At 62.2% G+C, this 56,180-nt stretch carries 58 protein-coding genes (2 of these 58 running past the window's edge); 34 read left to right on the forward strand and 24 right to left on the reverse strand.

The window, feature by feature from the left end; all coding sequences use genetic code 11:
- Positions 1–1,633: the 5' portion of an RNA polymerase sigma factor RpoD gene (gene rpoD / locus BC360_RS02760; protein ID WP_053248270.1), read on the reverse strand. The gene continues 425 nt to the left of window position 1, outside the view; 1,633 of the gene's 2,058 nt are visible here — the first part of the coding sequence; the start codon lies at positions 1,631–1,633; its stop codon lies off the left edge, out of view.
- Between the two features lie 459 nt (positions 1,634–2,092).
- Positions 2,093–2,437, reverse strand: coding sequence for a GFA family protein (locus BC360_RS02765; protein ID WP_065794137.1), 345 nt, complete (start codon positions 2,435–2,437; stop codon positions 2,093–2,095).
- A gap of 227 nt (positions 2,438–2,664) precedes the next feature.
- Between BC360_RS02765 and BC360_RS02770 the strand changes: the two genes are divergently transcribed.
- On the forward strand, positions 2,665–3,123 hold the full coding sequence (locus BC360_RS02770; protein ID WP_065794138.1) for a GyrI-like domain-containing protein: 459 nt from the start codon (positions 2,665–2,667) through the stop codon (positions 3,121–3,123).
- Positions 3,124–3,191: 68 nt separating this feature from the next.
- Here BC360_RS02770 and tdh read toward each other — a convergent pair whose 3' ends face one another.
- The 3 genes from tdh to recQ all read right to left on the reverse strand — a co-directional run bounded on the left by tdh (position 3,192) and on the right by recQ (position 7,639).
- Positions 3,192–4,226: an L-threonine 3-dehydrogenase gene (gene tdh / locus BC360_RS02775; protein WP_065794139.1), complete on the reverse strand. Its 1,035-nt coding sequence runs from the start codon at positions 4,224–4,226 to the stop codon at positions 3,192–3,194.
- 11 nt (positions 4,227–4,237) lie between these two features.
- Complete coding sequence (locus BC360_RS02780) at positions 4,238–5,425, reverse strand: glycine C-acetyltransferase (protein WP_065794288.1); 1,188 nt, start codon at positions 5,423–5,425, stop codon at positions 4,238–4,240.
- A gap of 336 nt (positions 5,426–5,761) precedes the next feature.
- On the reverse strand, positions 5,762–7,639 hold the full coding sequence (recQ, locus tag BC360_RS02785) for a DNA helicase RecQ (protein WP_065794140.1): 1,878 nt from the start codon (positions 7,637–7,639) through the stop codon (positions 5,762–5,764).
- A 200-nt stretch (positions 7,640–7,839) separates the two neighbouring features.
- On the opposite strand from recQ, the gene BC360_RS02790 reads away from it, so the two are divergent.
- Positions 7,840–8,679, forward strand: coding sequence for a glycosyl transferase (locus BC360_RS02790; protein WP_139109884.1), 840 nt, complete (start codon positions 7,840–7,842; stop codon positions 8,677–8,679).
- A gap of 57 nt (positions 8,680–8,736) precedes the next feature.
- Here the strand turns inward: BC360_RS02790 and dnaG are convergent, their stop codons facing one another.
- Both dnaG and BC360_RS02800 read right to left on the reverse strand, forming a co-directional pair.
- Positions 8,737–10,725 carry a DNA primase gene (gene dnaG, locus BC360_RS02795; protein ID WP_065794141.1) on the reverse strand — a complete coding sequence of 663 codons (1,989 nt, stop codon included), beginning with the start codon at positions 10,723–10,725 and terminating at the stop codon, positions 8,737–8,739.
- Between the two features lie 373 nt (positions 10,726–11,098).
- A complete protein-coding gene (locus BC360_RS02800; protein ID WP_065786396.1) occupies positions 11,099–11,548 on the reverse strand; it encodes a GatB/YqeY domain-containing protein in 450 nt (149 codons plus the stop codon).
- Positions 11,549–11,874: 326 nt separating this feature from the next.
- Between BC360_RS02800 and carA the strand changes: the two genes are divergently transcribed.
- Positions 11,875–13,080, forward strand: coding sequence for a glutamine-hydrolyzing carbamoyl-phosphate synthase small subunit (gene carA / locus BC360_RS02805; protein ID WP_065786395.1), 1,206 nt, complete (start codon positions 11,875–11,877; stop codon positions 13,078–13,080).
- Between the two features lie 180 nt (positions 13,081–13,260).
- Here the strand turns inward: carA and BC360_RS02810 are convergent, their stop codons facing one another.
- Positions 13,261–13,500 carry a hypothetical protein gene (locus BC360_RS02810; RefSeq protein ID WP_139109885.1) on the reverse strand — a complete coding sequence of 80 codons (240 nt, stop codon included), beginning with the start codon at positions 13,498–13,500 and terminating at the stop codon, positions 13,261–13,263.
- A 205-nt stretch (positions 13,501–13,705) separates the two neighbouring features.
- On the reverse strand, positions 13,706–14,596 hold the full coding sequence (locus BC360_RS02815) for a LysR substrate-binding domain-containing protein (RefSeq protein ID WP_065786393.1): 891 nt from the start codon (positions 14,594–14,596) through the stop codon (positions 13,706–13,708).
- Between the two features lie 115 nt (positions 14,597–14,711).
- Here BC360_RS02815 and BC360_RS02820 point away from each other — a divergent pair, with 115 nt between their 5' ends.
- From BC360_RS02820 to BC360_RS02830, 3 genes are all read left to right on the forward strand, one after another.
- Positions 14,712–15,473, forward strand: a complete 762-nt coding sequence (locus BC360_RS02820) for an SDR family oxidoreductase (RefSeq protein WP_065794142.1) — start codon at positions 14,712–14,714, stop codon at positions 15,471–15,473.
- Between the two features lie 24 nt (positions 15,474–15,497).
- On the forward strand, positions 15,498–16,364 hold the full coding sequence (locus BC360_RS02825) for an NAD(P)-dependent oxidoreductase (protein WP_065786391.1): 867 nt from the start codon (positions 15,498–15,500) through the stop codon (positions 16,362–16,364).
- A 175-nt stretch (positions 16,365–16,539) separates the two neighbouring features.
- A complete protein-coding gene (locus BC360_RS02830; protein WP_167590796.1) occupies positions 16,540–16,845 on the forward strand; it encodes an XRE family transcriptional regulator in 306 nt (101 codons plus the stop codon).
- Between the two features lie 126 nt (positions 16,846–16,971).
- Here the strand turns inward: BC360_RS02830 and BC360_RS02835 are convergent, their stop codons facing one another.
- Entirely contained in the window at positions 16,972–18,174 is a 1,203-nt protein-coding gene (locus BC360_RS02835) for a pyridoxal phosphate-dependent aminotransferase (RefSeq protein ID WP_065786389.1), read from the reverse strand.
- Between the two features lie 479 nt (positions 18,175–18,653).
- Between BC360_RS02835 and BC360_RS02840 the strand changes: the two genes are divergently transcribed.
- From BC360_RS02840 to BC360_RS02850, 3 genes are all read left to right on the forward strand, one after another.
- A complete protein-coding gene (locus BC360_RS02840) occupies positions 18,654–20,999 on the forward strand; it encodes a marine proteobacterial sortase target protein (RefSeq protein WP_065794144.1) in 2,346 nt (781 codons plus the stop codon).
- Positions 20,989–21,657: a class GN sortase gene (locus tag BC360_RS02845; protein ID WP_065794145.1), complete on the forward strand. Its 669-nt coding sequence runs from the start codon at positions 20,989–20,991 to the stop codon at positions 21,655–21,657. Before BC360_RS02840 ends, BC360_RS02845 begins: the two co-directional genes overlap by 11 nt.
- Positions 21,658–21,743: 86 nt before the next feature.
- Positions 21,744–22,931 (forward strand): PQQ-dependent sugar dehydrogenase, encoded by a 1,188-nt coding sequence (locus BC360_RS02850; protein ID WP_065794146.1) that lies wholly within the window; start codon positions 21,744–21,746, stop codon positions 22,929–22,931.
- A gap of 40 nt (positions 22,932–22,971) precedes the next feature.
- On the opposite strand, the gene BC360_RS02855 is transcribed toward BC360_RS02850, so the two are convergent.
- Complete coding sequence (locus BC360_RS02855; protein WP_065794147.1) at positions 22,972–23,400, reverse strand: hypothetical protein; 429 nt, start codon at positions 23,398–23,400, stop codon at positions 22,972–22,974.
- Positions 23,401–23,529: 129 nt separating this feature from the next.
- On the opposite strand from BC360_RS02855, the gene BC360_RS02860 reads away from it, so the two are divergent.
- The 3 genes from BC360_RS02860 (at position 23,530) to BC360_RS02870 (ending at position 25,923) form a co-directional block, all read left to right on the forward strand.
- On the forward strand, positions 23,530–24,426 hold the full coding sequence (locus tag BC360_RS02860) for a DMT family transporter (RefSeq protein ID WP_065794289.1): 897 nt from the start codon (positions 23,530–23,532) through the stop codon (positions 24,424–24,426).
- 705 nt (positions 24,427–25,131) lie between these two features.
- Positions 25,132–25,347 carry a cold-shock protein gene (locus BC360_RS02865; RefSeq protein WP_025427905.1) on the forward strand — a complete coding sequence of 72 codons (216 nt, stop codon included), beginning with the start codon at positions 25,132–25,134 and terminating at the stop codon, positions 25,345–25,347.
- A 144-nt stretch (positions 25,348–25,491) separates the two neighbouring features.
- Positions 25,492–25,923 (forward strand): BA14K family protein, encoded by a 432-nt coding sequence (locus tag BC360_RS02870; RefSeq protein WP_065786384.1) that lies wholly within the window; start codon positions 25,492–25,494, stop codon positions 25,921–25,923.
- A gap of 210 nt (positions 25,924–26,133) precedes the next feature.
- Here BC360_RS02870 and BC360_RS02875 read toward each other — a convergent pair whose 3' ends face one another.
- Together BC360_RS02875 and BC360_RS32290 are read right to left on the reverse strand one after the other, a co-directional pair.
- Complete coding sequence (locus BC360_RS02875; protein WP_065786383.1) at positions 26,134–26,775, reverse strand: MBL fold metallo-hydrolase; 642 nt, start codon at positions 26,773–26,775, stop codon at positions 26,134–26,136.
- Between the two features lie 69 nt (positions 26,776–26,844).
- On the reverse strand, positions 26,845–27,009 hold the full coding sequence (locus BC360_RS32290) for a hypothetical protein (protein ID WP_167590797.1): 165 nt from the start codon (positions 27,007–27,009) through the stop codon (positions 26,845–26,847).
- Between the two features lie 245 nt (positions 27,010–27,254).
- Between BC360_RS32290 and BC360_RS02880 the strand changes: the two genes are divergently transcribed.
- Both BC360_RS02880 and BC360_RS02885 read left to right on the forward strand, forming a co-directional pair.
- Complete coding sequence (locus BC360_RS02880) at positions 27,255–27,878, forward strand: DUF1236 domain-containing protein (RefSeq protein WP_065786382.1); 624 nt, start codon at positions 27,255–27,257, stop codon at positions 27,876–27,878.
- Positions 27,879–28,214: 336 nt separating this feature from the next.
- Entirely contained in the window at positions 28,215–28,481 is a 267-nt protein-coding gene (locus tag BC360_RS02885) for a hypothetical protein (protein WP_065786381.1), read from the forward strand.
- Between the two features lie 141 nt (positions 28,482–28,622).
- On the opposite strand, the gene BC360_RS02890 is transcribed toward BC360_RS02885, so the two are convergent.
- Positions 28,623–29,513: a branched-chain amino acid aminotransferase gene (locus tag BC360_RS02890; RefSeq protein WP_065786380.1), complete on the reverse strand. Its 891-nt coding sequence runs from the start codon at positions 29,511–29,513 to the stop codon at positions 28,623–28,625.
- Between the two features lie 271 nt (positions 29,514–29,784).
- Here BC360_RS02890 and BC360_RS02895 point away from each other — a divergent pair, with 271 nt between their 5' ends.
- From BC360_RS02895 to BC360_RS02910, 5 genes are read left to right on the forward strand one after another with little or no spacing between them, the layout of a single operon-like run.
- Complete coding sequence (locus BC360_RS02895) at positions 29,785–30,267, forward strand: MarR family winged helix-turn-helix transcriptional regulator (protein ID WP_065786379.1); 483 nt, start codon at positions 29,785–29,787, stop codon at positions 30,265–30,267.
- A gap of 45 nt (positions 30,268–30,312) precedes the next feature.
- Positions 30,313–31,014, forward strand: coding sequence for a response regulator (locus BC360_RS02900; RefSeq protein ID WP_065786378.1), 702 nt, complete (start codon positions 30,313–30,315; stop codon positions 31,012–31,014).
- A 3-nt stretch (positions 31,015–31,017) separates the two neighbouring features.
- Positions 31,018–31,167 carry a hypothetical protein gene (locus tag BC360_RS32075; RefSeq protein WP_161491354.1) on the forward strand — a complete coding sequence of 50 codons (150 nt, stop codon included), beginning with the start codon at positions 31,018–31,020 and terminating at the stop codon, positions 31,165–31,167.
- On the forward strand, positions 31,154–32,536 hold the full coding sequence (locus BC360_RS02905; RefSeq protein ID WP_065786377.1) for an ATP-binding protein: 1,383 nt from the start codon (positions 31,154–31,156) through the stop codon (positions 32,534–32,536). Before BC360_RS32075 ends, BC360_RS02905 begins: the two co-directional genes overlap by 14 nt.
- A gap of 43 nt (positions 32,537–32,579) precedes the next feature.
- The gene (locus tag BC360_RS02910; RefSeq protein ID WP_065794148.1) at positions 32,580–33,083 is read left to right on the forward strand and encodes a tetratricopeptide repeat protein; all 504 of its coding nucleotides are present in this window, start codon (positions 32,580–32,582) and stop codon (positions 33,081–33,083) included.
- Between the two features lie 56 nt (positions 33,084–33,139).
- On the opposite strand, the gene BC360_RS02915 is transcribed toward BC360_RS02910, so the two are convergent.
- The 5 genes from BC360_RS02915 to BC360_RS02935 form a co-directional block, all read right to left on the reverse strand.
- Positions 33,140–33,703, reverse strand: coding sequence for a dual specificity protein phosphatase family protein (locus tag BC360_RS02915; protein ID WP_065786375.1), 564 nt, complete (start codon positions 33,701–33,703; stop codon positions 33,140–33,142).
- Positions 33,704–33,707: 4 nt separating this feature from the next.
- Positions 33,708–34,049 (reverse strand): tRNA-binding protein, encoded by a 342-nt coding sequence (locus BC360_RS02920; protein ID WP_065786374.1) that lies wholly within the window; start codon positions 34,047–34,049, stop codon positions 33,708–33,710.
- A 15-nt stretch (positions 34,050–34,064) separates the two neighbouring features.
- Entirely contained in the window at positions 34,065–34,883 is an 819-nt protein-coding gene (gene proC / locus BC360_RS02925) for a pyrroline-5-carboxylate reductase (protein WP_065794149.1), read from the reverse strand.
- Between the two features lies 1 nt (position 34,884).
- Positions 34,885–35,385, reverse strand: coding sequence for a YbjN domain-containing protein (locus tag BC360_RS02930; RefSeq protein ID WP_025427918.1), 501 nt, complete (start codon positions 35,383–35,385; stop codon positions 34,885–34,887).
- A 447-nt stretch (positions 35,386–35,832) separates the two neighbouring features.
- The gene (locus BC360_RS02935) at positions 35,833–36,093 is read right to left on the reverse strand and encodes an accessory factor UbiK family protein (protein ID WP_065786372.1); all 261 of its coding nucleotides are present in this window, start codon (positions 36,091–36,093) and stop codon (positions 35,833–35,835) included.
- A gap of 191 nt (positions 36,094–36,284) precedes the next feature.
- On the opposite strand from BC360_RS02935, the gene lgt reads away from it, so the two are divergent.
- The 8 genes from lgt to BC360_RS02975 all read left to right on the forward strand — a co-directional run bounded on the left by lgt (position 36,285) and on the right by BC360_RS02975 (position 43,613).
- Complete coding sequence (gene lgt, locus BC360_RS02940; RefSeq protein ID WP_065786371.1) at positions 36,285–37,130, forward strand: prolipoprotein diacylglyceryl transferase; 846 nt, start codon at positions 36,285–36,287, stop codon at positions 37,128–37,130.
- Between the two features lie 12 nt (positions 37,131–37,142).
- Positions 37,143–38,246 (forward strand): class I SAM-dependent methyltransferase, encoded by a 1,104-nt coding sequence (locus tag BC360_RS02945; RefSeq protein WP_065794150.1) that lies wholly within the window; start codon positions 37,143–37,145, stop codon positions 38,244–38,246.
- A 254-nt stretch (positions 38,247–38,500) separates the two neighbouring features.
- Positions 38,501–39,295 (forward strand): peptidoglycan editing factor PgeF, encoded by a 795-nt coding sequence (pgeF, locus tag BC360_RS02950; protein ID WP_065786369.1) that lies wholly within the window; start codon positions 38,501–38,503, stop codon positions 39,293–39,295.
- 1 nt (position 39,296) lies between these two features.
- Entirely contained in the window at positions 39,297–40,448 is a 1,152-nt protein-coding gene (locus BC360_RS02955; RefSeq protein WP_065786368.1) for a M24 family metallopeptidase, read from the forward strand.
- 89 nt (positions 40,449–40,537) lie between these two features.
- Positions 40,538–41,350, forward strand: a complete 813-nt coding sequence (locus tag BC360_RS02960; RefSeq protein WP_065786367.1) for a hypothetical protein — start codon at positions 40,538–40,540, stop codon at positions 41,348–41,350.
- A 206-nt stretch (positions 41,351–41,556) separates the two neighbouring features.
- Entirely contained in the window at positions 41,557–42,489 is a 933-nt protein-coding gene (locus BC360_RS02965) for a ribose-phosphate pyrophosphokinase (protein WP_065794151.1), read from the forward strand.
- Between the two features lie 513 nt (positions 42,490–43,002).
- Positions 43,003–43,242, forward strand: coding sequence for a hypothetical protein (locus BC360_RS02970; protein ID WP_065794152.1), 240 nt, complete (start codon positions 43,003–43,005; stop codon positions 43,240–43,242).
- Positions 43,243–43,259: 17 nt separating this feature from the next.
- Positions 43,260–43,613: a hypothetical protein gene (locus BC360_RS02975; protein ID WP_065786997.1), complete on the forward strand. Its 354-nt coding sequence runs from the start codon at positions 43,260–43,262 to the stop codon at positions 43,611–43,613.
- Between the two features lie 85 nt (positions 43,614–43,698).
- On the opposite strand, the gene BC360_RS02980 is transcribed toward BC360_RS02975, so the two are convergent.
- From BC360_RS02980 to BC360_RS02995, 3 genes are all read right to left on the reverse strand, one after another.
- Complete coding sequence (locus BC360_RS02980) at positions 43,699–44,091, reverse strand: DUF779 domain-containing protein (protein ID WP_139109900.1); 393 nt, start codon at positions 44,089–44,091, stop codon at positions 43,699–43,701.
- A gap of 131 nt (positions 44,092–44,222) precedes the next feature.
- Positions 44,223–45,731, reverse strand: a complete 1,509-nt coding sequence (adh, locus tag BC360_RS02985) for an aldehyde dehydrogenase (RefSeq protein WP_065786363.1) — start codon at positions 45,729–45,731, stop codon at positions 44,223–44,225.
- Between the two features lie 354 nt (positions 45,732–46,085).
- Positions 46,086–47,042: a helix-turn-helix domain-containing protein gene (locus BC360_RS02995; protein WP_065794155.1), complete on the reverse strand. Its 957-nt coding sequence runs from the start codon at positions 47,040–47,042 to the stop codon at positions 46,086–46,088.
- A gap of 351 nt (positions 47,043–47,393) precedes the next feature.
- Between BC360_RS02995 and BC360_RS03000 the strand changes: the two genes are divergently transcribed.
- From BC360_RS03000 to BC360_RS03025, 6 genes are all read left to right on the forward strand, one after another.
- Complete coding sequence (locus tag BC360_RS03000) at positions 47,394–48,575, forward strand: benzoate/H(+) symporter BenE family transporter (protein ID WP_065794290.1); 1,182 nt, start codon at positions 47,394–47,396, stop codon at positions 48,573–48,575.
- Between the two features lie 246 nt (positions 48,576–48,821).
- Positions 48,822–49,430 (forward strand): 50S ribosomal protein L25/general stress protein Ctc, encoded by a 609-nt coding sequence (locus BC360_RS03005; protein ID WP_065786361.1) that lies wholly within the window; start codon positions 48,822–48,824, stop codon positions 49,428–49,430.
- A gap of 277 nt (positions 49,431–49,707) precedes the next feature.
- A complete protein-coding gene (locus BC360_RS03010; protein ID WP_065794156.1) occupies positions 49,708–52,080 on the forward strand; it encodes a putative bifunctional diguanylate cyclase/phosphodiesterase in 2,373 nt (790 codons plus the stop codon).
- A gap of 30 nt (positions 52,081–52,110) precedes the next feature.
- Positions 52,111–52,845: a substrate-binding periplasmic protein gene (locus BC360_RS03015; protein ID WP_065786359.1), complete on the forward strand. Its 735-nt coding sequence runs from the start codon at positions 52,111–52,113 to the stop codon at positions 52,843–52,845.
- 62 nt (positions 52,846–52,907) lie between these two features.
- The gene (pth, locus tag BC360_RS03020; protein WP_065786358.1) at positions 52,908–53,627 is read left to right on the forward strand and encodes an aminoacyl-tRNA hydrolase; all 720 of its coding nucleotides are present in this window, start codon (positions 52,908–52,910) and stop codon (positions 53,625–53,627) included.
- Positions 53,628–53,630: 3 nt separating this feature from the next.
- Positions 53,631–54,083 carry a GNAT family N-acetyltransferase gene (locus BC360_RS03025; RefSeq protein WP_065794157.1) on the forward strand — a complete coding sequence of 151 codons (453 nt, stop codon included), beginning with the start codon at positions 53,631–53,633 and terminating at the stop codon, positions 54,081–54,083.
- A 3-nt stretch (positions 54,084–54,086) separates the two neighbouring features.
- On the opposite strand, the gene clpS is transcribed toward BC360_RS03025, so the two are convergent.
- Complete coding sequence (gene clpS, locus BC360_RS03030; protein ID WP_065786356.1) at positions 54,087–54,398, reverse strand: ATP-dependent Clp protease adapter ClpS; 312 nt, start codon at positions 54,396–54,398, stop codon at positions 54,087–54,089.
- A gap of 180 nt (positions 54,399–54,578) precedes the next feature.
- The gene (locus BC360_RS03035) at positions 54,579–55,115 is read right to left on the reverse strand and encodes a hypothetical protein (protein WP_208858143.1); all 537 of its coding nucleotides are present in this window, start codon (positions 55,113–55,115) and stop codon (positions 54,579–54,581) included.
- A 224-nt stretch (positions 55,116–55,339) separates the two neighbouring features.
- On the opposite strand from BC360_RS03035, the gene ychF reads away from it, so the two are divergent.
- Positions 55,340–56,180 carry the 5' portion of a redox-regulated ATPase YchF gene (gene ychF / locus BC360_RS03040; protein WP_065786355.1) on the forward strand. It continues 263 nt past the right edge of the window, so 841 of the gene's 1,104 nt are visible here — the first part of the coding sequence; its start codon is at positions 55,340–55,342; its stop codon lies off the right edge, out of view.

Here is a 56,180-nt window from a genome sequence, read left to right on the forward strand (position 1 = left end):
CGTGCAGCATCTGGCGCGACGTGCGAACGATCTTGTTGATCGTTTCGATCATGTGCACCGGAATGCGGATCGTGCGTGCCTGGTCGGCGATCGAGCGGGTGATCGCCTGACGGATCCACCAGGTCGCATAGGTCGAGAACTTGTAGCCGCGGCGGTATTCGAACTTGTCGACCGCCTTCATCAGGCCGATGTTGCCTTCCTGAATGAGATCGAGGAACTGCAGACCGCGGTTGGTGTACTTCTTGGCGATGGAGATGACGAGGCGCAGGTTGGCTTCGACCATTTCCTTCTTGGCGATGCGCGCTTCGCGCTCGCCCTTCTGCACCATCGAGACGATACGGCGAAACTCGGCGATCGAGATGCCGGTTTCGGTCGCAAGGTTCTGGATTTCCTGACGGATGTCGCGGATCGTCTGGTTTTCGCTCTTGGCGAATTCCTTCCAGCCCTTGCCGGCCAGGTTGCTGATCGACTTCATCCAGTTCGGATCGAGCTCGGCACCGGAATACTGCTCGAGGAACGAGTCACGCTTGACGCCGTAGGATTCGGCAAGGCGCAGCAGGCGACCCTCGTTCTGCATCAGGCGCTTGGAGATGTCGTAGAGCTGCTCGACGAGGCTGTCGACGCGGTTCTGGTTGAGCGACAGCGACTTGACCGCCTTGATCAGCTCGTCCTTGAGCTCCTTGTAGCGGCGCTCCTGGGCCGGCGACAGCGTGCCGGTGGCAGCGAGGCGGGCTTCCACCTGCTGGTCCTGCAATTTGCGCAGCTTCTTGTAGGTCTCGGCGATGATGTCGAGGGTTTCCATGACCTGCGGGCGCAGTTCCGCTTCCATGGCGGCGAGCGAGAGGTTCGACTCGTCGTCGTCTTCCTCTTCCTCCTCGGCCGGCATGACGTCGCCGCCGACATTGGTGATGTCGTCGTCGTTGGCGGCGCGAACCTTGCGGGTCTTTTCCTTTTCCTCGGCGGCCTTGCGGTCGGCCTCGATCTTTTCCGGGCTCTGGAACTGCGGAGCAGCCTTTGCCTCGGGACCGGAATAGGTGGTTTCGAGATCGATAATCTCGCGCAGCAGCGTCTGGCCTTCGTTGAGTTCGTCGCGCCAGATGATCAGCGCCTGGAATGTCAACGGGCTCTCACAGAGGCCGGCGATCATCGTCTCGCGGCCAGCCTCGATGCGCTTGGCAATCGCGATTTCGCCTTCGCGCGACAGAAGCTCGACCGAACCCATTTCGCGCAGATACATGCGCACCGGGTCGTCGGTCCTGTCGGTCGGCTCCTTCTTCTTCGTCGCCGCAAGCGCCGTGCCGCCGGAGGTGGCCAGTTCGCCGCCTTCGCCGTCGTTGTCGTCGTCGCTGCTTTCGTCGTCGCTGCTGCCGCCGGCGGCTTCCTCAGCTTCCTCGTCTTCGATGACGTTGATGCCCATGTCGGAGAGCATCGCCATCGTGTCTTCGATCTGCTCGGAGGTGACTTCTTCGGACGGCAGGACGGAGTTCAACTCGTCCATCGTCACATAGCCGCGCTTCTTGGCGGCCTTGATCATCTTCTTGACAGCGTCATCGGAAAGATCGAGAAGCGGGCCGTCCGGAGCGCCTTCGCGTTCAACGTCAGCTTCTTCGTTTTCTTTGACTTTGGTTGCCATTTAGTTCGTCGCTTTCCTTGTCGCAACCGGCGTGAGCCCGGTGCAAATGCCGCTCGAAGGTCCGGGTGCGCCGCGCACCCGCCACCGAATCATTTCCCCTGACGTAACGGGATGATGTTTAATTCCTGATTAACCACGATAGCGATCGTGGCAAAGCGGGCAAGCTTCGACAGTCCTGCCACTGAAGCACTACTGGCATGATATCCTAACCGCCGTGTCATTTCGCCATTTCTTGCTTGGAAATGGTGATTCCCAGAATTTTCGATCCCGTCAAGCATTTCCGCTGAAAAACCGCCCGATTCGACAAAAATCGCCTCAGTTCACGGTTTTTGGTGTTTATCAGCTTCCGCTGAACATGTAGGCGCTGCCCGTAGAAAGACAAGGGTCGATGCTGTTTATCGGCAAGGCCAAATTGCGCCCTCGCGGATCGCGCAACCATAGCTATACCCTCTACGCCAGTTACACCGATAGCCCGTCGTATTTGACGATCTTCACCGCCTCGATGTCGAACTCCGGCAGGCAGCGCAGGTTGACGGCCGCCATCGGCCCGTTGGGGCCGTCCCCCTCGCCGAAAGGCGCGATGCCGCAATGGGCGCAAAAATGATGCTTGATGACATGCCTGTTGAATTCATAGGTCGAAAGATCGGCCCTCGGTGTCTTCAGGCTCAGGCTGTCGCGCGCAACGAAGGCCAGCAATCCGCCGCGCCGGCGGCACATCGAACAATTGCAATCGATCGCCTCGGCGAAGTCTCCCTCGACCTCGAAAGCAATCTTCCCACAATGGCAACTTCCCTCGTAACGCATGCACTGGTTCCTTTGGCCGTCACAACCGTTGATCGCAATCACCCGCGACTGTCGGCAAAGATAGTGCGCAGAAGTCGGCGAACAAGCCGGAGCGGACGCCGGCTGCCAAGACGCAAAACAATTCCTGAAATGCCGGACTTCGCCTGTGAGTTCGCAACATTATTCCGGGTTTTCGCTTGCCTGCGACCCGATCTCGAATGACTTTTTGTCCACGAACGGAGGCCCGGATGAACATCAAGGAAACAGACGCGATGCGCGTCATCGGCGTGACGCGCAGGATCACCCTTGCCGACGTCAGGCATGCGGCCGCCGAGTTGGCGCCGAAGATCGACGCGGAAATCGAACGGGCGGGGCTCAAACCCGCTGGGCCGTGGATCTTTATTGCACAGAACCTGCCCAACAATGCCAACACCCTGTTCGACTGGCGCATCTGCCGCCCGGTGGAAGGCGACGGCGGCTATCGTGGGGCACTGGATATGATCGAGCTCGAGCCGATCATGGTGGCGTCCACCCTGCATCAGGGGCCGATGCGCAGCTTGTTCACCCAGGGCTATGCGCCGCTGGTGGCAAAGATCGAGATGAGCAGGCACAATTTCTCCGGCGAGAGCCGCGAGATCTATCACCGCTGGGCAGGCCCGGGAGCCCGCTACCACGAGATCGAGATCCAGTTCGGCCTTGCCAACTGACGAAAAAGCCGCGCATCCATGGAACGCGCGGCCTTTTGGGTTGCGACACCGCGCCGAAGCGCCCGGTCTTACCAGTCCATCACCACCTTGCCGGAGTTGCCGGAGCGCATGGCCTCGAAGCCGTCGCGGAACTCGTCGATGCCGATGCGATGGGTGATGACGGGCGAAAGATCAAGCCCGCCCTGGACGAAGGCGATCATCTTGTACCAGGTTTCGAACATCTCGCGACCGTAGATGCCTTTCAGGTTGAGCATCTTGAAGATGACCTTGTTCCAGTCGATCTCGAAACCGGCAGGCGCAATGCCGAGAATGGCGATCTTGCCGCCATTGTTCATCTTGTCGATCATGTCGCGGAAAGCCGGTGCCGCACCCGACATCTCAAGCCCGACGTCGAAACCCTCGGTCATGCCGATCGATTTCATCACGTCGGCGAGGTTTTCCTTGGAGGCATCGACCACATAGTCGATGCCGACGCTTTTGGCGAGCGCCAGCCGCGTCGGATTGATGTCGGTGATGACCACCTTGCGCGCACCCGAGCGCTTGGCAACGAGCGCGCCCATGATGCCGATCGGTCCGGCGCCGGTCACCAGCACATCCTCGCCGACGAGGTCGAAGGAGAGTGCGGTGTGCACGGCATTGCCGAAGGGATCGAAGATCGCGGCGATCTCGTCCGGCACATCGTCGGGGATCGGCACGACATTGTATTCCGGCAGGCAGACGAATTCGCCGAACGAGCCCGGCCGGTTGACGCCGACGCCGAGCGTGTTGCGGCAAAGGTGGCCGCGGCCGGCGCGACAATTGCGGCATTTGCCGCAAACGATGTGGCCTTCGCCCGAGACGCGCTCGCCGACGTGATACTTGGTGACGGCCGAGCCAACCTCGGCGATCTCGCCCATGAATTCATGGCCGACGACCATCGGCACCGGAATGGTTTTTTGGGCCCATTGGTCCCAGTTCCAGATGTGCACGTCGGTGCCGCAGATGGCCGATTTCTTCACCTTGATCAGAACGTCGTTCGGTCCGACCTCCGGCACCGGCACCCGCTCCATCCAAAGCCCGACCTCGGGCTTCGTCTTGACCAGCGCCTTCATCATGTTCGTCATGGACCCCTCCCTCAGATAACACCGAGGTCGCGGCCGACCTCTTCGAATGCGGCGATCGCGCGGCGCACGTCCTCATCGCTGTGGGCGGCCGACATCTGCGTGCGGATGCGCGCCTGCCCCTTCGGCACCACCGGGAAGGAGAAGCCGATGACGTAGACGCCCTTCTTGAGCATGCGTGCGGCCATCTCCTGCGCCAGCGCCGCATCGCCCAGCATCACCGGGATGATCGGATGGCCTTCGCCGGCAAGCGTGAAGCCGAGCTTCGACATCTCCGTGCGAAACAGCGTCGCATTGGCCGACAGTCGCGCCCGCAGCGCATCGCCGTTCTCGATCAGGTCGAACACCTTGAGCGAGGCAGCCGCGATCACCGGCGCCAGCGTGTTGGAGAACAGGTAGGGCCGCGAGCGCTGGCGCAGCCAGTCGACGACCTCGGCCTTGCCAGAGGTGTAACCGCCCGAGGCGCCGCCGAGCGCCTTGCCGAGCGTGCCGGTGATGATGTCGACGCGGCCTTCGACACGGCAATGTTCGGCCGAGCCACGGCCGTTTTTGCCGACGAAACCAACCGCGTGGCTGTCATCGACCATGACCATGGCGCCGTACTTCTCGGCGAGGTCGCACACGCCCTGCAGATTGGCGATGATGCCGTCCATCGAGAAGACACCGTCGGTGGCGATCAGCTTGAAGCGGCTGCCTTCGGCCTTCTTCAGCTCTTGCTCGAGCGCTGCCATGTCGTTGTTGGCATAGCGGAAGCGCTTGGCCTTGGAGAGGCGAACGCCGTCGATGATCGAGGCATGGTTCAGCGCGTCGGAGATGATCGCATCCTCTTCGCCGAGCAGCGCCTCGAACAGGCCGCCATTGGCATCGAAACAGGAGGAATAGAGGATCGTGTCTTCCATGCCGAGGAAGGAGGAGATGCGCGCCTCGAGTTGCTTGTGCTCTTCCTGCGTGCCGCAGATGAAGCGCACCGACGCCATGCCGTAGCCATAACGGTCGAGCGCCTTTTTGCCGGCCTCGGCCAGTTCTTCGTTGTCGGCAAGGCCGAGGTAGTTGTTGGCGCAGAAGTTCAGCACCCGCTCGCCAGAGGCAACCTCGATCTCGCCCGCCTGCTTCGACACGATCACCCGCTCCGACTTGTAGAGCCCTGATGACTTCAGGCCGTCGAGTTCGGAACGAAGGTGGGACAAGAAGGCTGAGGTCATGGCGGGCCGCTTTCGCTGTGAAAAGGACGTTTCGTGCCAGACGAGTACCACGACAGCTTTCCCGTTGCAGCAAATTCCAGCGGACCGAGGGGCCTCGGCCGCGATCACAAGGGAAAACGACAGGGCATTGCATGGCGAGCCGGCTTTACGGACATTTTCTGTCGCGCGCTCAGCGGTGCGAGACAGATTGCTTCGGCCACTCCAGCTTTTGAGTGGTCGAAGATCGAAGCTCCCATCAAGCACCATCTATCGCGCCGCGTCGGCGGCGCGAGTGACTCAACTTCTTCCGAGAAAGAGCACGCATGACAGCGCAGCGTCTCGGTCAGACGTGCAGACTCACCCCTCCAGATACCCGTCGATCACGGCCAGAAACGCCTCGCCGTAGCGCTCGCGTTTGCTTTCGCCGATGCCCGGAATGTCGAGCAGTTCGTCGAAGCCGCGCGGGCGCTCCTTGGCAAGCGCGATCAGCGTTGCGTCCGGGAAGACGACATAGGGCGGCACGTTCAGGTCCTTGGCGATGGTGAAGCGCTCGGCGCGCAGCAGTTCGAACAGTTCGAGATCGGAGCCGGCAAGGTCGGCGCGCTCGCGTTGGCTGCCGGATTTTGCCTGCCGCGCCGCCTTGCCCGTCTGCGGGCGATCCTTGCGAAACAGCACCTGGCGCTCGCGCTTGAACACGGCGCGCGCCTCCGGCTCGAGTTTGATTGCGCCGAAGGCCGTATGATCGACGCTGACAAGACCGGCCGCCAGCAATTGCCGAAACACCGACTGCCAGGTGCGGGCCGGCAGATCCTTGCCGGCGCCGAAGACCGGCATGTCGACATGGCCGAAACGCTCGGTCTTTTCGTTGACGGTCCCCATCAGCACATCGACGACATGGCCGGTGCCGAAGCGCTCACCGGTGCGGTAGACGGCGGCAAGCGCCTTGATCGCGGCCTCGGTCCCGTCCCAGGTTTCCACGGGCTTCAGGCAGGTATCACAATGGCCGCAACGGCCGGGATGCGCCTCGCCGAAATGCGCGAGAATCGCCTGGCGGCGGCAGCCGGCCGTCTCGCAGATCGCCAAAAGCGCGTTGAGCTTGCCGCGCTCGATGCGCTTGATGTCATCCGCCGCTCCGCCCTCGTCGATCATCCGGCGGCGCTGCAGCACGTCGGCCATGCCATAGGCCATCCAGACTTCGGACGGCTGGCCATCGCGGCCGGCGCGGCCGGTCTCCTGATAGTAGGCCTCGACCGATCCCGGCAGATCGAGATGGGCGACATAGCGCACATCCGGCTTGTCGATGCCCATGCCGAAGGCGACGGTTGCGACTAGGCAAAGGCTCTCCTCTTTCAGGAACGCGTCCTGATGGGCGTCGCGCAACGTCCGGTCCATGCCGGCGTGATAGGGTAGCGCGCGAATGCCCTGCCCGTTCAGCCATTCCGCCGTGTCCTCAACCTTGGCGCGCGACAGGCAGTAGACGATGCCGGACGAACCGCGAAAACGGGACAGGAACCGCAGCAACTGCTGGCGCGGCTGGTCGCGCTCGACGATTTCATAGGCGATGTTCGGCCGGTCGAAGCTGGTGGTGAAGACTTGGGCACTCTGCAGCGACAGCCGCTCGATGATATCCTCACGGGTATGCGGGTCGGCCGTTGCCGTCAGCGCGATGCGTGGCACGCCGGGATAGCGCTCGGCGAGCAGGCCAAGCGTGCGATACTCCGGCCGGAAATCATGGCCCCACTGCGAGACGCAATGGGCCTCATCGATGGCGAAAAGCGCAATGCGGGCCTTGCCGATCAGGTCGGCGAAGCCATCGGTGACGATGCGCTCGGGCGTGACGTAGAGCAGATCAAGCGTGCCGTCAGAAATCTGCCGGCGCACGGCAACCGCCTCTTCACGCGTCAGCGACGAATTGAGAGCCGCCGCATTGACGCCGAGCTGCTTCAACGCCTCCACTTGATCGCGCATCAACGCGATCAGCGGCGAAACCACGATGCCAAGGCCGGTGCGGCAGAGTGCGGGGATCTGAAAGCAGAGCGACTTGCCGGCACCGGTTGGAAAGAGAACGACGGCGTCACCGCCGGCGGCCACATGCTCGACCACTTCCTGCTGACGGCCCCGAAAGGCGGAATAGCCGTAGACGCGCTTGAGAACATCGAGCGGCGCTCGGCCGGCGTCGTCGAAGAGCTGGCTGGCAGCGCTTCTGTCGGGCTGCGCCCTTTCGACGAACTCCATTACATCTCCTTCGGGGAATCACACATTGCCATCATCGCCAGATACCGCGGCAATGCCATAGCCGTCAGCCTAATTGAAGAGACTGGGTGGACTATCCGGGAGGATCGCCAGCCGTTTTCGCTCGGGGGTTGGTCTTTTCCATAGCCTGGCCTTATTGATATATCGGCAATTCAGAGAATAGACATAACCGGAAGGTCATCATGGCGAACATTCTGGCAGCGAGCGGCGGCGTCAAGCAGGTGGTCTGCATCAACTGGGGTACGAAGTACGGCGCTCCGTTTATCAACCGGCTCTATGCCATGGTGGCGCGTAACATCACTCCACCCTTCACCTTCACCTGCTTTACCGACAATCGCGACGGGCTGCGCAACGAAATTCTCTGCGAGGATCTGCCGCCGCTCGACATTGTGAATATGCCCACGAACACGCCAGGCATCTGGCAGAAATCGCGACTCTGGGGACCGAAGCTCGGCAATCTCAAGGGACCGGTTCTGTTTCTTGATCTGGACATCGTCATTGTCGGATCGCTCGATTGCTTCTTCGAGGTGGAAGGGCCTGACGATGTGGTCCTGGCCAGAAACCAGACGACGCCTTTCGAACGCCTCGGCCAGACCTCGGTTTTCCGCTTCCCCGTGGGCAAGCTCGTATCACTGCAGGAAAAGTTCAGGGGCAACCCGCAGGCAATCGCGGACGAATATCGTTTCGAGCAACGCTTCGTAACACGCAATGCACCGGGTGGCGTGAAGCTCTTTCCGAGACGCTGGGTCCTGCACTTTCGACAGGACTGTCGCCACATCTTTCCTCTGAACTACTTCCTTGCGCCCCGCCTGCCGGCCGATGCGCGCGTGGTGCTCTTCCCCCGCAGCCTTTTGCCGCAACATGCGATCGACGGGCAATATGGCTATCGCGGCCGGATGGACACGCCGCTTGGGCACATTCGCCGGCTGTTTACCGGCGACCATCGTGAAAAGAACCCGATCAGCCACCTGCGCCATTACATCCACCCCGCTCCATGGGTGGCCGAACATTGGCGCGAATAGTCGGAATCCAGCCAAGATCGGACCGGATTTCGGCGTGGCTGAGCGGCTTTTCGGCGGTTACCGGGCCGCCGGTCCCTTCACCCGGCCCGAAAGCACGCCGAAGCCCTCGATGATCGCCTCCTGGTTTTCAAGCCGCGTCACTTCGAGCTGAACCTCCTGCAGCGTGCGCAGGAGCTGCGGCACGGCTTCAAGGTCGCCCTCCTCGGTCGCATGCGCCAGTTCCCGCTCCAGCTCGCGCCGCTGCCAATGCAGCGCCTTGGAGCGCTGGTGCAGCGCCAGCGCCTGCAGATATCCCTCGCGGGCATCCTCGGGCGCGGCAGCGGCCGTCGCCGTCCACAGCCGGGCATAGCGGATCTGCTGGTCGATGGCCGCGATCAGTTGAGCAAAACCTTCGGCGTCGAGCTGTTCCACCAGCCCTTCGCGCGTCAGGCGCGGGCCGTTGGCGGCAGCGGCATTGAGGACAGCCGCCCAGCAGCGCTGCAGATCGCGATGGTCGAACTCGATGGTCGAGATCTCGTCATATTCGTCGAACAGCAACTGCGGATGATTGACGATCGTGAGCGCCAGCACGCTCTCGCGCAGCGACGGCACCGCCTGCTGGCCACTGACCAGCGACGAGCGCGCCAGCCGGTCCGAGATCGCCGTCGGACCGGAGGTGTTCTGTTGGCGTGCCCCGGGCCCGCCGCGTTGCCCGCCGCCCTGGCGGCCGCTGCGCTCGAATTGCCGCCGCTCGCCGCCGCGACCGGGGCTGGAGGCTTGCAGAAACGCGTGCAGCCGATCGCGCATGTCCTGGCCATAGTGGCGCCGCACGCTTTCGTCGGCGATGACGGCGGTGACCTGCTTCAACCTGGCTTCAAGCTCGGCGCGTTTTTCCGGCGTGTCGAACGAGCCGCCCTGGATTTCGCGCTGCCAGACCATCTCGGCCAGCGAGCGGGCATTGGCAAGCACCCGGTCGAAGGGCGCCCGCCCCTCCTGACGCACGAGATCATCGGGGTCCTTGCCATCGGGCAGCATGGCAAACCGCACCGAGCGGCCGGGCTTCAGATGCGGCAGCGCCAGATCGACGCCACGGTTGGCGGCGCGAATGCCGGCGCCATCGCCGTCGAAGCAGAGCACCGGCTGCGATGTCATCTTCCAGAGCAGGTCGAGCTGGTTTTCGGTAAGCGCGGTTCCAAGCGGCGCGACCGCGTTCTCGACGCCCGCCTGGTGCAGGGCGATCACGTCCATATAGCCTTCGACCGCGATGATCGTCGCGGCGGCATCGACCCCCGCCATCGCCCGTCGCGCCCGGGCAAAATTGTAGAGCACGTTGCCCTTGTGGAAGAGCTCGGTCTCGTTGGAGTTGAGATATTTGGCCGGCGCGTCCGGCGACATGGCGCGGCCGCCAAACGCGATCACCTTTTCGCGCGACGACAGGATCGGAAACATGATGCGGTCGCGGAAGCGATCGTAGGAAACCGGCACATCGGGGCCATGCACCACGAGGCCGCAGGCCTCGATCTGCTCCTTGCCGATGCCCTTGCCGGCCAAAAATTCCTTGAGCGCATTGCGGCTGTCGGGCGCAAAGCCCAGGCGGAAGGTTTCGATCGTGCGGCCCGTCAGCCCGCGCTCGCGCAGATAGGCGCGCGCCTTGGCGCCATTGGCGGTCTGCAGCTGGTCCTCGAAGAACTGGGTCGCCAGTTCCATCACGTCGAGCAGGCTGGTGCGTTCCTTCTCACGCCGCTCGGCCTGCGGATCCGGTTGCGGCATGGCCACACCCGCCATGTCGGCGATCTGCTGCACCGCCTCGGGGAAGCTCAGGCCTTCCAGGTCGGTGAGAAAGCGGAAGTGGTCGCCAGTAACGCCGCACCCGAAGCAATGGTAGCGGCCCTTGCGGTCCTCGCAATGAAAGCTCGGGGATTTCTCGCCGTGGAACGGGCAGCAGGCCCAATAGTCGCCGCGCGAGACATTGGTCTTGCGCCGATCCCAGGTGACGCGTTTGGCGATCACGTCCGAAATCGGCACGCGGTCGCGTATCTCGTCAAGAAAGGACTGTGAAAAGCGCATGGATACCTCTGGTCGATCCTCCATATAGGCGGCGAAACCGCCGGACGCCACAGCGCTGACCGGCCGTGCCCGCAATTCACAGGCTATCACGAAGCAATCGCGAACCCGGCTTGCTGGAGGCGCCCCATCAATACACGCCTGACGCGAATATATTTCGACACGCAAGCGGTGCTCAGCAAGGCGACGGAGTTTGGGAGCATGGGATGGAATGGCCCGCCGGGCCGCGACGGCCTCTGGCTGTCGCAGGGTTTCATCCGGGAGTATTGGGATTATCAGGCGGAGAAATTCGCACCGATCAATCGGGCCCACGAAAGGCTCGCCGGCACATTCAGTGCCGCAACGGCGCCCGCTGCAGATGAGCGGGCGCAGTCGGTTACTTCAGCAGGTCCTTGACCAGGCCCGAAGCCTTGGCGAAGTCCATCTGGCCAGGATAACGCTCCTTGAGCGCATTCATGCACTTGCCCATGTCGCGCAGCCCCTGCGCGCCGGTTTCCTGGATCACCGATGCACAGAGTTCCCTAACCTTGTCTTCCGACAGCTGGACCGGCAGGAACTGGTTGATGATGACGATTTCCTGCCGCTCCTGCTCTGCAAGCTCCGGCCGGCCGCCCTGGTCATAGATTCGGGCCGATTCCTCGCGCTGCTTGATCATCTTGGCGAGGATCTGCAGGATCTCGTCGTCGCCGACCGGATCCTTGCCCAGGCCACGGTTGGCGATATCACGATCCTTGATCGCAGCCTGAATCAGCCGCACGGTCGAGGTGCGCCGCGTGTCCTTGGCCTTCAGGGCTTCTTTCAGTACCTCAGCGAACTGGTCGCGCATGTCTTTCTCCATGTCGAAGCCGGCCCGCGGTGCTCTTGCCCGGAACCGGTTCGCTGCGTCAATGTTGCCGTCGTCTTAAACCAGTGTGGCAGGTGCAATCAAACGGATTGCACAACCGCTTGAATTAAAAGGAATTTTATTTCCAGACAATTCACAGCGGCTGGTTGACCGGGCTTTGCGCTTTGGCTATTTTCCCGCACCTGCACGACATCGGCATGTGAGCACTTTTCGCGGGGATTCCGCGCGTCCATGCCTGAGCACATGAAATGGCGATCAGCCGCCGGGCTTTCAAGCCCCGCGCTCCACGCCGCAACGGGATAGGAACGATGACCGCGACACCCGCATGGACCACTGAAAAACCCACCGCTTTGCTCGTTCTTGCCGACGGCACCGTAATCGAAGGCAAGGGCATCGGCGCAACCGGCAAGGTGCAGGCGGAAGTCTGCTTCAACACCGCATTGACCGGCTACCAGGAAATCCTGACGGACCCTTCCTATCTCAGCCAGATCGTCACCTTCACCTTCCCCCACATCGGCAATATCGGCGCCAATGACGAAGACATCGAAGACCTGACGCCGGCAGCCCGCCACGGCGCGGTCGGCGTGATCTTCAAGGCCGACATCACCGAACCGTCGAACTATCGGACTGTCAAGCACCTCGACGCCTGGCTGAAGGCACGCGGCATCATCGGCCTTTGCGGCATCGACACCCGGGCGCTCACCGCCTGGATCCGCGAAAACGGCATGCCCAACGCCGTCATCGCTCACGACCCCTCCGGCGTCTTCGATATCGAGACGCTGAAGAAGGAAGCCAAGGCCTGGAGCGGGCTTGAAGGCCTCGACCTTGCCAAGGTTGCCACCTCCGGCCAGTCGTCGCAGTGGACCGAGAAGCCCTGGGTCTGGGACGAAGGCCATTCGACGCTCGGCGATGCCGAGGCCGACTATCACGTCGTCGCCCTCGACTACGGCGTCAAGCGCAACATCCTGCGCCTCTTCACCGGCCTCAACGCCCGCGTCACCGTGATGCCGGCAACGACAAGCGCCGACGAAGTGCTTGCGCAGAAGCCGGACGGCATCTTCCTCTCCAACGGCCCGGGCGACCCGGCGGCAACCGGCGAATACGCCGTGCCGGTGATCCAGGACCTCTTGAAGAGCGATATCCCGGTGTTCGGCATCTGCCTCGGTCACCAGATGCTGGCGCTGGCGCTCGGCGGCAAGACCGAGAAGATGCACCAGGGTCACCATGGCGCCAACCATCCGGTCAAGGACCACACCACAGGCAAGGTCGAGATCGTCTCGATGAACCACGGCTTCGCGGTCGATTCGAAGTCGCTGCCGGAAGGCGTTGAAGAGACTCACATTTCGCTGTTCGACGGCACCAATTGCGGCCTGCGGGTCGCCGGCAAGCCGGTCTTCTCGGTGCAGCATCACCCGGAAGCCTCGCCGGGTCCGCAGGACAGCCACTACCTCTTCCGCCGGTTCATGAACCTCGTGCGCGAGAAGAAGGGCGAACCGGCGCTTGCCGAGCGCTAGGAGCGACCACGAACAGAGATAGACCTCCAGAAAAATGGAGGTCTATGATCCTGCGTTCGAACGACCTGACGTGGTTCCTGCAGAAATGGCACCGATGCGACCGGTGCGCTTCGCTTTCGCCCAATTGGGCTTTCGCACCGGCTTTGGCTGCGATGTCGTGACATTTCGGCCCGATGCAGATCATGCTTCCCGGGAGTTTGATCCATTTTCCAGCAAGCTGGAGATCAGATCGGAGTATTCGCACGCAAGGTCGAAGGCGGTGTTGACCGGAACATTCTGGACGACCAACATGCCCGCAAACAGGACCACAGCATCGCTGTCGCTGATGGGCTCATCAAGCTTCGCGACGGCGACGTTGTACTTCACCTGATCCATCGCCCGTTTCAGTTGCTCTCCGTATGGCCCTGAAAAAAGTCCCACGTCCGCTCTCCTTTGGGTTCTTCCACATGCTACAGCGCAGCGCGTCAAATATGACGCGCAAAGGACGCTGTAACGCTTTAAACTTGCTGCATAATTTCGTCCTTAAATCGATTCCGATTTAAGGAATTATGCGGTAGGCCGTTGATCTTTCCTGTAAGATCGACCACTCGCTTTTGGGCCGCACAAGCAGCCCTCGCCCCACCGCTCACGCGCCGGGCAGATGCTCGGCGATGAAGCCGACCACCGCACGCACCGATGGCAATTGCCCGCGTCGATGCGGCATCAGCAAGGTCGTGGTGACGCTGCCGGCCTCCCATTCGGGCAGGACACGAACGAGGCTGCCCTCGTCGATCTCCGCCCGGCAGAGCTTGCGCGGCAGCGCCGTGATGCCGAGGCCGGACAGTGCGGCCGCGCGAAGCACATGGGATTCGTCGGCGAGGAAACGCGGCTCGGGACGGACCCGGACGACCACGCCTGCGTCGTTGCGCATCATCCATCCCTCTGCCGTCAAGGATACCAGAAGACCGTCATGACGCGAAAGGTCGCTCGGCTCGATCGGCGCCCCGCGACTTTCCAGATAGGCGGGTGCAGCGACGAGCCAGATGACCTCCGCGCCGACATGCCGTTGCACGAGCCCCGAATCCGGCAGCGGCGCGAAGTGGTCGCGCACCGCAATGTCGAAGCCCTCCTGGACGACATCGACGAAACGATCGGTCGCATGCAGCATCACCCGCATCTTGGGATAGGCAAGCGCCAGTGGCGGCAGGAGGCCAGCCAGCATCATCTGGGCCGTCGGCACCGAGGCGGTAATCCGCACCGTGCCGCTTGGCTCGGCGAGCCGGCCCTTGACTATGGCTTCCGCCGCTTCCGCCTCGATCAGCATCGCCGCGGCGTGCCGATAGAAATCCTCGCCGACCTCGGTGACGGTGAAGCGGCGCGACGTGCGATTGATCAACCGCACGCCAAGCGTCTTTTCCAGTTCGGCCACGCGTTTGCTCAGCGTCGATTTCGGCACGTTGAGCGCCCGCGCCGCCGGCGCAAACCCCTTGTGATCGACCACATGGGCAAAGACGATGAAGTCGTTGAGATTGCGCATCGCAAATTCCAATGTCTACATATGTAGACGATACATCCACAACTGCCAGACTTTCGCAATGTCGTCCATGATTTTATCTCTTCTCCATCGAAACCGAACATCGAAGGAAGAGAACATGGGTAGCTATCAGGACAAGAAAGCCGTCGTCATCGGCGGCACGCATGGTATGGGCCTGGCGACCGTCGAACGGCTCGTCGACGGTGGCGCCGAGGTACTGCTGACCGGCAACAACGCGGCGAACCTCGCCAGGATCCAGGAGCGCTTCGGACCGCGCGTTCATGCGGTAAAGTCCGACATCTCCGACCTCGGCGAGATCGCCGTGCTCGGGGCGACGGTCGGGCAGAAGCTGGGGTCGATCGACCTCTTGCACGTCAACGCCGGCACGTCGCTGCTCGAGCCCTTCGACCAGGTGACGGAGGCCAGTTACGATCGCCAGTTCACGATCAACACCAAGGGCGCCTTCTTCACCGTCCAGCGCCTCGCGCCGCTGATCCGCGACGGCGGCTCGATCGTCTTCACCTCGTCGGTTGCCGATGTCGGCGGCCATGCGGGCATGGCTGTCTATAGCGGCAGCAAGGCGGCGCTGATCTCGTTTGCCTCCGTCTTTGCCGCCGAGCTCTTGCCACGCGGCATCCGGGTGAATTCGGTCAGCCCCGGCTTCATCGATACGCCGACCAAGGGCGTTGCCGGCATCACCGATGCGGAACGTGCCGAGTTCAAGGCGCTGGGCGATGCGATCACGCCGATGGGCCGCAACGGCACCGCCGACGAAGTGGCCCGCGCCGTGCTGTTCCTCGCCTTCGACGCGACCTTCACCACCGGCGCAAGACTGACGGTCGACGGCGGTCTCGGCCAGCAATTGTCGCCTGCGGCCTGAAACGAACGGGAACGGAGAAACCAGATGTCCAATACAATCTCGGTCATCGGCCTCGGCGCGATGGGCACGGCACTCGCCAACGCCCTCATCGACGCGGGCAACGTAACAACCGTCTGGAACCGCACATCGGCGCGGGCTGACGCTCTCGTTGCCCGCGGTGCCCGCCGGGCCGAAACGGTCACCGAAGCCATCGCAGCGAGCGATCTGATCGTGCTGTGCCTCACCGACTACGCTGCCGTCGAAGCCACGTTTCATCACGTCGGTCCCGGCCTGTCCGGCAAGACCGTCGTTAACCTGACCAATGGTCGTCCGAATCAAGTCCGGGCGATCGCCGACCGCCTTGGCGGATATGGCGCGCTCTATCTCGACGGTGGCATCATGGCGACGCCACCGATGATCGGCTCGCAGCACGCCTTCATTCTCTATAGCGGCAGCGCCGATGCCTTCGCATCGGCCAAAGATCGCCTCGTGGCCTTCGGCCGGAGCCAATATCTCGGCGAAGATCCGATCCTCGCCGCGGTCAACGACCTCGCCTTGCTTTCGGCGATGTACGGTCTCTTCGGCGGCTATCTGCACGCAACAGCACTTGCCGGCAGCGTCGGCGTCTCGGCGACGGCGTTCCTGTCCCTGGTCGAGCCCTGGCTTGCGGCAATGATGACAGCCCTGCCCGACTATGCCGAACGGATCGACAGCGGCGATCACGCCCGCGACGTGATGTCGAACCTTGCCATGCAAGCGGTGGCGATCACCAATATCGTCGCTGCAAGCCGCAGCCAGGGCATCGATCCGGCTTTCATGGAGCCGATGGAGAGGTTGGCGCAACAGCGCCTCGCCGGCGGCTTCGGCACGGACGAGATTTCCGGCATCATAGAGGCGATGCGAGCAAAATAGGGTTCCTTCTGCAGCGGGTGGCAGATACCGGCGAGGACCAATCCAGCCCTTTGCTGAAGCATCGTCCAACGCTCCCGACGCAAGCAACGCCCCGCGGTCGAAAGGTCGCGGGGGCGTTGCTTGCGGTTGACCCGTCGCTAGGCTTCACGCATCCTCTCTGCAACTGGAGGTGATGATGATTACAGGTTCACAGTGCCGCGCCGCCCGGGCGCTGATCGAAATTTCACGCGAGATGCTGGCGAGCTTTTCGGGCGTCGACGAAGAAACGATCCTCAAGTTCGAGCACAAGCTGGAGACGCCCGGCGACGAAATCATCCTGTCGCTGAGGAACGCGCTTGAAAATGCCGGCGCCGTGTTTCTGCCGGAGGGCGAGCGCGGCATCGGCGTTCGCCTGAAGTTCACCCGCTCCGAGGCACGCCGCCTCTCCATCCTCGAAAGCGAGGGTGGCGTCGTCGGCGACGACGAGGTTCCAGGCGCTTGAAGTTCGAATCTGATTTCAACGCGTTAGCCGGCCCGCTTGAATCAGATTGACCGCTTCTTGAATCGTTTTGCCAACAAAAAGCCCGCCGTTACCAGCGGGCTTTTCCATTGGGTGTAATACCTGAACTTACTTGCAGGCGGCGCAGAAGCGCTGGATGCGACGGCACGCTTCTTCGAGCTGCGCTTCCGACGTCGCATAGGAGATGCGGAAGTTCGGGCCGAGACCAAAGGCCGAGCCGTGCACGACGGCAACGCCTTCGGATTCGAGCAGTTCGGAGACGAAGTCTTCGTCCGTCTCGATGACCTTGCCCGACGGCGCGGTCTTGCCGATGAGGCCGGCGCAGGACGGGTAGACGTAGAAGGCGCCTTCCGGCGTCGGGCACGCAATGCCCTTGGCCTGGTTCAGCATCGACACCACGAGGTCACGGCGACCTTCGAAGATCTTCTTGTTCTCGGGGATGAAGTCCTGCGTGCCGTTGAGCGCCTCGACGGCAGCCCACTGCGCGATCGAGGTTGCGCCCGAGGTCTGCTGGCCCTGGATCATGTCCATCGCCTTGATCAGGTGCAGCGGACCGGCTGCATAGCCGATGCGCCAGCCGGTCATGGCATAGGCCTTGGAGACGCCGTTCATGGTCAGCGTGCGGTCGTAGAGGCCGGGCTCGACTTCGACAGGGGTTGCGAACTTGAAGTCGCCATAGGTCAGGTGCTCGTACATGTCGTCGGTCAGCACCCAGACATGCGGGTGCTTCATCAACACGTCGGTCAGCGCCTTCAGCTCGGCGTGGCTGTAGGCGGCGCCCGACGGGTTGGACGGCGAGTTGAAGACAAACCACTTGGTCTTCGGCGTGATCGCCTTGTCGAGGTCTTCCGCCCTAAGCTTGAAGTTGTTCTCCTGGGTAGTCGAGACGAAAACGGGCGTGCCGCCGCACAGCGCCACCATCTCCGGGTAGGAGACCCAGTAGGGCGCCGGGATGACGACTTCATCGCCCGCGTTCAGGGTCGCCATGAAGGCGTTGAAAAGAATCTGCTTTCCGCCGGTGCCGACGATCGTCTGGGCGGCGGTGTAGTCGAGGTTGTTCTCGCGCTTGAACTTCTTGGCGATCGCTTCGCGCAGTTCCGGAATGCCCGAAACCGGCGTGTACTTCGTCTCGCCGCGGTTGATCGCGTCGATCGCAGCCTTCTTGATATTGTCCGGCGTGTCGAAATCCGGCTCCCCTGCACCAAGGCCGATCACGTCGCGTCCCTTCGCTTTCAGCTCGCGGGCTTTCTGCGAAACGGCGATGGTGGCGGAAGGCTTTACACGGGAAAGGGCATCGGCAAGGAAGGCCATGATGAAAGGTCCTGATCGTTTCGAGACGCGGTGAGCGCTACGGAACGAAAAAGACAGGCTCCATAGCGGTTAGGTCTATGTCGAAAGACGCCCGGTCTTGCAAGCGCCAGAGCCTGAAAAACCGCCGGGAATGCGGGCAAAATGCGTCACCATGACAAACTTTCATGAGTGCGATCAGCGATGACGATCGCCGATCGATACCCGATCGGCGCCTGTCGGCAACCGCAACGGGATGCATGTGTTGCACACTCGCTACCGAACATCGTCTCCAGCTAGCACCCCTGGGACATGAACAGCATCGGTCAAGAACGTCCGGGGGCGTGAATTTATTCAGAAGAATCAGCGGAATTCGGCTTTTTCCGAAAAGCCTTATTTTGGTCACAACAACTGTCGCGGAACGCCGCAATTCCGTCCTGCAACAGCCGGTTTCCCGGCCTTTCCTGCCATGATCCGAACGCATCGCATCACGGGGGTGGGCAATGTTTCTCGACGACGAAATCGCTGAATCACGGACACGTCAGAACGAAGCGCGATGGGGCATGGTTCTGGCGCTCGCAGCGCTCGCCGCCTGCATCGTCATGATCCTCGGGCTGATGACCCAGGCCGCGGCCCAGACGGCAAACCCCAGGCCGGAGCAGATGGCCGGCTATGTCAGGCCCAACGACATGGGCACCGGCGCCCTGCTCTTCCCCTCCAAGGAGCCCGGCTATTTCGTCGAGGCGCCGCGACTGGCGACCGACGTCCAGATCGACGTCAACGGACCGATCATGCGGACCCGCGTGACGCAGCGGTTCCAGAACCCGAGCAAGGGATGGGTCGAAGGCACCTATGTCTTCCCGCTTCCCGATGATTCCGCCGTCGATACCCTGAAGATGCAGATCGGCGACCGCTTCATCGAAGGTCAGATCAAGCCGCGCCAGGCAGCCAAGGAAATCTACGAGCAGGCAAAGGCCGAGGGCAAGAAGGCGGCGCTGCTTGAGCAGCAGCGCCCCAACCTCTTCACCAATCAGGTCGCCAATATCGGCCCCGGCGAAACGGTGGTCGTGCAGATCGAATATCAAAGCGGCGTGCGCCAGTCGAACGACGCCTTCACCTTCCGTTTCCCGATGGTGGTGGCGCCTCGCTACAATCCGCAGCCGGTCGTCCAGACCGTCGATCTCGACAGCCGCACCGGCTATGCCGTCAGCGACCCGGTTCCCAATCGCGAAAAGATCGATCCGCCGGTGCTCGACCCGCGCGAAAACGCCAGGATCAACCCGGTGACACTGACGATCAACCTGAAGGCGGGCTTCCCGATCGGCGAGGTGACGTCGGCCTATCACGAGATCGAAACGTCCACGCTCGACCAGTTGACCCGCCGGATCACGCTGAAGGTCGGAAGCGTTCCTGCCGACAAGGATTTCGAACTCAGCTGGAAGGCGATCGAAGGAAAGAGCCCCTATGCCGGCCTCTTTCGCGAGACCGTCGGCGATAAGACCTACCTCCTGTCCTTCGTCACCCCGCCGGTGACGGCAACGGAGACCGACAAGCCGCTCAGGCGCGAGGTCGTTTTCGTCATCGACAATTCCGGCTCGATGGCCGGCCCATCCATGGAACAGGCAAAGGAAAGCCTGGCGCTGGCGATCTCGCGGCTGAAGCCGGAAGACCGGTTCAACGTCATCCGCTTCGACGACACGATGACCGTGCACTTTCCTGATCTCGTCGAGGCGACGCCTGATAAACGCGAGGATGCGATCGCTTTCGTGCGCGACCTGACCGCCGATGGCGGCACGGAAATGCTGCCGGCGCTGGAAGCGGCCCTGCGCACGCAGGGGCCGGTTGCATCAGGTGCCCTTCGCCAGGTGGTCTTCCTTACCGACGGCGCCATCGGCAATGAAGGCCAGCTTTTCCAGGAGATCCAGAACAACCGTGGCGACGCCCGCGTCTTCACCGTCGGCATCGGTTCGGCGCCCAACAGCCACTTCATGACCAAGGCCGCCGAATACGGTCGCGGCACCTTCACGCTGATCGGTTCCGAAAGCCAGGTGGCCGCCCGCATGGGCGAGCTCTTCACCAAGCTGGAGAGCCCGGCCATGACGGACATTTCAGCAACCTTCGAAGGCGCCGCCTCCGGCGACATCACCCCTAACCCGATGCCCGATCTCTACCGCGGCGAGCCGGTCGTGCTGACGGTCGAACTCGACGGCGCCACACCGGAAGGAAAGCTTCGCATCGTCGGCAAGGCCGGCGACCAGCCCTGGCGCGTCGAGATGGACATCGCCAAGTCTGCAACCGGTGAAGGCATCGCCAAGCTCTGGGCCCGTCGCAAGATCGACGATCTCGAAGCAAGCGCGTCAGCGATCGCCGACCCCGCAACGCTCGACAGGCAGATCGAAACCGTCGCGCTGACCCATCACCTCGTCTCGCGCGTCACCAGCCTTGTCGCCGTCGATGCGACGCCGTCACGCCCGGCCGGCGAGAACCTGACGGAAACCAATGTGCCGCTCAACCTGCCGGCCGGCTGGGACTTCGGCAAGGTCTTCGGCGAGAAGCCCGAAACAACAGGTGCGGTCGATGAGCGCGAGGCTTCGGCCGAAAGCCAGACGAAGCTGGCCATGGTCACGGCCGACCGCATGCTGGCGGCACCGACGGCGCGTGCAGCGGGCCTCATTGCCGAAGCCAACAACGAGGTAAACCTGCCGCAGACGGCGACCGAGGCGGACAAGCAGATCCTCATCGGGCTGATGCTGCTCGCCTTTGCCCTTGTTGCCGGCAGCACTTTCATCTTCTGGCGCGGCCAGATCGCCGCTCTCGTCACCTCAGGGGTTCGACGCCATGGCCGCTGACGAAGACCTGCCCGGGCCACGCCCGGGCTTCCTCGCCCGTCTCTCGGCGATCGAGACCATCGTGGTCGCGATCATTGCCCTGATCGCCCTTGCCGGCCTGATGCTGGTCGGCAAGGGATTTTACATGAAGGCCAAGGCGGAGGTCTCTCAGGTGCTCTTGAAGAAGAGCTTCGAGGCGCAATTGCACGGCGAGGCGGGCGGCAAACCCTGGCCCTGGGCCGACTTCGAAACCACCGCGGAAATCATCGCGCCGCGCATCAATCGCTCGGCGATCGTGCTTCAGGGCGCAAGCGGCCAGGCGCTCGCCTTCGGGCCTGCCTGGCTCACCAACACCCCTCTTCCCGGCGACGAAGGCACCTCCGTCATCGCCGCCCACCGCGACACACATTTCCGCTGGCTGAAGGACGTTTCCTCGGGCGATCTGCTGGTGCTGACCCGCAAGGACGGGCGGCGCTTTCTTTTTCGGGCCGGCGAGGGCCGCGTCGCGCGCTGGGACGAAAGCGGCATCAACGCCGCAGCCAGTGGCCACAAGCTGGCGCTCGCCACCTGCTGGCCCTTCGATGCGATCGAGCCCGGACCGATGCGCTACATCGTGACGGCCGAACTGGTCGGCGAGCAGCATCCGGTGCCGCTGACGACAGGCTCCGTTTCGAAATAAAGCCTTTTTGATCCGATTTGACTTGAACGAACCGGACGACCGCTCCAGCTTGCCAGGAGACGGCATCAACGGATCGGAGATATCGAATGCGGCAGGCGCAGGCATCAAGGCTGGAAACCACCCGGAGGGCGCGGACAGTTCGCGCGATACCCCTCTTTGCCGGTCTGACATTGTTTGCTGCCCCTTTTGCTGCCCATGCGCAGGAAACGCGCGAGTTCCCCTCTCAACACGGCGACGTGCTGGTCGAGACGCTGGCGAGCGGGCTCGAACACCCCTGGTCCGTCGAGGTTCTGCCGGACGGCAGCTACATCGTCAGCGAGCGCGCCGGCCGGCTGCGCATCATTCGCGACGGCAAGGCCTCGGCGCCGCTCTCCGGCGTGCCTGAGGTGGTCGAACAGGGCCAGGGTGGCCTGCTCGACATTGCGCTTACCCCCGACTTTGCCACCAGCCGCACGCTCTACCTGACGCTCGCTGCCAATGGCGGCGGCGGCTTCGGAACCGTGCTGGTGCGGGCGACATTGTCGGCCGACAACAACGGCCTGAGCGATGTCAAGGAACTGTTCCGCATGAACAAGCTGACCCGCAAGGGCCAGCATTTCGGCTCGCGCATCGCCATCGCAACGGACGGCAGCCTGTTCTTCGGCATCGGCGACCGCGGCGAGCCCGAGCGCGCCCAGGATCTGCACGACCATGCCGGTGCCATCCTGCATATCAACGCCGACGGCAGCATTCCCGCCACCAACCCCTATCGTGGCGGCACGGAGGGCTTGCCGGAAATCTGGTCGAAGGGGCACCGCAACCCGCAGGGCATTGTCATCGATCCGAAGGATGGCACGCTTCTGACCGTTGAGCACGGCGCGCGCGGCGGCGACGAGGTCAACAACCCGCAGCCGGGCCACAACTACGGCTGGCCGGTGATCACCTATGGCAAGGATTATTCGGGCGCGGAGATCGGCGAAGGCACGGCAAAGGATGGCCTCGACCAGCCGCTCTACTACTGGGATCCCTCGATTGCGCCCGGAGCGCTCGCCGTCTATCGCGGCAAGATGTTTCCGGAGTGGGACGGCAACCTGCTGGTGGCGGCGCTGAAATATCAGCTCCTCGCCCGGCTGGAGCGGGACGACACCGGCGCGATCACCTCCGAAGAGCGGCTGTTCGAAGGTGAGTTCGGCCGCATCCGCGATGTCGTGGAGGCGCCGGACGGCGCACTGCTGATGGTGACGGACGAAGAGGATGGCGCGCTGCTGAGAGTCTCCAAGGCTCCGGCGCAATAGGTCGATATCAGCGCAGGTTGGTATAAATCCTCAATCGGGATCAGAGGCCGGCGCGAACGTCCTTCCGGAACATGAACTTCAATCCGGACCAGACCGCATCGACGGCGCAGACCTTGGTGTCGACGACACCAAGCGGCAGGAAGATTTCGCGCAGTGCGTCTTCCGTCAGCGTGGTTGCAACCTTCGATGCGCGCTTGGGCCATGAGATCCACATCATGCCGTCGGCCTTCAGGCTTGCCGCAAGCCGCGGCGCCAACACCTCAAGCTCTGCCCTCGCAATCGCGAAGACGTGGATGTAATCGTGCCGGCGTGACGCCGGGCCGTCGGCGGAGGTTTCGCAACTGGCGAACCCGGGAAAGCCGGTGATGTCGGTCAGATCGCCGGGAACACCAAGCAGCAGCGCTGACTGGCCGTCCCTCAAGCCAAGCTTGCGGACAAGCGGCGTTCCGGAATAACCGCTCTCGCCCATCTCCACCTCCCCATCACCACCATGGCAACCGTCACCGGTACGTCAGGCGGACTGCGTCTGCGGCCGACGATGAGCCTTGCCCGCGAAAATCGCAACTGATAGACGGCGATGCATCTGAGGAGAGCAATGATGACCCGCGTCCAGGCCAATCTATTCCTGCTGTTTTCCGGCGCCATCTGGGGTGCTGGCTTCGTCGCCCAGTCGACGGCAATGCAGGCGATCGGCCCGCTCTGGTTCATCACGCTTCGTTTTGCCATCGCAACGCTGGTCGCGCTGCCGCTCGCCGTCGTCGAAACCAGGCGGGCGCCGCAGCCTTTGACCGGCAAGACCATTCGCAATTTCGTGTTTGTCGGGCTTGCGCTTTTTGCCGGCGCCGTCACGCAGCAATACGGGTTGCTGACCACTAGCGTCACCAATTCCGGTTTCCTCACCGGACTTTACGTCGTTTTCGTCCCGGTGCTGACGGTCGTTTTCCTCCGGCGCAAGCCGCACTGGATCATCTGGCCCGGTGCGCTGATGGCACTGCTCGGCATCTTCCTCTTGAGCGGCGGCGCGCTGTCGAGCCTGACCGGTGGTGATTATCTGACTGTTGTCTGCGCCCTGTTCTGGGCGCTGCAGTTGATGCTCGTCGGCATCTTCGCACCGAGCAGTGGGCGGCCGATGCTGCTGTCGATGACGCAGTTTGCCGTTTGCGCCGTGCTCGGCTGCCTCGTTGCTTCGGCTCTCGAACCATTGAGCATGGCGGCGGTGAAGGGCGCGCTGCCTGAAATCCTTTATGCCGGCATCTTCTCCAGCGGCGTGGCCTTCATCTGCCAGGTCGTCGGGCAGCGCTACACCAGGGCGCCGCAGGCGGCGATCTTCCTGTCGAGCGAGGCGTTGTTTGCCGCGCTCTTCGGCGTTCTGCTACTAGGGGAGATCATCACGCCCATCGGCTATATCGGCTGCGCCATCATCTTTGCGGCCATGCTCGTCGTCGAGATTGTGCCCGAAATCACGAAAGGCGCCCGGAAGGAAGCCGCAGCCTGAGGCGGAATCGGCGTGCCTGAGAGGGCCGGCAGAACTATAACCCTTGATTTCGGCGGGTACTGAACTGCTGCGTTACTTGTTACTACGCCGACCCGCAAAGCTATTGCTTCACTTTAAAACGCCTCGATGCAACCTGGCCGCTTTCGGTTATTACTTGCAGGATTTCTGCAAGGCGGGTTGACGCAGCGCCCCACGCCATTGCCTTGGAGAGAAGCTTCAAACATATCAGTCGCTTGCCAAATGAATGGACCTCCTTGGTCGCCATGACGACCTCACCGATTGCGGCGAAAAATGGCGCAAAGCACTCAACTTATCGGTACATTCGTTCAAAAACCTGTGATTTCAACAGCTTGCGATGCATCTTCAATATCACCCGAATATTCCGCAACTGGGCGAATTTTGAGCAATGGCAAGACGCAATACAACTTCTAAAAAGTTTTGCTTGCCAATTCAAAATAAACCCATCAATCTTACTCTGTTCGGGCAATCTACGAGCACGGGAAGATCTTGAAATAAAAGCGGGCCGGAGACGCAAAAACTCCGGGTGGCCAGACTGGGGGGACGCTTGTTTGCAACCTTTCCGATGGCTGGCTGCGGTAACAGGAACCTTTCCTCAAATATCGAGAACTGCCTGCCCAACGCCCAACCGGGCAAACTGCAATGCTACCCGTCCGTCAAACGGGTGGAGAGAAAAGGACCTGACGCATGGCCGAAACTGGCACTGTAAAATTCTTCAACACCGACAAGGGCTTTGGTTTCATCAAGCCTGACAACGGTGGTGCGGATATCTTCGTACACATTTCCGCTGTCCAGGCTTCCGGCCTGAACGGCCTGTCGGAAAATCAGAAGGTAAGCTTCGACACCGAACCGGATCGCCGCGGCAAAGGCCCGAAGGCGGTCAACCTGCAGATCTCCGGCTAACACCGGTTCTGCTGAAAGATTCAAGTTGAAGCCCGGCAGTGATGCCGGGTTTTTTTGTTCAGGCTCCGTTCAGTTTGGCACGGTTAACCTTCTTTCATCATGAAGGCCGGAACCGGATCCGGGCCATGCATAGGATTGAAGCCAATGAACAAGTTCATCAAAGCGGCGGTTCTCTCGATCATCGCAGCCACCTCGGTTCTCCCGACCCTCAGCACCGCTGAGGCCGGTGACTGGGACCGCCGGAATGATCACAGCGACGCATGGGCGGCAGGCGCAGCAGGCCTGGTCGCGGGCACGCTCATCGGCGGCGCGATCGCCTCGCAGCCGCGTTACAGCGAGCGCGTCTATATCGATCCGGAACCTGATTATTACGAGCCGCGCCCGGTCTACCGTCCGCGCCCCGTCTATCGCCCGCGCCCGGTTGTCATTGACAACTATGGCGGCGGCTACGGTTCGCTCGAGCCCTGGACCCCGTCCTGGTACCGTTATTGCTCGCAGCGTTACCGCTCGTTCAACCCGGACAACGGCACGTTCCGCGGCTACGACGGCCGCAGCTACTTCTGCGACGCAGGCTGATACAAACCCCGTCACGCGGGCAAAAAAAGCGCATGCCTCCCCGGGGGCATGCGTTTTTTCATTGCTGTCGACCGATATCCTGCAAGCAGAATGCCGGACGTGACTGCGCCGCGCGCCTGTTCAGGCGCGCAAAGGTCGCTGTAAAACTTTGATTTTCTGCATAATTTTGTCCCCAAATCGATTCCGATTTAAGGAATTATGCAGGAGGGGTCAGAGACCCCGCAAATAGGGATTGGTGCGCCGCTCCTCGCCGATCTGACCGCCAGGACCGTGCCCGCAGATGAAACCGACCTGATCACCAAGCGGCAGGATCTTGTCGCGTATGGAATCGAGCAGTTGCTGGTGGTTGCCGCCGGGAAGATCGGTTCGGCCAATCGAGCCGTGAAACAGCACGTCGCCGACATGGGCGAAATTCTGCGCCCGGTTGAAATAGACCACATGGCCAGGCGCATGGCCGGGGCAATGCAGGACTTCGAACACATGGTTGCCGAAGGCGACGGTATCGCCGTCTTCCAGCCACTGGTCGGGCACGACGTTTTCGACCTTCATCGCCAGCCCGAATTTCTCTGCCTGCTCTTCGAGCCGCGACAGCAGCGGCAGATCGTCCTTGTGCGGACCGATGATCGAAAGCCCGAGCGCTTCCTTCAGTTCCTTGGCGCCGCCGGCATGGTCGATGTGGCCGTGCGTCAGCCAGATCGCCTTCAGCGTGATGCCGTTCTCCTGGATGGTCTGCAGGATCACGTCAACGTCGCCGCCGGGATCGACAATCACGCCTTCCTTGGTTTCAGCGTCGAAGAGAACCGTGCAGTTCTGCTGGAAATGAGTAACCGGGATAATGCCCGCCTGTAGCATGCCGTCTGTGCCTCACTCAGATGTCGTTGGCACACCTATAGCGCCAAACGGCATCAGACACAGCGCGAATTAACGCAGGCTTGCAATTTCCGCAGAGGGGAGGTGGGGTGTCGGGAATTGTACAGTGGCGAGCAACAGGGCCGAGACAAGCAACTCGGCGGCAACGACGATGGCCACCACCGGGCGCAATGCGTTGACGGCGGGGTTTATCGGATTAACAGCTGAATTCGACATTGAACCTCCCTCTCCTGCCTGCGCTCGCCTTCTTCGCGCGGGCATACCGCTGATCGTTTGCCGCAAGCGCCCTGCCCGACATAGACAGGAAGAGCACCTCGATCGCGAAACGGTTCCCTTAGGCTAACGCCGGGTTGAACCGCTGCAGTTTGAGTATGTCGCATCTTCACATTTCGTGACGTTACCGGGGGAACATCCCCACCATCGCCGCGTTTGCCCCTCAGCCATAAAGAAGGAGCATGATGATGAAGAACCTTACCAGCCCCCTGTTGCGAACTGCCGCGGCTGCAGGTTTCGTACTCGTAGCTGGCACTTCGGCAGCCTTCGCAGCCATGACCGCCACAACCGTCACTGACCTCAATGTCCGCGCCGGCCCGGGCCCGCAATATCCGACCGTTGGTTTGGCCACACGTGGCAGCATTGCGGTCCTTGATGGCTGCATCGAAGGCAGCAAGTGGTGCCGCATCGACGTCAACGGCCTTCGCGGCTGGGTCTATGCCCAATATCTGACAACCGATTTCGACGGCTCGGCCGTCGTCGTTCAGGATCGACGCTCCGACCTTGCAGTCCCGGTCGTGACCTATGAGGCGCAAGCTGGCGATCCGCCACTGCCGGCACCGGGCGACGAGTTGCTTGGCCCTGTGGAAGACGTCGAGCCCATCGTACCGCCGGACACCGTACGGACCTATATCACCACCAACCCTGGCAAAACCATCTATCTCGACGGCGAAGTCGTTGTCGGCGCCGAACTGCCGCAAGCGGTCGAAGTGCGCCGGGTGCCGGACTACGACTACGATTATGTCAGCATCAACGGCCAGCCTGTTCTGGTCGAGCCGGCAACGCGCCGTATCGTTTACGTCTATCGCTAAACGCCGCGCCCAATCAGAGGCAAAACGCCCAACCAGCTCCAGCGGACCTTGGCCGCTGGAGTTCTCGTTTGCACTGCAGCGAATCAGTGGTTGCACACCCAGCTCGGCGAAAACAGTGTCCGAACGTTGTAGTAATTCTGTCGTCTTCTGCCTTTTAGAGCTCGATAATTGCCGTTTTCGGCATGAAACGGCAACATTTTAGCGAGCAAAGCCTTCCTGCGCCGCCGCCGTCACTTCGCCAAATTGACAAGAGTCCAGATTCGGTCTCAACCTATCCTTGCCGGATCATCGGCATTTGGCGGCTCGTCTTCGGCGGGCCTTGATACGGAGGGATCAATGGAAGCATTAATGCCAATCATTACCCAATTGATCGCGGGGGCGGCCGGCGGAAACGCAGCCAGCGCAGTCTTGAAGCAAGGGGCATTCAGTGTCGTCGCACGCACGATCGTCGGCGCTATCGGCGGCCTCGGCGGAGGATTCCTGATCCAGATGCTCGGCGGCGAAACAGCCGCGACTGGTCTTGCCATGCAGGCGCTTGGCGGGCTCGTCGGCGGCGGCGTGTTGAGCGGCATCGTCGGTCAGTTCCTCGGCAAGCAAGCCTGACGCCTTCCGGACGATATCCGTAGCAAGACAAAAGGCGGCCCATGGCCGCCTTTTCTGCATTCTACTGCATAATTCCTTAAATCGGGATCGATTTACAGCGCCGCGCGTCTATTTAGACGCGCGGCGCCGTAGCGAGGCGGATTATTCGGCCGCCGCAGCAACCGGATAGACTTCCTTCATATAGTCGTTCATCAGCGTTTCGCAGATGGTTGCCGGCGTGAAGCGATAGGGGCCGATCTCGGAAACCGGCGTGACCTCGGCGGCGGAACCGGTGAGGAAGCACTCGCTGAAATCAGACAGTTCTTCCGGCATGATCACCCGTTCGACCACCTGGTAGCCGCGGCGCTTGGCAAGCTCGATCACCGTGCGCCGTGTGATGCCGTCGAGGAAGCAGTCCGGAACCGGCGTGTGGATCACGCCGTCCTTGACGAAGAAGATGTTGGCGCCGGTTGCTTCCGCCACCTGACCGCGATAGTCGAGCATCATCGCGTCGGCATAGCCCTTGGCTTCCGCCGCATGCTTGGAAATGGTGCAGATCATGTAGAGGCCGGCAGCCTTCGACTTCGACGGCGCCGTCTTCGGATCCGGGCGGCGCCATTCGGCGATATCGAGACGAATGCCCTTGAGCTTTTCGGCCGGGTTGAAATAGCTGCCCCATTGCCAGATGGCGATCGCCACGTTGATGCGGTTGCTCTGGGCCGAAACACCCATCATCTCGCTGCCGCGCCAGGCGATCGGCCGGGCATAGGCTTCGGAAAAGCCCTGGCGCTTCAAAAGCTCGACGCTTGCCGCATCCAGTTCTTCGACCGTATAGGGAATCTTGAAGCCGAGGATTTCGGCGGAGTTGTGAAGGCGCTGGTTGTGCTCGGTGAGCTTGAAGATGCGCCCGCCATAGGCGCGTTCGCCTTCGAATACCGCACTTGCGTAGTGCAGACCGTGGGTCAGCACATGGATCTTGGCGTCTTTCCACGCGACGAACTCGCCATTGAACCAGATCTCGCCGTCCAACTGATCAAAAGGAACCGCTGCCATGATGTCGTCCTCCGGCGCTTGTGCGCCATTCTTGCTGTTGATTATCTTCCCGCTTTCAGTTTATCGGCAAACTGATTGTGGGAAAATTCAATTTCGAGATTTTGGATTTGCGATCAGTGCGGCGCGGCATATCCTCCCGAGGTGTTACCGCCGCCAAATGTCTCGCTTACCGAGCATGGACGCTACCAACGCGGTAAAAATATGTCAATAAAGCTGACATATTTTTCCGATTGTTTCGTAAGTTGCAACTTGGCTGAAAGGAAATGACCGCGTGGCCGGCCAATCCAAAGAAGACAACCGATATGTGGCCGACACGGTCGCGCATGACGATGATACGATCGACTTCGAAATCATCGAGCTGCTTTTCTTCGCCTATCGCGACTTCACCTCCGATCCGGATGCGATCCTCGAAAAGAGCGGCTTCGGCCGCGCGCATCATCGCGTCGTGCATTTCGTCGACCGCGAGCCGGGCATGACCGTGGCAGACCTGCTCGACACGCTCAAGATCACCAAGCAGAGCCTTGCCCGCGTGCTCAAGCAACTGATCGATTCCGGTTATATCCGGCAAGTTACAGGGCCCGAGGACCGGCGCCAGCGCATGCTCTACACCACCGAGGAAGGTCAGGCGCTCGCACGCGCGCTTGCCGAGCCACAGTCCCGCCGCATAGCCGATGCATTGGCAAAGACGGGTCCCGGCGCACGCGACACCGTCAAGCGCTTCCTTGCCTGCATGAAGAACGGCGCCGGGGACTGAAATGTCGAAAGCCCGCGATCGGCGGGCGACGGGGGAAAGCTAGGCATGACAACAAAAGCGACAGTCTCCGACGATGCCGCCCATCTTCTGGTCGTCGACGACGACAGGCGCATCCGCGATCTGCTCAATCGCTATCTGGTCGAACAGGGTTTTCGCGTCACGACCGCCGCCGACGCCGATGAAGCGCGACGCAAGCTCGTCGGTCTCGATTTCGACCTCTTGATCGTCGATGTGATGATGCCCGGCGAAAGCGGCATTTCCCTGACGCAGAGCCTGCGCCAGATCAAGACAGTGCCGATCCTGATGCTGACGGCGCTGGCGGAATCGAATTCCCGCATCGAAGGCCTTGAAGCCGGCGCCGACGATTATCTCTCCAAGCCCTTCGAGCCACGCGAACTGGTGCTGCGCATCAGCAATATCCTGCGGCGCAACCAGCCCGCGCAGGCGCCCAAGGTTGACCAGGTGATCTTCGGTCCCTACACCTTCTCCGTGGTGCGCAAGGAGCTTCGCCGCGGCGCCGATCACATCCGCCTCACCGACCGTGAGCAGGAAATCATGACACTGTTCTCGCAACGCGCCGGCGAGACGATCCCCCGGCACGAACTGATCGGCGACGACGCCGAGGTCGGCGAGCGTACCATCGACGTCCAGATCAATCGCCTGAGGCGCAAGATCGAGGACGATCCTTCCAATCCCGTTTGGCTGCAGACGGTCCGCGGCATCGGCTACAGGCTGAGCGTGGACTAGAGCATGTCGCGCAAAAGTGCGCAGCGGTTTTGCGATAACGACATGCGCAGATACAAGAAATTAAAGCGCAAGGAGCGAATCGAAGAGATCGCGACGCGCTTCAGAGTGGCGATCCTTTCGATGAGCGCAGCGGAAACCGATGGCAAGCTTTGACAGCATCCGGCGCGAGGCGGCAAACGCGACCGACAACCCGTGGAAGCGCTTCACCCGCTGGCTGCGCCGGCGATTGCCGATGGGGCTTTATGCCCGCTCGCTGCTTATCGTCATCATCCCGATGGTGCTGCTGCAGTCGGTTGTCGCCTTCGTCTTCATGGAGCGACACTGGCAATTGGTGACGCAGCGCCTCTCGGCCGCCGTCACCGGCGACGTCGCTGCGATCGTCGATCTGATCGCCACCTTCCCCGCCGATCGCGATATCTCCGAAATCGTCCGCATCGCCCGCGACCAGCTCGATCTCAGCATCTCGGTCGAACCGGGCGGCGAACTGCCGCCGCCGCGGCCAAAGCCGTTCTTCGAAATCCTCGATCAGATTCTGAGCGAGGAGATTTCCAGTCAGATCCGCCGCCCCTTCTGGATCGACACGGTCGGCAATTCCAACCTTGTCGAAATCCGCATCAAGCTCGACGACGGCCGCATGCTCCGGGTCTATGCCCGACGCAACCAGGCCTACGCCTCCAACACGCATATCTTCATCGTCTGGATGGTCGGCACCTCGCTCGTGCTGCTGTCGATCGCCATCCTGTTCCTGCGCGGACAGATCCGGCCGATCCTGGCTTTGACCAAAGCGGCAGAGAGTTTCGGCAAAGGCCAGAAGATCGACGACTTCGCGCCGCGCGGCGCCGATGAAATTCGCCGCGCCGGCCTCGCCTTCATCCAGATGCGCGAGCGCATCGAGCGCCAGATCGAGCAGCGCACGGCCATGCTCACCGGCGTCAGCCACGACCTTCGAACCATCCTGACCCGCTTCAGGCTGCAACTGGCGCTGGCCGGCAACAACCCGGACCTCGAGAGCCTCAATCAGGATGTCGACGACATGCAGAACATGCTCGAAGGCTACCTCGCCTTCGCCCGTGGCGAGGCGGAGGAAGACGTCGGGCAATTGAAGCTCAGCGACCTGATGACGCGCCTTGCCGCCGAGGCCGAACTGCACGGCAAGACTCTGACCACCTCGATCGAGGGCGAGGATGAGGTCCGCGTCCGACCGAACGCCTTCACGCGCCTCGTCGCAAACCTCGCATCCAACGCCTACCGCTACGCCAACCGGGTCAACATCGACGCACGCCACAGCGCCAAATGGGTGACGATCACCGTCGACGACGACGGCCCCGGCATCCCGGAGCGCTCGCGCGAGGATGTGTTCAAGCCGTTCTTCCGCCTGGACGAGGCGCGCAACCTCGACAGTTCAGGAACCGGTCTCGGCCTGGCGATCGCCCGCGACATCGCCCGTAGCCACGGCGGCAACGTCACGCTCGGCGACAGCCCGCTTGGCGGTCTGCGGGCAACCGTGCGCGTGCCGGCGTGATCGTGGCAAGCCGGTCAATGCTGCAAATACGGAGGTGCCTGATATGTCCGACACGCTAGACTGGGACGATTGGGAACAGCGACTGGCTCTGCACTGGGCCGATTTCAGCCATATGGACGCGGGAGCGTTCGTCGAGCAACTGGAAGCGCTGGCGGCAGAGTTGCCGGACGGCGATCCGATCGGCCTTTTCGAACGGGCATCGGCTCAGGATTCCCTCGGCAATGAGGCAAACGCCGCACCCTTGTACCGTCAGGCGCTTGCCGGCGGCCTGTCCGGAACGCGCCGCCGCCGCGCCACCATCCAGCTTGCGAGTACGCTTCGTAATCTCGGGCAGATCGGCGAGAGCATTGCCTTGCTCGAGGCCGAGCGCACGATGCCATCAGACGAACTGGATGACGCGGTCGCCGCCTTTCTGGCGCTCTCGCTCGTCGATGCCGGAAGGGCACGGGAAGCGGCGGGCCTGGCGCTCGGCAGGCTGGCACGCCATCTGCCCCGCTACAACGGCTCGCTCAAGCGTTATGCCGACGCCCTGCTGCCCGATGCGTGAGCATACCGACACAGGTCGTTTCCCCGAAAGCGCTGCACACTTTCGGGGAACAGGCTTTAACGGGTGTAGATGGAAATCAGGCCGCGTCGCTCATTGAAGCGGTGCCAGGCATCGATGCGGCGCGGATGGCGGGCACGCATGGCGTCGAGCGGCGCCAGCAGCCGGCCTTCACGACCGAGCGACGCATCGAGGATCTCGATGATCCGGCGGTTCGGCCAGGGCTTTCTGGTGATCGTCAGCAGCGCCCGGAAAGCCTCGTCCTCGCGGCCGGCACCGAGCTGGTGGGCGATCAGCCCATAGGCAAAGGCGGTCGATCGGCTGACGCCGGCGTGGCAATGCACCAGAATGCGGCTCGACGTTTCCTCGGCGGCGGGACGCATCGCTTCGAACACATCAAGCACAAGGTCCGGGAAGTGTTGCGTCGCGACGGCGTTTTCCTGGTCGCGCATGCGCACGACGCGGTGGCTCGCATCGGCGATCACGGGCACGTCGGTATCGGGCAGTTCCGGGTCGAGCAGCGAGAGAACGTGGCTGGCACGCCAGTCGCGCGCCGCATCGGCCGCGCGCCAAAGGCAGGAAACCTTCACGCGCTCGGGTATCAGATCAACATGGATTGTCATCGGGTCACATCAGCTTCCGGCCGTTGGGGATCGGCTTGTCGATAGCGGCCAACACGATCGCGCCGGCCTCGTCTTCAAAGCCCAGCGTCAGAACTTCGGAACGGACCGGACCGATCTGGCGTGGCGGGAAATTGACCACGGCCATGATCTGCCGCCCGACGAGATCCTCAGGCTGGTAGTGAACCGTGACCTGCGCTGATGACTTTTTTATGCCGATCTCAGGGCCGAAATCGATCTTCAGCTTGTAGGCCGGTTTGCGTGCCTCGGGGAAAACCTCGGCTTCGATGATGGTACCGACACGAATATTGACGCGTTCGAAATCTGCGAAAGTAATCGTTTCCGACATGACAATGCTCTTGAATTAACCGGCCAGTTCCTCGGCGCGCTGGCGGGCAGCGGCGATGGCCTTGTCGAAAAGTGGCTGCATCCCGTCATCGGCCATCAGCACCGCGAGCGCGGCGGCGGTCGTGCCGCCCGGCGACGTTACGTTCTGGCGCAGCCGCGAAGCGTCGTCGGGGGACTGATGAAGGAGTTCACCAGCCCCCGCGACGGTTTCCCGCGCGAGCCGCATGGCGAGGTCCGCCTTGAGACCGGCCTTGCGCCCGGCCTCCGCCATGCACTCGACGAGGTAGAAGACATAGGCCGGACCGCTGCCGGAAACGGCGGTGACGGCATCGATATCGGCTTCGGTCTCGACCCATTCGACCGGGCCGCTGACCTTCAGAAGATCATGCACCTGGCCGCGCTGCGCGTCGCTGACGCGGGCATTGGCAAAGGCACCGGTGACACCGCGCCCGATCATCGCCGGCGTGTTGGGCATGGCGCGCACGGTGGCGGCAGCGCCCAGATGGCTTTCGATGAAGGCAAGCGTCTTGCCGGCGGCAACCGAAACGATGACCGTGCCCGGACCGACAAGCGTCTTCAGCGGCGGCAGCACCGCCTCCATCACCTGCGGCTTGACGGCAATGAAGACCACCGCAGCCTCAACACCGTCAGGAGCCGAAGTTGCGTGGCTGACGCCATTGTCGGCGATCAGCTTTGCCATGGTCGGCTGCGGACCGGGATCGATCACGAGAATATCGGCGCCCTTGACGCCGCTCTTCAGCCAGCCGCTGAGCATGGCGCCGCCCATGTTGCCGGCGCCGACAAGAACGATGGGACCGGAAGCGACGGCAGCCATATCAGGCCTCCCCGACCGTTTCGAACAGGACCGCGTCGACGGCGCGCTGCGCATCCATGCCCGACCAGACGACGAACTGGAACGCCTGGAAATAGGACTCGCAGGCGTCAAGCGCGCTCGAAAGCAGAACCTCGACCTGCTGGTTGGTGGGCTCGGCGCCGCCGGCGAGCAGCAGCGACTGGCGGAAGATCACCACCTCTTCCTGGCGCCAAAGATCGAAATGCCCCATGAGCACCTGACCGTTGATGTGCGACAGAAGACGGATGACTTCGTTGACGCGGCTATCGGGAACCTTGATGTCGAAGGCGCAGGCAAGATGCAGCGCCTCGAACTCTTCCATCCACGAGAAGGAAACGTGGTAGTCCGCCCACTTGCCTTCGACGGTCATGGCGATCTCGTCCTCGCCCGACCGTTCGAATGACCAGTCATTGGTGGCGGCCACAAACTCGATCATATCGACCGGATTGGACTGACGCTCGATTTCCATTTCCAAAAGGCTCATGCATCACCCTAGTAGGCGCGACACAGGCGCGCGTTATCACGTTCACAAGACGCAACTCTGCAAACCCGGCACTGAATAAGAACACACTATGATTGCTGAACTCACATCCATCCTGGCTGACTTACCCTGCCTGGAGCTTGCGTGGTCCGTTTCGAATCATCATTTAAAATCAGTGTATAATGGCGGAGTCAGGCTGCCAGCCCCCCGGCCGAAAAATAGCCGGGTACAACCGCCTCGGCGTTGCCATTTCCATTCAGCGCGGGTGGTTAAACGACTCTGGCATAAGGGTTTTTTGCCAGTGTCCACAGGTGGAAAACTTTTCAGGTTTTATTAACCACCATATGCGGCGTTTCACACCGCCAAGGAATAGCGACAGCAAAACGCCCGCAGAATCGATCCGCGGGCGAAGTAGAAACGTTGAAAAGCCGTTATTTGGCAGGAATCGCGTTACTTGCCGCTTTTGGCGAGGCGCGCTTCCAAAGCCTCGATGCGCGCCAGAAGCGCATCGTTTTCGTCGCGCGCCTTGATCGCCATTTCCCTCACGGCTTCGAACTCCTCGCGCTTGACGACATCAAGCGAATTCATCGCGCGCTCGGCCTGGGCGCGAAAGGCGGTCTCGACCTCGCGACGCACGCCCTGGGCCGCCCCTGCAGCATCGGTCATCAGCTTGGCAAAATCGTCCATGATGCGGTTGGCGCCTGTGCTCATCGTCCTGATCTCCATGTTCAGCCGCCGCTTCGCATTGCGATGCGGTCCTGGTTTTCAGGTAGGGTCAGGCGCGAACGGATGCAAGAAAAATCACCAAATTGTGGCCGGCCACCGGCGGCAAACGGCCTTGACCCCGCCGGATTCGATCGCCATGTTCCGGCAAAACAACCGGTCCGGAACGAGAAGACATTTTGGAAACCATTGCGACCCGCCTCGCCATTCTCCCCTTCCCTCAAATCGACCCCGTGATCTTCCAGATCGGTCCGCTTGCCGTCCATTGGTATGGCCTTGCCTATGTCGCCGGCATCCTCATTGGCTGGTACTACGCCCGTCGCCTCGTGCAGAATACGTCGCTCTGGCGCAACGGCGAGCCGGCCGCCACGCTGGCGCAGCTCGACGACTTCCTGCTCTGGGCAGCCGGCGGCATCGTGCTTGGCGGCCGCATCGGCTACATCCTCTTCTATGATCTCGGCTCCGTTCTCGAAAATCCGATCCGAGCGCTCGAAATCTGGAATGGCGGCATGTCGTTCCACGGCGGCTTCCTCGGCACGACGATCGCCATGATCATCTTTGCGCGCCGCAACGGCATCGCCATCTGGAGCATGTTCGACATCGTCGCAGCCGTAGTGCCGATCGGCCTGTTCTTCGGCCGCATCGCCAACTTCATCAATGGCGAACTCTGGGGCCGTCTGTCGTCCATGTCCTGGGCAATGGTGTTTCCGACCGGTGGCCCCTTTGCCCGCCACCCGAGCCAGCTCTACGAGGCAGCGCTCGAGGGCCTCGTGCTGCTTGCGGTCATCGCCTGGTTCATCTATCGCCGCCATGCGCTGAAATCGCCGGGCCTTGTCACCGGCATCTTCGTGCTCGGTTATGCCGCAAGCCGCATTTTCGTCGAATTCTTCCGCGAACCGGACGCGCAGATCGGCTATCTCGCCGGCGGTTGGCTGACGATGGGCATGCTGCTTTCGCTGCCGATGGCGCTTGCCGGCATCTGGGCCATCGCCCGGGCACGCCGGGCCGCCGTCGCCGCCGCATAACTGGACGGACGCATGACGACACCACTCGCGGACAAGATAAAGACGCTGATCAGAACCAACGGACCGATCAGCGTCACCGACTATTTCTCGCTCTGCCTCGCGGATCCGGAATACGGATACTACCGCGTCCGCGAACCCTTCGGCAAAGCGGGCGACTTCACCACGGCCCCGGAAATCAGCCAGCTTTTCGGCGAGATGATCGGCATCTTCCTCGTTCATGCCTGGCAGCAGCATGGCACGCCGAAGCAGACCATGATCGTCGAGATCGGTCCCGGCCGCGGTACGATGATGTCGGACGTCCTGCGGGTCGTCAGGCGCCTTTCCCCCGAACTTTATGCCGCCGCCAGCGTCCATCTCGTCGAAACGAGCGAGCGCCTGCGCAAGGTGCAGGCGGAAACGCTGGTTGCGCATGGCGAGAAGGTGGAATGGCACACCAGTTTCGAAACGCTGCCGGAAGGCTTCCTGCTCCTGGCGGCCAACGAGCTTTTCGATGCCATCCCGATCCGCCAGTTCGTCCGAACGCCGCAAGGGTTTCGCGAACGCATGGTCGGGCTTAACGCTGACGACGAGCTGACATTTGCCGCGGGGGTCGCCGGCATCGACCCGACGCTGCTGCCGACGCCTGCACAGGCGGTTCCCGAAGGCACGATCTTCGAGATCGCCCCTGCCCGCGACGCCGTCATGGCCGCCCTTTGCGAACGGTTGAAGATCGGAGGCGGCACCGCGGTCATCATCGACTATGGGCACCTGGCGACCAATTACGGCGATACGCTGCAGGCATTGCTCGGCCATCATTACGACCCGCCGCTTGCCAATCCCGGCCGCGCCGACCTGACCAGCCATGTCGACTTCGAGCAGCTCGCACGACGCGCAAAGAGCGATGGCCTGCAGATCAACGGGCTTGCCCACCAGGGCGACTTCCTGATCGGCCTTGGCCTTCTCGAACGCGCCGCAGCACTGGGCCGCGAGAAGGATGCAGCGACCCAGGAAGGCATCCGCGAGGATGTCGACAGGCTTGCCGGATCCGGCGAAGGCAAGATGGGCGAACTCTTCAAGGTGCTCGCCGTCAGCAGCCCGCCGATCGCGCTTCCGCCGTTCCGCAAACCGAAGGCATAATTGCTTCGACGGTAACGTCCCCAGGGTGAAAATCATGCGAGTGATTGAGGGTGCTGCAGCGCCCTTTGAACGTTGCCTTTGGTACCTCGCGCCATCGCTCGAGAGCCACCGCCGGACGGCCCCCTGTCGCTCGGCAATTGACAGCCCCGCCGTCGCGGGTCAACATCGCGCTGGCAAATCAGCCGCCAGCCACCGGGCCGCACGTGCCCCCAACCTCATTGAAACTCACGTCAAAGCAAAGGGCGAAAACACCGATGCAGCACGATGCCGCGCTTTCCCCCGTGCAAAGCTCGCTCTTCAGCGACAAGGCCGGTCCGGCGATTGCACATGGTTATTTCACCCGCCAGGGCGGCGTTTCCGAAGGCATCTATCGCGGGTTGAATGTCGGCCTTGGCTCGAACGACGACAAGCACCGGGTCGGCGAGAACCGCGCCCGTGTCAGCCGGTGGTTCGGTGCCGACCCGGAGCAGCTTGCCACCGTCCACCAGGTCCATTCTCCCGATGCGGTCGTCGTCGACGGCAGCTATGATGGCAACCGGCCAGATGCCGACGCGCTGGTGACGGCGACGCCGGGCATCGTGCTCGGCGTGCTTTCGGCCGATTGCGGGCCGATCCTGTTTGCCGACGCGGATGCCGGTGTCATCGGCGCTGCCCATGCCGGCTGGAAGGGCGCGCTTGGCGGCGTGCTCGAAAGCACCATCGAGGCCATGCTGACGCTCGGCGCCAGTCGCGAGCGCATCGTTGCCTGCCTCGGCCCGTCGATCAGCCGGCGCAATTACGAAGTCGGCGCCGAGTTCGTCGACCGGTTCCTCGCAACCGACGACAGCTATGCGCAATTCTTCGACCCATCCGAACGCGACGGGCATGCCATGTTCGACCTGCCGGGCCTGACCATCGCGCGCCTCACCGCAGCCGGCATCACTGCCGAGAACCTCGACATCTGCACCTATGCCGACGAGGACCGCTTCTTTTCCTACCGCCGCACCACGCATCGGCAGGAAGCGGACTACGGCCGGCAGATATCCGCAATTTGCATACGGGAGACCTGACATGGCGCTGCAATTTGCCCAGGAGGAATATGCCGCCCGCCTTGAGCGGCTGACCGCGAAGATGCGCGAAGACAAGCTCGACGCGGTTCTGCTGTTTGCGCAGGAAAGCATGTACTGGCTGACGGGCTACGACACCTTCGGCTACTGCTTCTTCCAGACGCTGGTGGTCAAAAAGGACGGCTCAATGGTGCTGCTCACGCGCTCGGCCGACCTGCGCCAGGCCCGTCACACCTCCAACATCGAGCGCATCGAGATCTGGGTCGACCGCGTCAACGCCGACCCGACGATGGATCTGAAGAACCTCTTGAGCGAAATGGACCTGCTCGGCAACCGCATCGGCGTCGAATACGACACCCATGGCATGACCGGCCGCACAGCGCGGCTCGTCGACCACCAGCTTTCGACCTTCGGCGAGCTTGTCGATGCCTCGCTGCTCGTCAGCCGCCTGCGCCTGATCAAGAGCCCGGCGGAAATCGCCCATGTGGAAAGGGCCGCGAGCCTTGCCGACGACGCGCTCGACGCAGCACTTCCGCTGATCGGCCCCGGCGCAAACGAAGCCGATATCCTTGCCGCGATGCAGGGCGCGATCCTAGCCGGCGGCGGCGACTACCCCGCCAACGAGTTCATCATCGGCTCCGGCGCCGACGCGCTGCTCTGCCGTTACAAGGCCGGCCGTCGGCTGCTCGACAGCCAGGATCAGCTGACGCTCGAATGGGCAGGCGTCAGCGCCCATTATCACGCCGCCATGATGCGCACCGTCGTTGTCGGCGAACCGACCAACCGCCACCGCGAGCTTTACAGCGCCTGCCGCGAGACCATCCAGGCGATCGAGATGGTGCTGCGCCCGGGCAACACCTTCGGCACCGTCTTCGACATGCATGCCAAGATCATGGACGAACGCGGCCTTGCCCGGCATCGGCTGAACGCCTGCGGCTATTCGCTCGGCGCACGCTTCTCGCCCTCCTGGATGGAGCACCAGATGTTCCACGCCGGCAACCCGCAGGAGATCGAGCCGGACATGTCGCTGTTCGTGCACATGATCATCATGGATTCCGACAGCGGCACCGCGATGACGCTCGGCCAGACCTACATCACAACCACCGATACGCCGCGTGCTCTATCCCGTTATGGGCTGGACTTCATTTCTGCTTAGGGAAATCCGCCTACACTCATGCGCAAATGGCAGACAACAGGAGCTGACTTCACAGAACTGCCGCGAAAGAGAGACGGACGGTTTGAACGATGCGAAAGCTTATCACGCCCATTGCAAGCCTTGGTCTTGTTGCCGCGCTGGCAGGTTGCAACAGCACGGACGCGCTGATACCGCAGGTCGACGTCGGCGGCGGAACGTTCCGCTCGCCACCGGTGACGCAATCGGATCTGGAGTCGATGTCGACGCAGACGGCCGTCGTTCCGGTGCAAAGCTCGCCGGTGCAACGGACCCAGGCCTTCGCCTCCCAGCCGGCCCCAGTCAGCATGCCGACGCAATATGCGACCGGCGACAGCACCTACACCGACCCCGCCGGCTCGCTTGAGGCGCAGGCAAGCCGGCTCGCTTCCGGTGCCGAACCGGTGCAAAACACCATAACGCTTGCCGAACCGGCGCCCGTTGAAACGTCTGAGGCGGCTACAGAAGCGGTTGAGGAGCAGCCGGCCGTCGCCTCCGTTCCTTCCGCAAGCACGGCAACAAGCGGGACGATCCGCTTCCTGCCGATCATCGGTGCGCCAGTGGCCGCCGTCGCACCGCTTTCCAAACAGCTCGGCGCCGAGGCGCGCAGCCATGGCCTGACGATCAAGGGTTCGGCCGATGCCAGCAGCGAGCACATCCTCAAGGGCTACTTCTCGGCATTGAAGGACAACGGCAAGACCACGATCGTCTATGTCTGGGATGTACTCGACGGCAGCGGCAACCGACTGCACCGCATCCAGGGGCAGGACTCGGTTGCTGCAGTCGGCGCCGATCTCTGGGAGGGCGTTCCGGCCGAAACCATGCAGGCAATCGCCACCAAAACCATCAGTTCCTACCTCGAATGGCGGCAATCCAGGCCCGGTTGATGCAAAGTTTTTAGGATAATGCGCTTCGCGGCGCAGCATTCCCCTTGCATTCAAGTTCAGTGTCGCTAAAAAGCGGCCGATCAGCTCTGAACGGCGGCCATCCGCAAAGAATGTCCGCGATTGGAATGGCTCTCGGAATCTGCGCGGAAAATGCCGCTCCCGGATGAACCCGGACGGTAGCCGCGCCAGCTCAAGGCGGTCCGTCAATGAAGGTTTTCGCAGGCAATTCGAACCGGCTGCTGGCCGAAGCGATCTGCAACTATCTCAACCTGCCTCTTGGAAAAGCGACCGTAAAGCGGTTTGCCGACCAGGAGATTTTCGTCGAGATCGGCGAAAACGTGCGCGGCGAGGATGTCTTCATCATCCAGTCGACCTCGTTCCCCACCAACGATCACCTGATGGAACTGCTCATCATGATCGATGCGGTGCGCCGCTCCTCGGCCCGCCGCATCACCGCGGTGCTGCCCTATTTCGGCTATGCCCGCCAGGACCGTAAAGCCGGTCCGCGCACGCCAATCTCGGCCAAGCTCGTCGCCAACCTGATCACCGAGGCCGGCGCCGACCGCGTGCTGACCCTCGATCTTCACGCCGGCCAGATCCAGGGCTTCTTCGACATCCCGACCGACAACCTCTATGCGATCCCGATCCTCGCCCGCGACGTGAAGGAAAACTACGACCTGAAGAACGTCATGGTCGTATCGCCCGACGTCGGCGGCGTGGTGCGCGCCCGGGCTCTGGCCAAGCGCCTCGACTGTCTGCTTGCGATCGTCGACAAGCGCCGCGACCGCCCGGGTGAATCCGAAGTGATGAACGTCATCGGTGACGTGAAGGGCAAGGACTGCCTGCTGATCGACGATATCGTCGATTCCGGCGGCACGCTCTGCAACGCCGCCGAAGCGCTTTTGAAGAACGGCGCGACCAGCGTCACCGCCTACATCACCCACGGCGTGCTTTCCGGCGGCGCGGTTGCCCGCGTCACCTCGTCGATGCTGAAGGAGCTGGTGATCACCGACTCGATCCAGCCGACGACGGCGGTCCAGTCCGCGCACAACATCCGCGTCATCACCACGGCAACCCTGCTCGGCGAAGCGATCAACCGGACCAGCCAGGAAGAATCGGTTTCGAGCCTCTTCGACTGAGATAGGCTCGGCCGCCCACAAAAGTACCCGTCTTCGTCAGGCGGGATTTGGCGTCCATTTTACGTCGTCCCTGAAGAGCGCGTTGCGTTCAAGCAGCCTTATGCAACGCGCTTCAACTGCTCGATTTCACGCATGTCGTCGTCGCAAAACGGCTGCGCACTTTTGTGCGACATGTCTTCCGGCACAATTTCATCGTTAAATCGGAATCGATTTAACGATGAAATTGTGCAACAAATCAAAGTGCTACAGTGATCTTTGCGCGCCTGGTTAGACGGCGCGGCGCTTTATTGCCCACCCCAAGAGTTGTCATCTTCCATCCGCGGGGGTAACATTTGCCCGCTGCAGCTGGCGTCTTCCTCTGCAGACTGCATTGTTCATCGATAAGGTACTTCTCGAACAGAAGACCTTTTGACACTTCGAAGCACATCTTCGGAACGTTACTTCCATGCAGTGCCACTTAGGTGGCGGCTCCACGATCTATCCTGATCACGCACGGATAATTTGGAGGAAAAGATGAATAACCGTACGCTAATCCTCATTTTTGTAGGCGGCCTCGCCTTGTCTGGCTGCCAATCTGCTACGAGTTCCGGGACGAGCACCGGCGATTTCGGCTGCCTTGCCGGAACCGTCAGCGGCGCAATCCTTGGCGGGTTCGCCGGCTCGGCCATCGGCGCAGGCAGCGGTCAGCTCTGGGCTGTCGGCGGCGGCGCCACGCTTGGCGGTGCGGCAGGTAGTGCCTTGACTTGCCGCTGATTGCGAAAGGCTACGAAATGCGAAAAGTGGCTCTGGTTGTGGCATCCGTGCTTTGCCAGCTCGCTCCGGTCGCCGCACAGGATAAGCCTGCGGCGATGTATCAGGGGCAAATGGATCGGCTCGACCGCGACGGAGACGGCGCGATCAGCCGGTCCGAATATCAGGCATTCATGACAACGGCTTTCGCAAATCTGGACAAGAACAAGGACGGCACTCTGAGCTCCGACGAGGTAGCGCCTGTCCTGAACGCGCAACAGTTTGCCGCCATCAACGTGAACCGCGACAGCAAGATCACCCAGAGCGAGTTCCTGAACAGTGTGATGGCCGATTTCAAGGCCGCCGACCGCGGCGGCGACGGTAGTCTGCAGTAGAACACGCGCGGATCGGACGAAAAGCGGTCGCGAATGCCGCGAGACAGAGGACACGGCCGTCAGGTCACGCTGACGGAAGGAGCGGTCATGCGCCGGCGCTTGTCGTTGTGGTCGCCAGCGGGCAGGCTTCCGCGCCGTCAAATAGGCGCGAGCGCGTTAGAAACCGTCTCTCGCGGCCATTGTCGAGCGAGAACATCCCACCCCTGCCCGGCACCACGTCGATGATCAGTTGCGTGTGCTTCCAGACTTCGAACTGGCTGGCGCTGATATAGACCGGAACGCCGCCGATCTCGCCGAGCTTCACATCATGGTCGCCGACGATGTAGTCGTCGGCGGGATAACACATCGGCGACGAGCCGTCGCAGCAGCCACCCGACTGGTGAAACAGGATGTCCGGATGGTCGCGCCGGATTTCGGCGATGAAATCTAGCGCCGCGTCGGTCGCCAGCACGCGCGGTTCGGTGGCGGCCATGTCCAACCTCCTTGCGCAGGCCCTGCGCATTGCGGTTTCAAAGAGAGGGTGGACCGAGGGCGAGAGCTGGAAAAGAGCCCTCGGCCGCACCCGGGAGGCCCTCTCCGCCAAAAGCGAAGAGGGAAACGTGCAATGGCTCAGAAGAAGCCGAGCGCCTTCGGGCTGTAGCTGACCAGCATGTTCTTGGTCTGCTGGTAGTGGTCGAGCATCATCTTGTGGGTCTCGCGGCCGATACCCGATTGCTTGTAGCCGCCAAAGGCCGCATGGGCCGGATAGGCATGATAGCAATTGGTCCACACGCGCCCTGCCTGGATCTCGCGACCGAAGCGGTAGCAACGATTGGCATCACGGCTCCAGACACCGGCGCCGAGGCCGTAGAGCGTATCGTTGGCGATCTCCAACGCTTCGGCTTCCGTCTTGAACGTGGTCACGGACACCACCGGCCCGAAGATCTCCTCCTGGAACACCCGCATCTTGTTGTGCCCGCGGAAGACGGTCGGCTTGACGTAGAAGCCTTCCGCCAGCTCGCCTTCAAGCACGTTGCGGCCGCCGCCGGTCAACACTTCAGCGCCCTCCTGCCTGCCGATGTCGATATAGGAGAGGATCTTTTCGAGCTGCTCACTCGACGCCTGCGCACCGATCATCGTGGCGCTGTCGAGTGGATTGCCCTGGCGGATCGCTTCGACCCGCTTCAGCGCCCGTTCCATGAAGCGGTCATAGATGCTTTCCTGAACAAGGGCCCGGCTCGGGCAGGTGCAGACTTCGCCCTGGTTGAGCGCGAACATCGCGAACCCTTCGAGCGCCTTGTCGAAATAGTCGTCATCCTCGGCAAGCACGTCGGCAAAGAAGATGTTCGGCGACTTGCCGCCAAGCTCGAGCGTCACGGGAATGAGGTTCTGGCTGGCATATTGCATGATCAGCCGCCCGGTCGTCGTCTCGCCGGTAAAGGCGATCTTGGCGATGCGCGGGCTTGTGGCCAGCGGCTTGCCGGCTTCGAGACCGAAACCATTGACGATGTTGAGCACGCCGGCCGGCAGCAGGTCGCCGACGAGGTCCGCCCAGACCAGGATCGAGGCCGGTGTCTGTTCGGCCGGCTTCAGCACCACGCAGTTGCCGGCGGCAAGCGCCGGGGCAAGTTTCCACGCGGCCATCAGGATCGGAAAGTTCCAGGGGATGATCTGGCCGACGACGCCGAGCGGCTCGTGGAAGTGATAGGCGACCGTGTCATGGTCGATCTCGCCGATCGAGCCCTCCTGAGCGCGGATGCAGGCGGCGAAATAGCGGAAATGGTCGATCGCCAGCGGAATGTCGGCGGCCATGGTTTCGCGGATCGGCTTGCCGTTGTCGAAGGTCTCGGCCCGCGCCAGAAGCTCCAGATTGTCTTCCATGCGGCTGGCGATCTTCATCAGGATGTTCGACCGCTCGGCAGCCGAGGTGCGCGCCCATTTTTCCCTGACCGCATGGGCAGCATCAAGCGCAAGCTCGATATCGGCGGCATCGGAGCGCGCAACCTGGCAAAGCACGCCGCCGGTCACCGGGGTCGTATTGTCGAAGTAGCGCCCAGCCACCGGCTCGCGCCATTCGCCGCCGATGAAGTTGCCATATTTCTGCCTGAACGGGCTCTCGACGATCTTCTGATGCAACATGCTCATTCCTCCCTGTAAACCAGCAACCAAAGCTGTGGGAGGAAGGTGATGGCGAACGTGCGTCTTCGAAAGTGAGGCGCGGTCGCCTGCGACGCGATCTGTTTCAGAATTGAGACAGCTGGGCCCAAGTCACCGTGCTGCAATGCAGCAAGGAGAGGAACGTGTGATCGTTTGTCCGGTATCCGCCCCTCATCCGCCTGCCGGCACCTTCTCCCCGCAAGCAGGGAGAAGGCAGTCACGGCACTATCCCGTTCCCATTTCAAGCTCCGACCCGTGGTCGCCGCCGCCGGGCACGTCCCCTCGCCCCGCCTGCGGGGAGAGGGTTAGAGTGAGGGGCACTCTTTCAGCGTAGAATCAGTTGACCAAAAGCCGTTTCATCTTGCGATAGAGCGTCGCGCGGCTGATGCCGAGAAGTTCGGCCGCCATCGATACATTGCCATTGGCGCGCGACAGGACCCGCCGAAGGGCTGCCCGCTCGGCATCGGGAAGCTCGCTTCCATCTCCGGAAGGATCCTCCTTGAGAAGATCGGATGCCGGAATGCCCGACGCGATGCGTTTGTCGTCAAGCCCCAGCCATTGGCGCGCCGCCCGCGTCGCGCCCTGCACGAGATCGTCGCGATCGACCGCCAAGAGCGCCGGCCCGGCCCGGTCGACCGGCACGAGCACGATCCGCGATCCGGCAAAGGCGCGGCGGAAAAGTCCCGCCTCGATGCGTGCGGCGGCATCGCGCACTGCCTGTGACAGCAGCGAGATGGTGATTTCCGACGCGTCGTCGCGGCAGGTGGAGATATCGATCGCGGCCGCCAGCCGGCCGCGATGATCGCGGATCGGTGCGGTGGTGCAGCTGAGCCCAATATTGCTGCTGAGAAAATGCTGGTCGCGCTGGATGATGACGGCGCGCTCGTCGGCGATCGCCGTGCCGATGCCGTTGGTGCCGACACTCGCCTCGCTCCACACGGTTCCCGACCAGAGGCCGACGCCTCGGAAGTCCGCATCGTCACCGACAGCACCACGCCGCTCGAGCGCCACGCCCTTGTCGTCGGTCAGAAGCAGGCAGCAGCCAGCCTTGCCGACGGTCGCAAACAACCGGTCGAGTTCGCCGCCCGCTTCCGCGATCAACTCCGCCGATCTCTGACGGGCCAGTCGGAACTCGCTTTCGGAAAGTCTAAGCGGCGTGCGCCTGTCCTCAGGCGCTAGGCCATGGAGCGTCATGCAACGACGCCAGGAAGCAGCAACGGGCGAACTTGCAGCCGCCGACGACTGGTGCGCGACCTGATAAACATATTCCGTGTGATCCCTGACGGCAGGCATCGGTTTCCTCCCTGCAAGCGACGTCCGGCAACCGCAGGTCACGACCGCTCTCCCAAACGGCGGCCTGCTTTGGCCGCACTATAGGCATCGTTTACGGAAGAGGTCCAGTAAGACGAAGGTCCACGTTGAAGTGCGCATCAGCGCGTTTGATGCGTTCATCACGCTACTGCACAATTCCTTAAATCGGAATCGATTTAAGGAGAAAATTATGCAGCAAGTTTAAAGCCTTACAGCGTCCTTTGCGCGTCATATTTGACGCGCGGCGCTGTAGCGGTATCGACAGGCCGGCGGAATGTGATAGGCGAGTTCGAGCATCATCCGACGCGCATTCACAACAACCGGTTGCCAGCCATGCTTCGTGACTTCTCGCTCCAGAGCCTGTTCATGGGCCTCTTGATCGCCTTTGTCGGCTTCGCCAGCTCCTTCGCCGTCGTCCTTCACGGCCTTGGCGGCGTCGGCGCGGCGGAAGCACAGGCTGCGTCCGGGCTAATGGCGCTGTCGATCTCGATGGGCGTCTGCGCCGTCATCCTCAGCGCCGTCACGCGGCTGCCGGTCAGCATCGCCTGGTCGACGCCCGGCGCCGCCCTTCTCGCCAGCTCCGGTGTTGTCGAGGGCGGCTTCAACGCTGCCGTCGGCGCCTTCCTTGTCTGCGGCCTGCTCATCGTCGTTGCCGGCCTCTGGAAGCCGCTCGGCCGTATGGTCTCCTCCATTCCGGCCGCACTCGCAAATGCCATGCTGGCCGGCGTCCTGCTCAGTCTCTGCTTTGCCCCGGTCAAGGCGATCGGCTTCAATCCGCTCTTCGGCCTGCCGATCCTCTTGGCCTGGGCGATCGTCGGCAGCGTCAACAAGCTCTATGCCGTGCCGGCGGCCTTGCTCGCCTTCGTGCTCGTCATCGCCTTTGGCGTCGAAATGCCGGCCGATGCGTTTGCCGAACTGTCTTCGGCGCTGGTGCCGCGGCCGGAGTTCGTCATGCCGTCCTTCACGACCGCGGCGATGATCAGCATCGCGCTGCCGCTGTTCATCGTCACCATGGCGTCGCAGAACATTCCCGGCATCGCCGTGATGAAGGTCAACGACTATAATCCCACCCCCGGCCCGCTGTTTGCGACGACCGGCCTGTTTTCGATGCTGAGTGCCCCCTTCGGCGGCCATGCCGTCAATCTTGCGGCCATCACCGCCGCCATGGGGGCTGGTGCCGACAGTCACCCGGACCCAGCCAGGCGTTATTGGTCGACGATCAATGCCGGTATCTTCTATGTCATCTTCGGCCTGCTTGCCGGCGCCGTCACCACCTTCGTCAATCTCGCGCCGTCGGTGCTGATCGAGGCGGTCGCCGGTCTCGCCCTCGTCGGTGCCTTCGCCGGTTCCGCCATGGCAGCCTTCACCGACGCCAGGACGCGCGAGGCGGCCGCAATCACCTTCCTGGTGACCGCCTCAGGCGTCAGTTTCGGCGGCGTCTCGGGTGCCTTCTGGGGCCTGATCGCCGGCGGCCTGATGCTGGCGCTTGCGCGCTTCACACGCAAAAAGGCCTGAGCGCGCCGCGCCCGCGACGCGGCATCGCTATTTGATTTCGCGCATGTCGTTATCGCAAAACCGCTGTGCACTTTTGCGCGACATGCTTTAAAACCGCGGCAAAGCTTGCATTTGCGGGTGATCTCGTCTATGCACCGCCCGTCCGCGTAGACACCCTTGGAGGCAACGCGGATGAAGCCCATGCGGCTTCGGTTTTTCCGCCATTGCGGATGAACTCTCCAGAATTAGACATAGAAAGGTCTACCCATGAGCCACGCAACTTATGAGCTCAAGGCCGAGACGCGCGAACGGGTTGGTAAGGGGTCCTCCCGTGAACTTCGTCGCAACGGTCTTATCCCGGCTGTCATCTACGGTGACAAGCAGGCCCCCATCTCGATCGCGCTGTCCACCAAGGATGTGACGATGAAGATCCACGCCGGCGGTTTCATGACCACCGTCGCGGTCATCGAAGTCAACGGCGAAAAGATCCGCGTCCTGCCGAAGGACTACCAGCTGGATCCGGTCCGCGACTTCACCATGCACGTTGACTTCCTGCGCGTCTCCAAGGACAGCAAGGTCACCGTTCAGGTTCCGGTTCACTTCGTCAACGAAGAGAAGTCCCCAGGCCTCAAGGCTGGCGGCGTTCTCAACATCGTTCGCCACGACGTCGAACTGGCCGTTGCTGCCGACGACATTCCGGAATTCCTGACTGTTGACCTGTCCGGTCACAAGGTCGGCGACGCGATTCACATCTCCGACATCAAGCTGCCGAAGGGCGCGACCCCGGTTATCACCGACCGCGACTTCACGGTTGCGACGATCGCTGCTCCGGCTGGCGGTCTGAAGGAAGAAGCCGAAGGCGAAGCAGAAGCCTGATTCACCTCAAGGTGAAGCGGCAATCCGGCAGCTGCCGGATACCCTGCAATACCCATTGAAAGGCCCGCCCCGTCAAACGGGCGGGCCTTTTGCGTTGAACGCGCCCGTTGCCGTGCTGTCACTGCCGGATAATCGAGCCAGCCTCTCACCAATTGTCATGTAGCAATTTCAGCAACATTTAAGGTTTTGATGATGTTCTTGCAGCGGGGAAATTGTAGGCAAGCGTCTTAAGAGAATCCGAAATGACAAGAGTGGCAACGCCTGGGGGATGCGTCCAATGATGCATTCCGTCGAGAACCGATTTATTGCGATTGTCTGCGGTGCAATGCTGGTTTTCGTTGCCCCTCTCTTCGTGCTCTTCCTCAGCATTTCCAGCGAACGCATCGCACGCGAGCGTCTGCACAACATCGAGCTTCTGATGGGTGCCAGCGCTGAAGCGCTGGGCAAGCCGATCTGGGATTTCGACAGCGACGGCATCAAGCGCATCGCCCGCTCGCTGATGAACGACACCGATATTCTCGCAGTCACGATCCGCGACACCTCCGGCTCGATCCTCGCGCAGATGCCCTCCGGCGGTCTCGGCATCGACAGCGACAGCCGTACGCTGAAAACGCCCATTTCCTTCGACTCGATCGACGGCCTCAAGGCAATCGGCAGCCTCGAAGTGCACGCGCCGACACCCGGCCTGCTGTCGCAGTTCAGCAAGGACGAGCTGGCGATCCTCGCCATCCTGCTGATCGCCGTTGCCACCGTCTTTGCCGCCGCGCTCATCGGCAACCGCTTCACCGTCATCCGCCCGCTGATGCGCCTGACGGCCGCCATCGAGGCGACGCGGCGCTTAGGCTCGCGCCACCGGGTCGACTGGACAGCCGACGACGAAATGGGCGCGCTGGCCGCCAATTTCAACGAGATGCAGGACCGGCTCGAACGCGAGTCGATGGAACTGAAGAGCGCGCATGAGCGCGCCACCGACATTTACAACCTGACCCCGGCGATGCTGTTTTCGCTCGATACCGACAACCGTCTCTGCGCCGTCAGCGACTATTGGCTGCTGGCAACCGGCTATGCCCGCGAACAGGTGATCGGCGAAGACTTCACCGACTTCATCGATCCGCACTGGCACGAGACCTATCGCAGCCACGCCAAGGCGATCGCCGTCGGCGACCACAACATCTGCGAGGTTACCGTCCCCTTCCGCAAGGCCGACGGCGAGTTCATGACCGTGCTGATCCTCGAGACGGAAACGACGGGGGACGGCGACCTGTCGCTGTCCGTCATGACCGACGTCACTGCGTTGAAGCAGGCCGAAAGCCGCAACCACGCCCAGGCGATCACCGATCACCTGACCGGCCTTCTCAACCGCCAGGGCTTTGAGGCGGCTCTCGACGAGGCGATCATTACCGCCGATGCCTGCGGCATCCAGGTGGGCTGCCTGTTCATCGACCTCGACCGCTTCAAGTGGATCAACGACAATTTCGGCCATGCTGCCGGCGACGAGGTTCTGCGCCAAACCGTCGAGTTGATCCGCGCCACGCTGCGCCCTGACGACATTATGTCCCGCCTCGGCGGCGACGAGTTCGCGATCCTGGTTTCGGACATGGATGCCGCGACGCTTGCGTCCGAAATCGGCGAGCGCATCGTCAATGCCCTGCGCGAGCCCATGCACATTGCCGGCAACGAGCTTTTCGTCAGCGCCAGCGTCGGCATCTCGGTTTATCCCGAGCACGCCGAAAACGCGTCTGACCTGCTGCTCAAGGCCGATATGGCGATGTATGCCCGCAAGCGCGACGGCAAGAACGGCCTGCAGGTGTTCGACGCCAGCATGCTCGACACCGCCCGCGAGCGCCACGAGATCGAACAATGCATCGAAGCGGCCCTCAAGGACGATCACTTCGAGGCCTGGCTGCAGCCGATCGTCAGCCTCAGTGACGGCCAGATCGCCGGCTTCGAGGCGCTGATGCGCCTCAACCATCCGGAGAAGGGCGTCATGCCGCCCGGCAAGATCATCGGCATTGCCGAGGAAACGGGAACGATCGCCCGCATCGGCGACTGCATCCTCGAAAAGGCAATTCGGCATCTGGCTGATATCTCCGCCCTCGACGGCACGCAGAACACCTATCTCGCGGTGAATTTCTCGCCGCTGCAGTTCGAGCTGACGCTGCCGCACAAGCTCGCAGCACTTCTCCTCAAGCACCATATTTCGCCGAACCGGATCGTCATCGAAATCACCGAAGCGGTGCTGATGCTCGACAATCCCGAAGTGCATGCGGTGCTGAAGCAGCTCAACGAATTCGGCTGCCGGATCGCGCTCGACGATTTCGGAACGGGCTATTCGTCGCTGAGCTACCTCAACCGTTTCCCGGTCGATATCGTCAAGGTCGACCAGTCCTTCACCCGTTCGCTCAGCTCCGGCACCGCCGATATCCGCCGCAAGAGCCGGATGCTGATCAAGGGCATCCGTACGATCTCGCATCAGATGGGCTGCACCGTGGTCGCCGAGGGCATCGAGACGAAGGAGCAATGGCAACTCCTGCGCAAGCTTGGTGTGGATTGTGGGCAGGGTTATCTCTTCAGCCGCCCCATGCCGATCGGCAAGATGCTGGCCATGTTGGAGAGCGACTCCGAAGTCAAGGCAAACACTCAAGGATAGCGGCCAGACACTGGCGCGAAGGAGCAAGGCGTGAAAGAGCTGATCCTGGCATTCTTCCTCGGCCTTTCCACCGCCGCCGAAGCCCAGACGATCAAATTCGTCACCGAGGATTATCCGCCCTACAACTTCTCGACCCCGAGCGGTGCGAGCGGTTCCTCGGTCGAGCAGGTGAGCGCGATCATGGAGGGGCTGAAGCTTCCCTATACGATCGAGGTTCTGCCCTGGGCGCGGGCCTTCATGCTGGCCGAAACCGACGCGTCCTATTGCGTTTTCACCACCGGCCGCAACGCCGAGCGCGACAAGCTGTTCCAATGGGTGCAGCCGCTACTTGTCGACCATATGATCATGGTCCGCCGCAAGGGATCGGACATCGCCCCGAGTACCATCGATGCGGCAAAACGGTTCACGATCGGCACCCAACGGGAAGATTTTTCCGCCACCTACCTCATGGAACATGGCTTTCAGAAGATCGACTACGCGACCAACCTGGACTCGACCCTGAAGAAGCTGATCGCCGGCCGCATCGACCTGATGATGACGTCGGAGAAGACCTTCGAAAGCATGCGGGCCGAGGGCAAGCCCGTCGAGGCGGCGCTGATGCTGGAAGGAAAGTACTACGGCATCGCCTGCCACCGCGACATGGACAGGGAAACGGTCGAGAAGATGCAGCGCCAACTCGACCGCCTGATCGGCAACGGCACCCAGGATGCAATCTTCGAACGCTACGGCGTCCGGCCGAGCGGAAGCGTGCAGGCAACGAAATAAGGATTGACTCTGGTGGCGTTTCGCGCTCGTGAAGCGGGGAAAGCCCGACGGAGCGTAACGACATGCAGATCATCGCAGGACTTGGCAATCCAGGTTCGAAATATGCCTCAAACCGCCACAACATCGGTTTCATGGCTGTCGACGTCATCCATCGCCGCCACGGCTTTTCCGCCTGGTCGAAGAAGTTCAAGTCCGAGATCGCCGAAGGCGAAATCGGCGGTGAGCGCGTTCTCCTGATGAAGCCGCAGACCTTCATGAACCTCTCAGGCGAGGCGGTCGGGGAGGCCATGCGCTTCTACAAGCTGCACCCGAAGGACATCACCGTCATCTATGACGAGCTGGACCTGCCGGCGGCAAAGGCGCGCATCAAGGTCGGCGGCGGCCACGGCGGGCACAACGGCATCAAATCGATCGACGCCCATTGCGGCAAGGAATATCGGCGCATGCGGCTCGGCATCGGCCATCCCGGCGTCAAGGATCTCGTCCACGCCCATGTGCTCGGCGATTTCGCCAAGGCGGACCAGGCCTGGCTGGTGCCGCTGCTCGACGCCATCGCCGACAATGCCGACATGCTGGTGCGTGGCGAGGATTCGCAGATCCTCAACAAGATCGCGCTTGCGACCGGCGGCAAGCCGGACGAGGACAAGCCCCAGGCGCCAAAAAAGCAGGGCGCTCAATCTCATATCCATCAGGCCCGCAATTCCGCACAGCCCAAGAAGCTGCCGACGAGCGGCCCGATGGCCGACATGCTGAAAAAACTGTTCGGCCCGAAAGGAGACTGAGGCGTGTCACCCTCGCCCTTCGCCATTCGCGCCGCATCGGCAGGCGACCTGCCCGGACTTCTTGCGCTTTATGGCGAACTGAACCCGGACGACCCGGCGCTCGACGCCGCACTGGCCGCCGATCGTTTTTCGACGATCCTTGCTCAGCCCGGCATGACGATTTTCATTGGCCTTGCCGGCGACATCGCGGCCGCATCGGTCACATCAGTCGTCGTGCCGAACCTGACGCGGGGCGGCGCACCCTATGCCCTCATCGAAAAGGTCGTGACGTCAGCCGCCTTTCGCCGACGGGGCTTTGCCAGCGCACTGATCAGCCACGCGATGGCCGAAGCCTGGGCCGCCGGCTGCTACAAGGTAATGTTGCTGACGGGATCGAAGGATCCCGCGACACTGCGCTTCTATGCGAATTGCGGCTTCCGGCAGGACAAAACAGGCTATCAGATCCGGCGTCCCTGACCGTCACTCCTCCGGCTCGGTCATGAACATCAGGGGGAAGCCGGCGTCCTTGGCGAGATCGGTCGCCTCCTTGGCCTTGGTCTCGGCGATATCGCGCACGCAGACGACGACGACGGAAACCCCGAGCTTGTGCGCCGTCATCATCACCCGGTAGCCTGCCTCCTCGCTCATGTGGAACACCGCCTTCAGCACCGTGACGACGAAGTCGCGCGGCGTGTAGTCGTCGTTGACGAGAATGACCTTGTAGAGTTTCGGCCGTTCAAGCTTCGGTTTCGGCTTCAGCTTCGGTTTTGCGGCAAGATCGTCGTCACTCATCGGAAATCCACCCGTTGATGACAGGAAAGCGATCACGGTCGCCAGCCGCCACACTATCCTATGCGGACGCGCTGCGATCAAGCAAAAGCCGGGCGCCGGGCATCGTACCCGCTCGGAAAGCCCATACGGCGCACTCCATTTGCCATGGCCGCATTTGCCATGGCCGCGCCGCGATGCGCATTACCTGCCGCTTTGATAACCGACGAACATTTTCGCCGCCTCATCATAGCCGCGAGCCCGATCCAGTGCCGCCGCCGGCGTCTGCCGCCGCGCGAGAAGCGCGTGGAAGAAGCAGTGCACGAACAGCGGCGCGTCCGCGCCCTCGGGCGAACCGTCCGGAGCGACATAAAGAGCCGCTCGCCCACGCCCGACGAACGCATCGCCGAAAACCCTGCCGCCGGTTTCGCACGCGGTGCTGAGGATCACCTTGCCGTCAAGCCGGGCGTGTTCGGCAATGACCGAAGGCGGCATACTGTCTTCGACCAGCATCGACGTATCGATGCCCTCGCAATACTCACCGAAGACGAAGCCATTGTCGTCACCGTGGCCGCAGATAACGACGTATTGGTGCACGAGGTCGCCAGCGCCGATCAAGGTGAGAAAATCCCGCGGCGTGCCCGGCAAATGCAGGGTGACGACGGCACCGAGACTTTCCAATGTCGCGCGGATGAGCAAGGCCTCTAGCGCATCGCCGATATCGACGACGGCTACCGGCACCCGCGGGAAATGAATTTCTGATCGATCAATTCCGGCACCCCCTCAGGCATGTCCTCAGCGCCGCGGAAAAGTCAGCGGTCTTCGAAGCGGATATGCGGCTCGACGCTCGTGGGTTCAACGGCCAAGACCCCTTATTTACCGTGAACAGGGCGTGCGCCCTTGACCAACCAGCGCCCTTCCCGCATAGGCACGCCAACGGAATTCAAGGATACGGACGAGACCCCATGGGCTTTAAATGCGGTATTGTCGGGCTGCCGAACGTCGGCAAGTCCACTCTCTTCAACGCGCTTACCAAGACGGCGGCGGCTCAGGCTGCCAACTATCCGTTCTGCACGATCGAGCCGAACACCGGCGAAGTCGCGGTTCCCGATCCGCGCATGCGCAAGCTGGCCGACATCGCCAAGTCGAAGGAAATCATCCCGACGCGCATCTCCTTCGTCGATATCGCCGGCCTGGTGCGCGGCGCGTCGAAGGGCGAAGGCCTCGGCAACCAGTTCCTCGCCAACATCCGCGAAGTGGATGCGGTGGTGCACGTGCTGCGCTGCTTCGAGGATGACGACATCACCCACGTCGAAGGCCGCATCCACCCGGTCGCCGATGCCGAGACGATCGAGACCGAACTGATGCTCGCCGACCTCGACAGCCTCGAGCGCCGCACCGAACAGACGCGCAAGCGCGCCGGCGGCAAGGACAAGGACTCCATGGCGCAGTTGCCGATCATGGAAGCCTCGCTGAAGCTGCTGCAGGACGGCAAGCCGGTACGCACGCTGCTTGAAAAGCTCGATGCCGAAGAACTGCGCATTCTGCAGGGCCTCAACCTCCTGACCGCTCATCCCGTGCTCTATGTCTGCAACGTCGCGGAAAGCGATGCCGGCGACGGCAACGAACACACCCGCGCGGTTGCCGAAATGGCTAAGGCGCAAGGCGCCGAAAGCGTCGTGATCTCGGCGGCGATCGAATCCGAAGTGGCACAGCTGCCGGAAGAGGAAGCCAAGGAGTTCCTGAGCGCGCTCGGCCTGGAAGAAGCCGGTCTCGACCGCCTGATCCGCGCCGGCTACAAGCTGC

This window comes from Ensifer sp. LC163, from assembly GCF_001695855.1.
In the GTDB taxonomy this organism is placed as follows: Bacteria; Pseudomonadota; Alphaproteobacteria; order Rhizobiales; family Rhizobiaceae; genus Ensifer.

Excerpts from the sequence above, each read along its gene's own strand:
- clpS (WP_065786356.1), bottom strand. The coding sequence starts at position 54,398 with ATGAGTGACGACGATCTTGCCGCAAAACCGAAGCTGAAGCCGAAACCG.
- BC360_RS02765 (WP_065794137.1), bottom strand. The coding sequence starts at position 2,437 with ATGCGTTACGAGGGAAGTTGCCATTGTGGGAAGATTGCTTTCGAGGTC.
- BC360_RS02935 (WP_065786372.1), bottom strand. The coding sequence starts at position 36,093 with ATGAGCACAGGCGCCAACCGCATCATGGACGATTTTGCCAAGCTGATG.
- tdh (WP_065794139.1), bottom strand. The coding sequence starts at position 4,226 with ATGACGAACATGATGAAGGCGCTGGTCAAGACGAAGCCCGAGGTCGGG.
- BC360_RS02850 (WP_065794146.1), top strand. The coding sequence starts at position 21,744 with ATGCGGCAGGCGCAGGCATCAAGGCTGGAAACCACCCGGAGGGCGCGG.
- BC360_RS02910 (WP_065794148.1), top strand. The coding sequence starts at position 32,580 with ATGTCCGACACGCTAGACTGGGACGATTGGGAACAGCGACTGGCTCTG.
- BC360_RS32290 (WP_167590797.1), bottom strand. The coding sequence starts at position 27,009 with ATGTCGAATTCAGCTGTTAATCCGATAAACCCCGCCGTCAACGCATTG.
- BC360_RS02945 (WP_065794150.1), top strand. The coding sequence starts at position 37,143 with ATGACGACACCACTCGCGGACAAGATAAAGACGCTGATCAGAACCAAC.
- BC360_RS32075 (WP_161491354.1), top strand. The coding sequence starts at position 31,018 with ATGTCGCGCAAAAGTGCGCAGCGGTTTTGCGATAACGACATGCGCAGA.
- BC360_RS02960 (WP_065786367.1), top strand. The coding sequence starts at position 40,538 with ATGCGAAAGCTTATCACGCCCATTGCAAGCCTTGGTCTTGTTGCCGCG.
- BC360_RS02870 (WP_065786384.1), top strand. The coding sequence starts at position 25,492 with ATGAACAAGTTCATCAAAGCGGCGGTTCTCTCGATCATCGCAGCCACC.
- BC360_RS02845 (WP_065794145.1), top strand. The coding sequence starts at position 20,989 with ATGGCCGCTGACGAAGACCTGCCCGGGCCACGCCCGGGCTTCCTCGCC.
- BC360_RS03000 (WP_065794290.1), top strand. The coding sequence starts at position 47,394 with ATGCTTCGTGACTTCTCGCTCCAGAGCCTGTTCATGGGCCTCTTGATC.
- BC360_RS03005 (WP_065786361.1), top strand. The coding sequence starts at position 48,822 with ATGAGCCACGCAACTTATGAGCTCAAGGCCGAGACGCGCGAACGGGTT.
- BC360_RS02790 (WP_139109884.1), top strand. The coding sequence starts at position 7,840 with ATGGCGAACATTCTGGCAGCGAGCGGCGGCGTCAAGCAGGTGGTCTGC.
- recQ (WP_065794140.1), bottom strand. The coding sequence starts at position 7,639 with ATGGAGTTCGTCGAAAGGGCGCAGCCCGACAGAAGCGCTGCCAGCCAG.
- BC360_RS02780 (WP_065794288.1), bottom strand. The coding sequence starts at position 5,425 with ATGACCTCAGCCTTCTTGTCCCACCTTCGTTCCGAACTCGACGGCCTG.
- pth (WP_065786358.1), top strand. The coding sequence starts at position 52,908 with ATGCAGATCATCGCAGGACTTGGCAATCCAGGTTCGAAATATGCCTCA.
- pgeF (WP_065786369.1), top strand. The coding sequence starts at position 38,501 with ATGCAGCACGATGCCGCGCTTTCCCCCGTGCAAAGCTCGCTCTTCAGC.
- BC360_RS02820 (WP_065794142.1), top strand. The coding sequence starts at position 14,712 with ATGGGTAGCTATCAGGACAAGAAAGCCGTCGTCATCGGCGGCACGCAT.
- dnaG (WP_065794141.1), bottom strand. The coding sequence starts at position 10,725 with ATGCGCTTTTCACAGTCCTTTCTTGACGAGATACGCGACCGCGTGCCG.
- BC360_RS03010 (WP_065794156.1), top strand. The coding sequence starts at position 49,708 with ATGATGCATTCCGTCGAGAACCGATTTATTGCGATTGTCTGCGGTGCA.
- BC360_RS02900 (WP_065786378.1), top strand. The coding sequence starts at position 30,313 with ATGACAACAAAAGCGACAGTCTCCGACGATGCCGCCCATCTTCTGGTC.
- BC360_RS02995 (WP_065794155.1), bottom strand. The coding sequence starts at position 47,042 with ATGCCTGCCGTCAGGGATCACACGGAATATGTTTATCAGGTCGCGCAC.
- BC360_RS02975 (WP_065786997.1), top strand. The coding sequence starts at position 43,260 with ATGCGAAAAGTGGCTCTGGTTGTGGCATCCGTGCTTTGCCAGCTCGCT.
- BC360_RS02885 (WP_065786381.1), top strand. The coding sequence starts at position 28,215 with ATGGAAGCATTAATGCCAATCATTACCCAATTGATCGCGGGGGCGGCC.
- BC360_RS02825 (WP_065786391.1), top strand. The coding sequence starts at position 15,498 with ATGTCCAATACAATCTCGGTCATCGGCCTCGGCGCGATGGGCACGGCA.
- BC360_RS02815 (WP_065786393.1), bottom strand. The coding sequence starts at position 14,596 with ATGCGCAATCTCAACGACTTCATCGTCTTTGCCCATGTGGTCGATCAC.
- BC360_RS02915 (WP_065786375.1), bottom strand. The coding sequence starts at position 33,703 with ATGACAATCCATGTTGATCTGATACCCGAGCGCGTGAAGGTTTCCTGC.
- BC360_RS02920 (WP_065786374.1), bottom strand. The coding sequence starts at position 34,049 with ATGTCGGAAACGATTACTTTCGCAGATTTCGAACGCGTCAATATTCGT.
- BC360_RS02830 (WP_167590796.1), top strand. The coding sequence starts at position 16,540 with ATGATTACAGGTTCACAGTGCCGCGCCGCCCGGGCGCTGATCGAAATT.
- BC360_RS02800 (WP_065786396.1), bottom strand. The coding sequence starts at position 11,548 with ATGCGCGACCAGTTCGCTGAGGTACTGAAAGAAGCCCTGAAGGCCAAG.
- BC360_RS02930 (WP_025427918.1), bottom strand. The coding sequence starts at position 35,385 with ATGAGCCTTTTGGAAATGGAAATCGAGCGTCAGTCCAATCCGGTCGAT.
- BC360_RS02835 (WP_065786389.1), bottom strand. The coding sequence starts at position 18,174 with ATGGCCTTCCTTGCCGATGCCCTTTCCCGTGTAAAGCCTTCCGCCACC.
- BC360_RS02770 (WP_065794138.1), top strand. The coding sequence starts at position 2,665 with ATGAACATCAAGGAAACAGACGCGATGCGCGTCATCGGCGTGACGCGC.
- carA (WP_065786395.1), top strand. The coding sequence starts at position 11,875 with ATGACCGCGACACCCGCATGGACCACTGAAAAACCCACCGCTTTGCTC.
- BC360_RS02965 (WP_065794151.1), top strand. The coding sequence starts at position 41,557 with ATGAAGGTTTTCGCAGGCAATTCGAACCGGCTGCTGGCCGAAGCGATC.
- BC360_RS02860 (WP_065794289.1), top strand. The coding sequence starts at position 23,530 with ATGACCCGCGTCCAGGCCAATCTATTCCTGCTGTTTTCCGGCGCCATC.
- BC360_RS02840 (WP_065794144.1), top strand. The coding sequence starts at position 18,654 with ATGTTTCTCGACGACGAAATCGCTGAATCACGGACACGTCAGAACGAA.
- BC360_RS02905 (WP_065786377.1), top strand. The coding sequence starts at position 31,154 with ATGGCAAGCTTTGACAGCATCCGGCGCGAGGCGGCAAACGCGACCGAC.
- adh (WP_065786363.1), bottom strand. The coding sequence starts at position 45,731 with ATGTTGCATCAGAAGATCGTCGAGAGCCCGTTCAGGCAGAAATATGGC.
- proC (WP_065794149.1), bottom strand. The coding sequence starts at position 34,883 with ATGGCTGCCGTCGCTTCCGGTCCCATCGTTCTTGTCGGCGCCGGCAAC.
- BC360_RS02865 (WP_025427905.1), top strand. The coding sequence starts at position 25,132 with ATGGCCGAAACTGGCACTGTAAAATTCTTCAACACCGACAAGGGCTTT.
- BC360_RS02955 (WP_065786368.1), top strand. The coding sequence starts at position 39,297 with ATGGCGCTGCAATTTGCCCAGGAGGAATATGCCGCCCGCCTTGAGCGG.
- BC360_RS02875 (WP_065786383.1), bottom strand. The coding sequence starts at position 26,775 with ATGCTACAGGCGGGCATTATCCCGGTTACTCATTTCCAGCAGAACTGC.
- BC360_RS02880 (WP_065786382.1), top strand. The coding sequence starts at position 27,255 with ATGAAGAACCTTACCAGCCCCCTGTTGCGAACTGCCGCGGCTGCAGGT.
- BC360_RS02970 (WP_065794152.1), top strand. The coding sequence starts at position 43,003 with ATGAATAACCGTACGCTAATCCTCATTTTTGTAGGCGGCCTCGCCTTG.
- BC360_RS02855 (WP_065794147.1), bottom strand. The coding sequence starts at position 23,400 with ATGGGCGAGAGCGGTTATTCCGGAACGCCGCTTGTCCGCAAGCTTGGC.
- BC360_RS02890 (WP_065786380.1), bottom strand. The coding sequence starts at position 29,513 with ATGGCAGCGGTTCCTTTTGATCAGTTGGACGGCGAGATCTGGTTCAAT.